Origin of the sequence: Gilliamella mensalis, assembly GCF_900103085.1 — a bacterium.
Classification (GTDB): Bacteria; Pseudomonadota; Gammaproteobacteria; order Enterobacterales; family Orbaceae; genus Gilliamella; species Gilliamella mensalis.
In genome coordinates, this window is sequence record NZ_FMWR01000009.1 from 1 (window position 1) to 57,671 (window position 57,671).

Genomic DNA, 57,671 nt, shown 5'->3' on the forward strand with positions numbered 1-57,671 from the left:
TTGTTCATATTGTTCAGGTGATACCCAGCCATTGGCTGAATGACGACGGATACGATTATAATAGATTTCAATATATTCAAATAGTCCTTTATTAGCCAACCTCCTCGTTTTATAGTAACAACCATGAATAATATGGATTTTAAATGTGTGAAAAAACTTTCAACGACCGCATTATCAAAGCAGTTTCCTCTTCGACTCATGCTTTGCCTGAGTCCATATTGTAACAATAACCGCTTGAAATCAGCACTGCTATATTGGCTACCTTAGTCACGATGAATGAGCACATCTTTAGGAAAGTGACGGCGAAACAAAGCTTGCTTTGATGTATTACACACTAAATGACGGTCTATATAGCGACTGGTTTGCCTAGCAATCACTTTTCGTCCATATAAATCGATAATCACCGACAAATATAACCAGCTTTCACCTGTTTTAATATAAGTGATATCGGTTACCCATGTAGTATTAGGCTTATCAGGATTAAATTGCCTATCTAACGTATTGGGGATGATATGATGATGGAGGCTGGTATCTATGTTATTCTTGACTTTATGAGCTGCTTTACTAAGTAATCTCAAACTACGTAATCCCCATTATAGCTAACTGTCCTTTCTGAAACTTGATAGCCCGCATCCCTAGCATCATGAAGCAGGCTCGGTGTACCCAAACGTGCCTTATGCCGCCAATACTGCTGCTTAGTATACTCGCTGAGTTCGGCGGATTTGTTTGCCCTTTTTCACCAAGCATAATAGCCTGATGAACTAATGCCAAGTAATTAACATGCCTTGGTTATAGGATAGGCTGTTAAATGATTTTTCATATAGGCGTACTTCATCGACTTAGATTGTTGATGAAGTACACATGCACCTTTTTTAGTATGACATTAGTCATTTTTAGTGCTTTTATTTCATTTTCTAGCGCCATAATTTGCTGTTGCTCAGTCGTTAACTCACAACGGCTGGTTTTATTCGGAACTAGTTGTCTAATCCACTTATCTAGGGTTGATTTACCTACTCCTAGATGGTTGGCTAGTTCACTGATGGAAAAGTGTGCATGATATAACGCACAATCGACTGATTGTTGTTTGAATTCGACACTAAATTTTATGACCATGATAATTTTCTCCTATGATTTGTATTTATATCATAGAGGCGACTTCTATCCACTTTTTGGGAGAGGATCACAATACATAATAAAATACCATTATTTTATATATCTTATGCGCATTTTCATAAAATAGGTTTCAAGCAAACTAAAAATAAAATTATTAAAATAACTTTAATTGCAGTTTAATAATTTCTCATAGTTTATATCGACTTACTTTTGAAATATAAAAGAAATTTATTTTCTACAAATATATGCGTTAATATTGAAATAATAGAAATAAAGATAATATAAAATAATAATGCTGGAATACTAAAAATATTAGAAAAAATAATTTCCTTATTGATCACAATTCCTACGGGATGTAATAAATACAATGGGTATGAGATTTTACCAAACCAATTCCCAATAATATTATTGGTCAATTTAAAAATTATTCCTTTGTTAAAGGATAATGAAATTATCATCAATGAAAACAAAAAAATTGAGTAATATTCATTATTTTTTATGTAATCATTTTTGGCGTAAAAATAAATTATAAAGAAAACAATTATAATTTGAATTACTGATATTATATTTTCACTTTTCTTTGTACTATTATTTTGCATAGATTTAACAATAATATAAATAAATGCTCCTAATGCGTATCCGAGCAGAGCCCTAATCAGACCAAAAGGCATTAATTTACCAAATTTATGATAATGAATATTCATGTAATCAGTTGAGTAATTATTAATAATAAAAAAACAAATTAAAATAATTAACATTAAAAAAGGAAAAACTAATTGGTTTGCTTTCTTATCAAAAAAATGTAGGACCGGAAAAAATATAACCCCTACCCACAATTCAGCAGAAATACTCCAAGATACACCTAATGGCTCAAAAAATATAAAACTCGATGATTGAACAAAAGGTAATAATTCCCCGATGATTAAAATTCTTACAATATCCCCAAAATCAGGTTTTCCAAGATGGTGATGAAGCAATTTCAATACAATAAAGGTGAGTAAAATTGAAAAAATATAAACTGGATATAATCTTAAGAATCGAGCTTTAGTAAAACTAAAACAATTAAATTCTTTTTTATTTAAAATAGAAAAAGCTAATACAAAGCCACTTAATATAAAAAAATAATCAACAGCTAGTATAAATGATAGTGGAATTGAAACATTACCATTCCAGTAAAAATAATGACCAATTGCAACACAAAAAGCCATTACACCACGAAAAAAATCAAGCGAATAGTTTCTTCGCATAATAAACCTATTTATATAAATAATATCGAGTAGCTAACAATAATTGTTAATTTATGAAAATGATTATAATTAAAGGAGAGAAAGTCTAATCTATAGCGTTCTTCTTCGCTTATACAGTAGAGGTAAAAACCTAATAACCAAAATTTTTTTAATATCTTTAAAAGTAAAAAAAGGATTTTTTTTACAATAAACTTGTTTATTTTTACGTATTTCTTTAGACATACGTAAAAGAAATAAATATCGATGAGGCATTTCTAATCTATTATAATTCCATTTATAGCTTTTATATTGAATATAGCAAATTAAGAATTTTAGTTTTTCATATAACATTTTATTTTTGCAAAATGCCATTATTTCATTAAATTCATCACAAATACAAAACACCTTATCTTTACTCTTTATTGATGCCTGAGCATGTATTCGATAATAAATTAATGGAGCGTCAATAAGCATCATTCGTGTTGCGCAGGCATAGACTTTAAAACTAAATGCTGTATCTTGATATGATGCGCCGGGTGTTTCTAAAAATTTCAGATTATTTTTCTGAATAAATGTTCGCTTATAAATATTAGCCCATACCGACGGCCACTGTAGGAATGGCGATAAATCGTTTTGTGGATTAATTAATGTATTAGTTTCCATTTGATATGAATCGATTTTTTTAATTGAACTATCTTTTTGTGTAAATGTAAAAAAGTGGCATCTTGCAATATCTAAATCATTTTCAATTGCTATTTTATATAATATTTCAAACATTTCGGATTTAGCAAAATCATCAGACTCAACTATACCTATATATTCACCAGTACATAGTTGAAAACCTATATTCATTGAATGACCATAGCCACTATTAGGTTTGTCTATGACTCGAATTCTTGAATCTTTATCAGCATACTCTTGTAAAATAGTAAGCGAATTATCAGTAGAACCATCATTTACACAAATGATTTCTATATTCGTTAATGTCTGATTTATAACACTGTCCAAACATTGCCGTAAATACTTTTCTACGTTATAGACTGGCACGACAATTGATACTTTAGGTAACATAAATTATCCTTGAATTCCTATATTATTTAAATACCATAAAATTGTTTTTCTCAAACCACTTTCAAATCTTTCCTGTGGCTTCCAGCCTAATTGAGTTTGTATTTTAGATGAATCGATAGCATAGCGAAAGTCATGACCAGGTCGATCGGTCATAAATTGAATTAAATTTTGATATTGTTTAATTCCATGCGGGTGTTTTGGAATAAGTTTATCTAATATTGAACAAATAATTTGCACTACATCTAAATTAGTATATTCATTATTAGCTCCAATATTATAAATTTCTCCAATTTTACCATCCATCAAAACAGTACATAAAGCTTTAGCATTATCTTCTACATATATCCAATCACGTACTTGTGACCCATTGCCATAAATCGATATAGGCTTACCTGCTAGCGCCTTTAAGATTACCGATGGAATTAATTTTTCAGGATGCTGAAAAGGTCCATAATTATTAGTACTATGGGTTATAATCGTTGGCAGTCCATATGTGCGGTACCATGCTTTGACTAAATGATCGCTCGATGCTTTAGAGGCGGAATAAGGACTACTTGGTGAATAGGGTGTTACTTCTGTAAAGCATACTTCTGTACTACCTAAATCGCCATAAACTTCGTCGGTTGACACATGAATAAAACGAAATTTTGCTTTATCTTTTTCAGGTAAATTGCACCAATAATTTCGAGAGGCTTCTAAAAGTGTAAAAGTTCCAATAATATTGCTTTCGATAAAAGTAATTGGGCTTGTTATTGAATTATCCACATGGCTTTCAGCAGCCAAATGAATAACAGCATGAGGTTGATATTGTTGAAAAATTCGCAACAATCCTTGCTGATTACAAATATCCATCTTTTCAAAAAGATATCTACTATTATTGGAAACCATGGCAAGTGATTGCAAATTTGCTGCGTAACTCAATTTATCAATATTAATGACATAATGTTGAGTATGCTCAATAATATATCGAACAACAGCAGATCCAATAAATCCAGAACCCCCTGTTATTAAAATTTTTTTAGCGTTATTAACCAAAACTACCGCCCTATTCTATAATCCCTCAACTTATTCGCAATGGCCGTATGCGATACACCTAATCTTTTAGCAAGTTTTCTTGAACTTGGGAATTGGCCATATAATTTTAATAAGATTTCTTTCTCAAATTGTTTAGTCATTTCATCAAGGGTTTTATTTTCAATATTGCTCACCCAAGATAATTGCGATGTGGTTGATGTTGGTAACACAATATCTTTGACAGTTAATATCGGCAAGGTTAATTGCGCCAATGCAGAATAGAGGATATTTTTTAGTTGTCTTACATTCCCTGGCCATGAGTAATGGGTCAAATAATCAATCACATTATGATCAATAGTTGGCGGTGTAATGCCTTGTTTATTGGCAAACTCATTAACAAAAATATGAGCCAATAGTGCAATATCATCTTTACGTTCTTGCAAAGAAGGTAAATTAAGCGATAGTACATTGAGTCTGTAATAAAGATCTTTTCTAAATTTACCTTGTTCGACCAACTTAGCTAAATCAACTTTGGTTGCACAAATAATTCTTACATCAACATAGACTTCATTATCATCACCCACACGACGAAAATAACCATCATTAATAAAACGTAATAGTTTGGTTTGCATTTGAAAAGACATTTCGTCAATGCCATCAAGTAATACTGACCCACTATTAGCTTGTTCAAAAAAGCCTTTTTTATTTTCAATAGCACCAAGATAGGCGCCTGCTGCATGCCCATATAATTCGCTTTCAACAACATCATCAGGCATGGCAGCACAGTTTAATGCTAGAAAGGTCTGATCACCGCGTGGACTATATTGATGGCAAGCATTAGCCAATAAATCTTTGCCTGTGCCTGTTTCTCCAGATATTAATAATGGCTCGCGTTGCATAGAAAAGGCTTTAGCTTGAGCAATGAGTTTTTGCATAACCAAACTTTGGGTGGCAAAAATATCAAAAGCATGACTACCCACTACCTTGATTTTCGCTAATCGTTTTTTTAAATAGTCAATTGATTGTAGGATAAATATTGTTTTGGATGATCCAATCGTTTTTTGCAATAAAAAGTGCTGAGAATTTAAAACAATGATCGTATCATCATCTTGTTCATCTACATTTATTGTATTATCAATATTGAAGATCTTTTGATAATCAAAAGGTTGATTTAAAACTAAAGCATGATCAGAAAATAGCGCCTTAGCGCTATGATTATACGCAACCAGAAGTTGGTTATTATCAATTTCAATGATTGCTACTTGCATAGTTTGCCCACTTTTCACTAAGTTTTACTAAATTATCACGTCGATATTGCCACTCAGTACTTCTCGTTAATTCTGAATAGGTAATTTTTGTATTGGTTAATAAACGTGTTGCTTTATCTGATGTTAAAGGATGAGTCTTATCTAACTCGGTTAATTGGTCCAAAATAGTTAACGTTCCTTGCCGGTTATTACAAGCCAAAAGCAGATCACAGCCTGCGGATAATGCCGATTGGGCTCGTTCGGCATAATTACCCATAATTGAGGCACCTTCCATCGATAAATCATCAGAAAAAATGATACCATTAAAATGCAACTGATTGCGAAGCACGTTCTTAAGCCAAAACGGTGATCCGCTTGCGGGTTTATCATTAAAAGCCGGGTAAATTACATGAGCAGGCATAATCGCATCGAGTTTATGATTAGCAATAAGCCTAGTAAAAATCTGCATATCATGCTCAATCAATAATTTTTCACGATGATCAACTGGTGTTTCTTTATGCGAGTCGGCAATCACATGACCATGCCCCGGAAAATGTTTACCTGTTGTTTTCATCCCTGCTGCACGCATACCATCAATCATAGCGGAAGCAACTTGGTAAGCGATATTGACATCTTGATGAAACGAACGTGTACCGATAGCTAAGCAGTCATGACCTACATCTAACACTGGTGCATAGCTAAGATCGATATCAAAGGCGATGAGTTCCATAGCAAGAACCCAGCCGGCATCAAAGGCTAACGATTTGGCTTGTTCAAGATTATTAAGTGCCACAAAAGATTGTGCAGGAGGAATTGGTGTAAAACCATGCCTAAAGCGTTGAACACGCCCACCTTCATGATCGACCGAGATTAATAAACGCTGTGAAGAAGCTGTGCGAATCTGTTTTATCAATTCTACTAGTTGATCTTGATCTTGATAATTACGACTAAATAAAATCACCCCTGCAACAAATGGATTTTGCAAAAGAGCTTTATCATCATCGGTTAATGAAGTACCTTCCACATCAATCAACAATGGTCCCATTTATTCATGTGCCTCTGAAACGTTATCTTTATTATTAGTAGTATCTTGTTGCGAAGGAAAGTCTTTAGACGTTACTCTCGTTAAGATTTCTCCGCTTTGTGTTGATAGTAATTCAATTGAAAGATTGGCATCATTGCTATCACGGGGTGCTTTATATATAGTCGTAAATAGCACATATCCCGCATTGATTGATTTAGCCAACCCAATCATCTTACCACGAGATACCAATTTATCATCAGTTGACATACCTAACGCTTGTTTAGCTTGGTTAATGGACTGTCGATTGACCACTGTAAACACATTTTGTTTATTCATTAATTGATGTAGTGCATCATCGATTTGATTTGTTGCAAGATAATCATCACTACGATTTTGAATATCACTAATTAAAATAATATTATTGTCATTATCTGCAAGCGATGTATGCAATATTTTATTTACAAATGGCGATAATGTGGCGTTCCAATCAGTCTGTTTGACAATTTGAGGAGGCGTTTCAATCACACCTGTATCATCGGGCTGAGTGACATCAACAGGTGGTTTCACTTCAACTTTTTGGCTATTACTAATAAGCTGACAACCCGTTAAAGCAAAAACAAGTGAGCTAGTAACCAAAATACACTTGATCTGTTTCATATACTATTAACCTATTAATCGCCCTAAATTTTTACCGCCTAATAGATGCATATGGATATGAAACACGTCTTGTCCAGCATCTTTATTACAATTCATGATTAAACGATATCCGCTTTCATCAACGCCTTCTTGCTTTGCAACCTTAGCTGCAACAACCATCATATGCCCAAGAATAGCTTCATCTTCTTCTTTAATATCATTAACAGTTGGGATAAGTTTGTTAGGAATAATTAAAATATGTGTCGGGGCTTGTGGAGAAATATCACGAAATGCCGTCACCTTATCATCCTGAAAAACAATATCAGCTGGGATTTCTTGTCGAATAATTTTGCTAAAAATAGTTTCCTGAGCCATCAAACTTCTCCTCTTATTATATTTACACAGACATCGACCAATACCAATTCATCTGTGCCCAAGCATATCATATTTTACCAACAAAAATGTATAGAAATCGTTACATTTTACAATGCATTTTTATAATCATCAAAAATCGTCAAAAAATGTATTGATTTTAATTAAGTTTTCACTTTAATTTTTGACAACCCCAGTAAAAAAGTTTATAAAAAACGCACATAAAAACAAACGTTTTCTTAACAAAATACACTACCACCCAGTAGAGAATCTTGGCATATTCATTTGTCAAACACAATTACTTGATATATAATGCCCCGTCGATTTCAACCGCCTATTTTCATGTTCCTTGCTTTCAATGGGTTGCGGTTGCCCCGACAGAAAGCTGATTAATCCGTAGGGAGCGATAATGCGTCATTACGAAATTGTATTTATGGTTCACCCAGATCAGAGTGAACAAGTACCGGGTATGATCGAACGCTATACTGGTACATTAACCACTGATGGTGGAAAAATCCATCGTTTAGAAGATTGGGGTCGTCGTCAATTAGCCTATCCTATCGAAAAACTGCACAAAGCACACTATGTGTTAATGAATGTTGAAGCAACTCAAGAAGCTGTTAACGAGCTTGAAGATAACTTCCGTTTCAATGATGCAGTAATTCGCAGTTTAATTATGCGCACTAAACACGCTGTAACTGAAACTTCACCTATGTTAAAAGCGAAAGATGAGCGTCGCGGCTCTGATGAAGATTTTAACGAAGCAAACATGGACGATGATTCCGACGAATAATCGTTTAGTGTTATCGGGTATTGTAAAAAAAACACCGATACGAAAAATCAGTCCAAGTGGGATTTCGCATTGTCAATTTTATTTAGAACATGTTTCTGAGCAAGTTGAAGCAGAACTCACAAGGCAAGCATGGTGCATCATGCCTGTAATTGCTAGTGGACAACAAGAGTTAAGTTACGTAAAAAAAGGCAGTAGAGTTTTAGTTGGTGGATTTATAAGTACCCACACTAAACGGAATCAAACAAGCCAACTTGTTTTACATGCTGACCAAATTAAACTATTAGGAGAATAGCCAAATGGCACGTTATTTCCGTCGTCGCAAATTCTGCCGTTTTACTGCAGAAGGCGTTAAAGAAATTGATTATAAAGATGTTTCTTTATTAAAAAGCTATATCACAGAAAGTGGTAAAATCGTACCAAGCCGTATCACAGGTACTAGCGCAAAATATCAACGTCAATTAGCTCGCGCAATCAAACGCGCTCGTTATTTGGCACTATTACCATATACTGACAACCATCAGTAATTAGCAACAGAGGGAACATATAATGCAAATTATTCTACTCGATAAAGTTGCTAATTTAGGCAGCTTAGGTGATCAAGTTAATGTTAAAGCGGGTTATGCGCGTAACTTTTTGATTCCACAAGGTAAAGCAGTCGTAGCGACTAAAAAGAATATCGAATTTTTTGAAGCTCGTCGTGCTGAATTAGAAGCAAAACTTGCTGAGACATTAAAAGCAGCTGAACAACGCGTTGCTGAAATTAATGCACTTGGTAAAGTCACTATCACTTCTAAAGCCGGTGATGAAGGCAAATTATTTGGTTCAATTGGTACTCGTGATATCGCTGATGCAGTTAAAGCTCGCGGTATTCAAGTATCAAAAAGCGAAGTGCGCCTGCCAAATGGTGTACTGCGTACTACTGGTGAACATGAAGTGTTCTTCCAAGTACATAGTGAAGCTTTTGCTAAAGTTATTGTTGATATTATTCCTGAATAATCATCCAACAATAAATACCAAAAAAACCCGTTCAAGTAACGGGTTTTTATTATTTATTTTACAATGATTGATTTACCTCTACCTCGAATATCTGACACCGCTTCAGGTTTATTATTCGTAATTTTTATGGCTTGAATATCACCGCTAAAATCTTGTTGTTTAAAATGATAACCCATTTGTTTGAGTTTATCTTTTAAATCTTCTGGTACTTTATTTTGAAAACGCTCAATAAAGATAAGATTAGTTGGTAATAATTGATGATGATAACGTGGAGCATCTATTGCTGCTTTTAATGACATATGGTTATCAAAGACATTCGTCACCACTTGAAAAATTGAAGTAAAAATCCTTGAACCGCCCGGTGTACCAATAACCATTGCAACATCATTATTTTTAATAAATATACTTGGCGTCATAGAAGATAAAGGGCGTTTATTTGGCTCAATTGCATTAGCATCTTTGCTCACAACACCAAACTGATTAGCAACACCTGGTTTACTACTAAAATCATCCATCTCATTATTGAGTATAATACCTGTACCTTCTATTACAACGCCTGATCCAAACCAACCATTAAGTGTATATGTATTAGATGCCGCATTGCCCCATTTATCCACAATAGAAAAATGTGTTGTTTGTAATTTTTCGCGATTATTATCTAAACCAGGTTTAACTTGTTCAGTAATCGAGATAGCTTTTGGATTAACTTGCTTAGCTCTTTGCGATAAATAATCAGCATCAATCAATTGAGTAACTGGTACAGAGATAAAATCAGGATCACCCATATATTCAGCCCGATCGGCAAAAACACGTTTTTCTATTTCTGCTAATAAGTGAATATATTGTGGTGAATTCACTTTTACGGCTTTGAACTCATTCGCTAAATCTTGCTTCATTAATAAAAGTTGAATTAAACCAACACCACCTGAACTTGGCGGTGGTGCGGTGACAATTTGCATATCTTGCCACTTAGCAACTAACGGAGCCCGCCATTTAGCCTGATAATTGGCTAAATCGTTTTCAGTAATTAAACCGTCATTTTTTTCCATCTGTTGAGCGATTAATTTAGCGGTTTCGCCTTTATAAAATCCATCCCTACCTTGGTTTGCAATACGCTCTAATACTTTGCCAAGTTCGGGCTGTTTAAATACCTTTTCAGCTTGCATAGCACCGAAGTATTGCTTAAAGTGCCCATTAGCAGGTGCAAGTTCTGCAGCCTCTTGATAACGTTTAAATAACTGTTTATCTACAGTAAATCCTTCATTGGCAAATTGAATGGCCGGTACCATCACCTCTTTCCAAGATAATTTACCAAAACGTTGATGCACCGCCCACATACCGGCAACTGTTCCCGGCACTCCCGAGGCTTTGTAAGAATATAAACTCAAATTAGGGATCACATTTTTATGTTCATCAAGATACATATCTCTATCGGCCTTATTAGGGGCGACTTCTCGATAATCAATAAAGTAAGGCTGTCCATCCATCCAAAGGGTCATAAAACCCCCACCACCAATATTACCCGCTTCGGGATAAGTAACAGCAAGAGCAAAGGCGGTAGCCACAGCAGCATCAGCCGCATTTCCCCCTTTTTTTAATATTTCCTGTGCGGCGATTGCACCATAATAATCAGGTGAGGCAACTGCACCAGCCACTAATTTTTGTTTTGCGCTTTCGACTGCAAATACTTGTTGGCTTATCAGCAATAATGCAATAAAGTAGCAATACTTTATTAACTTACGTTTGAAATAACACATATAGCGCCTCCTAATAAAAGTATTATTTATCTCACCCACTTAACACCAAATTGCATAAAAAGTATTAATAAATCAGCAATAATTGGTTAAGGAGAATCATCAATATAACATAGAAAATCAAATAACGATCAAATTTTGATCAAAAACCCCGTGCGAGCTTAATTTTGGCTTTCCCATAATTGACCAATTTAAGGTAATGCACATACCTACTAGTACCCAAAAAATAAGATTCTCGGCTATTTTTATATTCAGTAGTGACAGTTAATTGAATGTTAAATACAATCGATGATGATGATGGCACCAAACTATATCGTGTTATCACTTACCTACCTTTTTTGGAGGGATACAATTAAATATTGGTAAAAAATCTTGTCAAAAAGTTTCAGATAACACCAACGTTTAAGTATAAAATAGTGTTGAGTTCAACAGAAATGTTTTTTAAAGCGCCAAAAAACAGGTACAGTTGACCTTATGATATAAATAAAAAAGAGCGTAACCAACTTGATTGACGTGTATACGCTCTATATAAATCATTATAAAACTATGCTGTTTGAATTTGGCTTTCTGACTTGCCTTGCTCATCTTTATACAGTTTATTATCATATAATTTGACAAAAGGAAGATAAATTAGCACAGCTAAAATAGCAGAAAATATCGCAACAATAGCCGCTTTATAATCACCGCCAGTACTAATAAATGCCCCTAATCCCATTGGCGATGGCCATGGAATTAATGCGATGATAGGGTGAATAAAACCGGTATTAATAGCCAAATAACCTAATGTTCCACACGCCATGGGCGCTAAGAAAAAAGGAAGTGCTAAATAAGGATTATATACAATCGGCATACCAAAAATAACCGGTTCGTTAATATTAAATATTGCAGGTACTGCAGATGCTCGCCCTAAGATTTTTAGTTGGCTAGACTTAGCAAAAAACGCAATAAAGAATGTCATTAATAAGGTAGAACCTGATCCCCCTAAAATCACAAGTGAATTATTAAATTCACCTGCAAAAGGAATATGTGCTCCCGCCGTATTTTCAGTCATATTAGTTAACATAATCGGAGTGATAAATGCACCAATAATACTCGCACCATGGATTCCAACCACCCATAATGCGTGGATTAAAAATAGGATAACCATAATACCCAACCAACTTTTGGTGAGATTGGTTACAAAGGCAAATGGTACAGCAATGATATTAAAAATATCAGTACCAAAATAGATAAAAATGCCATTAATAATGATAACTACAAAGGCAATCACAAAAGTTGGAATTAGTGCAGTAAACGATCGTGAAACGCCAAGTGGTACTGTTTCTGGCATTTTCACAACCCAATTACGCCTGACGCATAAAAAATAAAGATGAGTCGCCACAATAGCCATAACTATTGCAATAAATATACCCGATGTCCCCAACCTAAAGACAAAGGGTTTTAAACGTAGACCATTAAAGACTAAATTACTTTGATCATTGAGTAAGGTAATCACACCATTTTGCATAATCAGTTCAGGCAATGTCATGAAAAAGGCAAAAACGGATAACATCGCCCCATTAAGAGCATTAACTTTAAGCCCGGTTTCTTCCGCTTCGATCTTAGTCAGTTCATAACCAACAACAAAGTTAAAATAGAGAGCTAAAATACCTATTGTTGCCGTATTAGCAATCATATAAAGATCACTCACTCTAAAAAAAGTATTTTCAAAAAAGCCTTCTAATCCCGTAAATGTCATTGGTAACGTGTTGAATACTAAAAACATGGAGCCAACAATAGAAAAAGGTACTGACGCCATTCCCGCCGCCATTACAGCTCGAACAATTTTAAATTGTGATATTTTCGCCATGGGCGTCATCAGATATTTCTGTAAAATAACAAATCCCGTATTCATTTTGTTTTCCTCATCTAATTAATAAATTCTTCGTAAGCTTGGATTCTTTTAAAATGCAGATCCTGATTATGTTGAATTTTATTTAACTTTCTAAGCATTAATAGGACAATAATCAAGCTTACTGTAAGTAATACTATTAATACATTTGCAGCCTCTTGTGTCTGTTTCAGAAATGGATAAAAAAAGTGATACAAAGGGGTATAAAGGGTCATTATTAATGCTATCAAAACGATCGCTAAACCTTGATAAAACAACCGTGCATAAGGCAATTTATTGCAATGATTACGATAAAGCTTAATTTGTTCCCATGTAGTAAGTATACCTAAAACAAAAAGAGAAATCGGCAAAAGAGCTATAATTGACAGTGAACCAATTAAAAAGATAGCCCAATAAAGATTTAAAAATAAAAAAAATGCGGTAGTATAACGAATTGCTAAAAATCGATTAAAATAGAGGTTGGTTAGGCTGATTTTTTTATGTATTGTAAGCTTTTCTGTCATTATGCTACTCCTTATTTAGCCCTTTGATTTTGTTTCTACCTCATGATGTTTTTCATATAGATGTAACATTTCAATCGCCATTTCTCGAAAACTCATGGTTGTCATTAAATGATCTTGTGCATGCACCATAATAATTTCCATCGTGATTTTGGTACCATTAGCATAATTTTGCAGTAATTGTGTTTGTGAATGGTGTGCTTGTAAGATCTCTTTATTTGCCTCTTCAAGCAACTGATTTGCAGCACTAAAATCGGCTTGCCTCATTGCTTTAAAAGCATCATGGATTTTAGTTTTAGCATTACCACTATATAAAATAATATTAAAAGCGATAAGCTGAATATCTTCTGTACTCATTTCCTCATTCATAGCTATATTCCTTTTCAATAAGTTGGATAAAAATTTGTTTAAATTGGTCAAAGTTTTGTGCTTTCAATAGTTTTGATTGTATTTGTAAATCATCAATCAAGTTAACAATCGCTTTTGTCACCATCGCAAGAGTCGGATTTTGATAAATCGAGGGTGAAATCATAAAGATAAAGCGAATTTGTGGGTAATTAACATCCCAAAATATGCCATCAGGAATTATTGCAATACCAATTTTAGGCAATTTTCCTACAGGCATTGTTGGATGTGGCACCACAATAGTTTGGCTAAAGAAAATATCACCTAATAGCATGCGGTTTTCCATTTGCTTTATCATCTTTTGTTTATAATCGTTGTCTTCATTTAGCGCTAAAAGATCAAGCAAAAAATCTAAAACTTGCTCTTTACTTTGGGGATGTGTGCATCGATAAAAAAAATCAGCAGATAAATCATCTAGCATTTGTTCAACATGAATTAAATGTTGTGAAGAACGGGATGATGTAACGGTTGATATTGGTTCTTTACACGATGAAAGAAGCATATTACGTGACGAAAGATGGCAACGAATTTTTTGTACATCGCTTTCGGTAAAGAACACAGATACACAAAAAACAGGGACTTTAAATACTTTCGATGATAGATCAACTGACGAAATAATAAAATCAATCTTGTCTAATATCTTTGGCTCGATTTCATAATACCCTTGCGTGGCAACGATTTTAATTCTTTCATTAAATTCACATTCAACTCGATTTTTTAGTAGTTGAGCACTACCAAGCCCTGTTGCACAAATAATTAATACTTTTGCTTTTTGTTCATTTTTCAATTTTTCAATCGAAGCTAAAAAGTGCAAAGTCAAATAACCCCATTCATCATCATGAATAGTAAATTTTTTAAGCTCAGGAAGCTGACTAAGATAATTTTTAACTAACTCAAACAATTCTAGAGAAGTGGCTTTAATTTCATTAAGTAATGGATTTTTCAGTTTAATATGTTGCTCTAAGCGAACAATCATCGGTTTTAAGTGCTGAATAATGCCATTTTTCAATTGATCATCATTTAAAAATAAATATCCTGTCTCATGTTTTATCTTAATAAGTAAATTAGTCAAAGATGAATACAACTCAGCATCAAAATCATTTTGGCAAAAATTTGATTTACTCATTAAATGTAAAGTTAAATACATTTGTTCTTCTTTTGGAAAACAAAAACCTATTACCTTTTCAATTCTATTGATAATCTTTTTAGCCACTTGATATTCCAAGGTATCTTTTGTCGATTGTGACATATTAAGATTTTGAATAGAAAGTCCTGACTGTAAACGTTTAATGCTTAATGACAGATGTAACACAATATTTTGCATCATCACATCGGATAATTTTATTTTTGCCTCACGGCATTCATCTAAAATAATAATGGTTAACGAATCAAAACTAATGGCAGCATTTAACTTATTTAAATAAGTTAGGTGCTGCAAAAGATTAATCGAGCCATCATGAAAAAAATAGCTCAAAATGAAATGCCTTTTGGCTTTTTCCTCACCTTCAACATACAACAAGGATTGACTTTTTTTGACTGTCAAACCATACGGTTTAATTTGATGTTTAATTTCTAAAATATCTTTATTTAGTTGAGAAGAACTAATAAATAATTGCTCTGATAATACCTCTATATCGATTTTTTGACATTCTAACAATAACAAATTGAGAATATGGTGTTTTCTTTGACATGCTTCTCGACAATTCGCGTGCTTTACATTGCGATCTAGCAAATGATGTTCAACTAGAAATAAGTTGAAAGCAGCTCTATTTTTAATTTGCAGTTGGTAGCCATAACCTTGTTTACTAACAATACATCCTCCATGGCGTTCAATTAATGATTTTAAATCATTAAGATAAGTGCGAACAGTGCGATCTGATAATGACAGTTCAGTTGCTAACCACGCACTACTTTTGAATAGATTTTTAGAACGAACCAATAAACTAATAAGGTCACGTTGTTTATTTTTAATCACAATCATCCATACCTGTGCCAACAAAGCATATTGTTAATAATATAGTGACGGCTTTCATTAGTTAGATAAGCACGCCCCCTGCAAGGTAATAAGGCGCTGCCATTTAGCATACGCCAAACCATATTCCTAAATTAGATAATCATTCTAATTATTGGATATTATCCTCAACTAACTTAGCCAATTGCTCAATACCCGATTGAATGGGTATATAGGCCTGAAAAGGAATACTCACTACAGCTTTACCAACCTCTTCACCCATTTTTTTAAATTTATCAAGCATCATCATCGTTTGTGGGCTAATTAAAAAAAGTGAAAAATCACTGTTATTAATCATATTACTCCCTTCGGTTGCTGATACCGCATCAACCGAAATTGCTTTATCTTTACTTGCAAAATATTCTGTCACTTTTTTTGCCATTAATGATGATGACATCCCAGCGGCACAAATAATTAATGCTTTTTTCATATATTCTCCTAAAAATAGTGATTGGCTTTATAAGACTTCACCATTAGACTCAATGACTTTTTTAAACCATGTAAATGAAGCTTTGCGACTACGTTTTAGTGTACCATTGCCTTTATTGTCTTTATCGACATAGATAAATCCATAACGTTTTTCCATTTCGCCAGTCCCCGCTGAAACAAGATCAATACATCCCCAAGGGGTATATCCCATCAAATCAACACCATCTTCTTCAACAGCTAGCTTCATTTGTTTTATGTGATCACGTAAATATTCAATACGATATAAATCTTGTACCGAACCATCAGTTTCCACTTTGTCATAAGCTCCAAAGCCATTTTCTACAATAAATAATGGAAGGTTATACATATCTGTCAACCAATTTAACGTATAACGTAATCCCTCTGGATCAATTTGCCATCCCCAATCAGACACCTTGACATATTGATTACCAATCAGATCGGTTTTTTCGTTATATTCATAGCTGTCATTATCGGCTTTTTTCCTAATTGCATTTGACATGTAATAGCTAAATCCAATGTAATCAACGCTGCCTTTTTTCAAAATCTCAAGATCTTGATTGGTGATATCGAGTTTTAAATTTTTACGTTGCCAATATTTTTTAATGTGGTTTGGATACTTACCATGTACATGCACATCAGCAAAAAAGTATTTACGCTCCATCGCCTTTTGTGCCATTAAAATATCACCAGGTTTACTGGTCTCTGGGTAGATTGGTATCATCGCCAACATACAACCTATTTCAAAATCAGGGTTAATAGCATGACCAATTTGCACTGCTTTAGCGCTGGCAACTAATTCATAATGTGCAGCTTGATACATGATCTGCTCTCGATTGTCGCCCGCTTTATAGTAAATTCCTGAATTAGTAAATGGTGCAAAGTCCTCATTAAAGTTAGCTTGATTATTGATTTCGTTGAAAGTCATCCAATATTTAACTTTATTTTTATAACGATCAAAACAGACTTCGGCAAAACGCACAAAAAAGTCAATTAATTTACGATTGCGAAAGCCGCCATACTCAGTAACAAGATAATAAGGCAATTCAAAATGAGAAAGTGTGACAACCGGCTCAATATTGTATTTTAAGCATTCATCAAAAAGATCATCATAAAATTTTAATCCTTCTTCATTTGGCGCAAGTTCATCCCCTTTCGGAAAAATACGGGTCCAAGCAATAGATGTTCTAAAACATTTAAAACCCATTTCGGCAAAGAGTTTAATGTCATCTTTATAATGATGATAAAAATCAATAGCTTCGTGATTTGGGTAATATTCACCTTCAATCACACCTTCAGTAATTTTTCGATAGCTTTTAGGTGAGCCTACCGTCATCACATCGGCTACGCTTAGCCCTTTACCACCGACTTGCCAAGCACCTTCTAATTGATGAGCCGCAACAGCACCTCCCCATAAAAAATCTTTTGGTAAACCTTTATTATTCATAATCAAGTACCTGTGTTTATTAAGAATTCAAATTTAGTATAAAAGGGAAAAAATAGAATTACTAACCAACTTTTTCCGTATTGATCAGGAAAAATATAAGTATATTTTGGAAGGATTGTTAATTAATATGGGTAAATTAAGCAAATTTTTATGGTATTTAGCTAAATATCAAAAAATATAAAAATAAGCAAAATAGATGTTAGGATTTGAATATTTAAATCTAATTGGTTAAATAAACTTTTCAACCCCATCAGTATATTTCGATGGCATAAACTCAATAATCTCATATTGAGCAATGTGATGAATATAAAACGGATCTTTTTGTAATATTGCTAGCGCTTGCTCTTTATTCTCAGCACGACAAATAATCACACCACCTGTACGGGGAACTTTTCGACCTGATGCAATAAAGTGTCCTAACTGATAATGTTCTTCAAGATAATCAATATGCTGTGATAAATATTTTTCTACTTCATTAATGGGTTTTACATAAGTAAGTGTATAAATAAACATAATATAGAGCCTTAATAAATACATAGAAAAAAGTTTCAGAATGTTAGGCTATGTTGTTCAACTTAGACCATTTAATTATCTAAATAGGTATCTATTTAGCTACCCATTTACCATCTTCACCCTTGTGGTAAACCTTTTCGACTGCTGACCAAGCCACTTTAAAAGCAATCGTTTCAGGATCGCTATTATCACGACGTTTATGTGGATCTTGATATTCCTTAATCGCACTATTGAATGCTTCTTTAAAAATATCTTGCGCATGTTCAGGCAAAACATGGCGTACTGAATCAGGTAAATCTCCACGTGTTTTATATGGCATATCACATTCCCTCATAAATTGATCTTAGATGATTGAAAATTTAAAATGGTAATTGTGGACATCACTTTCAAAACAGCTTGTTGAAACCGAATTTATTCTTTTTTAGCTAAGAATACAAGAGTTATTACAATAATTAAGTATAAGCATCACAAATTTTTATTAGAAATAATCTTTAAAAGATAATAAAGTATAAATGCAATGAATTTATAATGCCAAAATTAGGGAAATAAAAGATGAAAACAAAAATTTTAACAGCACTCATTGCTGGACTTTTAATGGTTGGTTGTAATGACAAATCAACAGATAATAAAACACAACAACCTGCAGCTAATTCAGAATCTAAAACATCAGAAGATATTTCACAGCAATTAGCATTAAAGGCACGGAAAGGCAATATATGGCTGGACGTTTTTGATACCAATTTATCTCAAGCAGCACAAGATTTAAGGGGAAGAAATTCGATGCCTTCTTCTCTCTACCTTCTTGATAATAGAGTCAGGGATTTTTTAAAAAGTGTCAGTGATAAAAATGGACAAATCGATGTAAATTATGTAAAAAAAAATCCATTAAAACTCTCCATTGTTAACAACCCTTCAGCAGAAAACCTTGATGAATATAAACAATTGATTACTGAATTATTAGAACTTAAACCTGAGTTGCCCGAACTTGACGCTGCAGGCAAAGCAGTGAGCGATAAATATATTGAATTAGGATTAGCTTATGGTTCAATTGCTAAATATTATTTCAACCATGAATATAAATTGGATGACTTTGCTAAATTACCTGAACTGTTAAATAATCTGGCAACGATTTATAATCAATATGTTGAAGCTGAAAATGTCGCCTCTTTAGCTTATCGTAAATTATACGAAGAAATTCATGCATTTCAAAAAGTAGATATAAAAAATAAAGGATTAATGCTTAACTACAACTGTATTGAAATTATGGATCTATCTGAGGATGTTGTTGCGTTAATCAATAAGAGTTTTACAGAAAACAACCAATTTAAAAATCTTGATAAATCAGCAATTGAACAAAAAATTGAACAAATACAATCGATCACCAATGAATTAATTGCCAATAAAGGCAAGACTAAATTGATTAAAGAACAAGGTTTAAACGACCTTTATTATGATCGTTTTGTTGATCGTTTACCTCAATTGATTAACCAAATGAAAATAGTTTTAAAAAATTTACAGGCCAACAATGTTAAGATAGAAGTTGAATCTTTGAATGGGCAACTTGAAAATGCAATTGATGGCTATAACGAAACAATCAATTAAAAATTGATAAAGACAGATTCATTGCTAAAATTTTTGTAACCTTAAATTACGATAAATGATGTGATAAACAACAGCGGTGTGAATTTTATACCGCTGATTTGTTAAAACACTATATTTAATGAATGAACTACTGATTCATAGTAAATATCAAAATACCACCATTTAGTCGAGCCTAAATTTGTTTGTTTACATCAACAACAAAGCGCCCTTTTATTTGTCCAGCTATCATCTTATTTGCCACTTCGACACATTCGTTTAATGTGATTGTTCTGCCGACATAAGATAAGATTTCTTCATCCAGATGCTTCGCTAATAAATTCCAAGCTGTTACTCGTTTATCATAACTTGCCATTACGCTATCCACACCTGCTAACGTAACTCCTCGTAAAATAAACGGTGCAACCGTTGCTGGTAAGTCCATCCCTTGAACAAGTCCACAGCATGCCACAATGCCACCATATTGGGTCTGTGCACAAGCATTTGCTAAAGTATGCGAACCAACAGCATCCACAACAGCTGACCAATGCTCTTTTTGTAACGGTTTACCGGATTGTTTTAATGATTGACTATCAATGATATTAACAGCGCCAAGTTTTCGTAAATAATAAGCTTGGTCTATTTTACTGGTTGATGCTGTAACTTGATAACCAAGTTTAGCCAGTAGCGCAACTGCAATTGAACCAACACCACCACTGGCGCCAGTGACTAAAACCATACCATCTTGTGGTTTTACACCAAAATCAAAAATACGCTCAACACAAAGCCCCGCAGTATAGCCAGCCGTACCAATAGTCATTGCTTGATGAGCTGTGAGCTTATCAGGTAATGGAATTAGCCATTCAGATTTTAAATAAGCATATTGCGACAAACATCCCCAATGAGTTTCACCACAGCCCCAACCATTTAAAACAACTATATCGCCTTTTTGATAACGACCACTAGCACATTCAAGAACCGTACCCACACCATCAATCCCCGGAACCATTGGCCATTGCCTAACAACCGGGCTTTTATTGGTTATGGCTAATGCATCTTTATAGTTAATACTTGAATATGCCACCTGGATTAATGTATCACCTTGTTGTGATAATAATTGTTGTCTATTAATATTTTTTAGTGAACAGGTAAAACCCGTCACTTCTTTTTTTTCCAAAAGAATGGCATTGAATAACATAATGTCTCCTTATGGCTTAAGGCACCCAAGTAAAGTAAGTAATCCCCTTAAACACAAGTTTCCAATATTAAATAGTCATTCCATAAAAAGCAACGGAATATGTTATATACGATAAGGTCATAATATATTATTAAAAAATAGAAAGGACTAGTCATCCATAAATTATTCAATAAAACTGAGCAGATAATCATAAAAATCACATGCTCAGTTTACAAAAAAATGGCCAATCAAATCGATTGAATATTCAAATAACGTTACTGTACACTTTCATCGTAAATTTAAGCTTTATTGATTGTCTTTTGTTTTTCTTGGGCTGCCGATGAAACAGCACCAATAAACACAACATCACTTGACGAGTTTAATGCGGTTTCAACTGAGTCTTGAATCACGCCGATAGCAATTCCAATGCCAATGACTTTAGCTGAAATTTCGTTAGGAATGCCAAACATACTACATGCGACAGGAATAAGCAGTAAAGATCCTCCCGCAATTCCCGATGCACCACAAGCACACACCGAAGTAACGATACAAAGTAATACCGCAGAATAGATATCAACATGAATACCAGCACTAGCTGGCATTGAATTAACTGTTGCTAAAGTTAACACCGTTATAGTAACAGCAGCCCCCGACATATTAATTGCTGCGCCTAATGGTACCGCAACAGAATAAGTATCCTCATCCATGTTATATTTTTTACAAACCTCCATATTAACGGGAATATTGGCTGCAGAGCTACGTGTAAAGAAAGCAGGTATAGCACTTTCTTTTAAAGAGGTAAGTACAAGTGGGTAAGGATTTTTTCGCATAACTAAATAAGCAAGCAATGGATTGATAACTAATGCAACAATTAACATACAAGAAACTAATACAACCAATAAATGTGCATATTTCAGTAATTCACCAAAACCAGTCTCTGCCAACGTCGAAGCGACAAGTCCAAATACACCAAAAGGGGCAAATCGGATAATAATTCTTACAATAAATGAGATTGCATAAGACAGATCATTCATCATTGTTTTAGTGCTTTCACTAGCATGCCTTAGCGCTAAACCAATACCAACACCCCAAACAATAAGACCTATATAATTCGCATTTATCAGTGCATTGACAGGATTGTCGATCATTTTTCCGAGTAAGGTTTTTAATACTGCGGTAATACCATTTGGCGGAGTAAGTTCAAGATTATTTAAGGTATCACCAAATGAAATTTGCGATGGAAACAAAAAACTGACAATGGTTGCCAATAATGCAGCTAACATCATGCCAACAAGATAAAGGGAAATTAACGGCCGCATATTAGCTTGCTTACCATGTTGATGATTTGAAATCGAAGCAATCACTAAGATAAGTACAAGTATAGGAGCTACTGATTTCAAAGCATTGATAAATAGCCCACCCAATAATGACATGCTTAGCGCAGCATCTTTAGATACAGCAGCAAGAATAATGCCAAATATTAAGCCCAATAAAATCTGCGGTATCAACCCTACTTTCAAGTAAAAACGAACCAACGGATTAGATGAGTGTGTCATGGTATTTTCCTGTTTATTAAAGATAAGATTAGAACATTAACATAATTAAGCATTAAATTTATATAAAAAAATCATAATAATAATCTTTTTTTATATATTACTTTAATTAATCACTAAGTTTAATTATTAATTTTAAAACGTATAACGAAATAGTAGTATTCTTTCACATGATAAAAGGCGGATATTGTTTGTTAAATTCAATAGAAGACAAATAGTTTAACGAAGAATGTAACTTGTTTGTGATTGCAACGATAAAACAGCAAAGTTTTATTGTTATACTTTGATAGTTATAAAAAAATAAGTTTTAGTAGTTTTAAATGTGACTTTTGCAACCTCATGAGCCTAAGAACAGTCTTTATTGTCTTAATGAATAATTAATATTAAATATGGATAGGCTACATTAACTCATACAACTTTTTTAAGGAACTTGTTGCAAAATAATTTGAGCTATAAAAAATGCGCTAATCAAAATAGCGCATTTTAGGTTTCACTAATCCATATCTACGTGATTATAAAAATAATCCACTCAACTGTTTTGTTAACAAAATATATTTATATTTATATTTCTGCATAACCAAAACGAATCTTAAAGAAGAATTTTTTGTATTAGTTTATTACTCTATTTATATCCTTTAAACATATTTTTTACTTTGTAAAAACAGGTTTGTTTTTATGCTTAGTAAATAATTTTGTTATAAATAAAAAGAATAATGGAACATAAAATATTGTTAAAAATGTAGCGGTTAGCATACCTCCTACGACACCTGTACCAACAGCATTTTGGCTTGCAGAACCTGCGCCAGTATTTAATGCTAATGGTAATACACCAAGAATAAAGGCAAATGAAGTCATTAAAATTGGACGCAAACGCAAACGACAAGCTTCAAGTGTTGCATCAACCAATGATTTACCTTCTTTTTCAAGCGCATCTTTGGCAAATTCCACGATCAAGATAGCATTCTTAGCTGATAGCCCCATCGTCGTTAATAGACCAACAATAAAATAGATATCATTATCAAGTTCTCTAAACATAGTTGCATAAACGGTTCCTAAGATACCAAGTGGAATAACAAATAGAATCGAAATAGGTACTGTCCAACTTTCGTATAATGCCGCTAATGATAAAAACACCACAATAATTGAAATAATATATAGCGTGGTGGTTTGTGATCCTGTTTGACGTTCTTGATAAGAAATATCTGTCCAGTCAAACGAAAAACCCTTAGGTAAGTTTTTAGATAACTCTTCCATAATAGCCATTGCTTGCCCAGAACTCATGCCAGGAGCAGCCGATCCACTAATACCCATTGCCGCTACACCATCATAACGAACCAATGATGGTGAACCGTAACTTTTTGAAGTTGTGGCAAAAGCGTCATAAGGTACCATTTGTCCATTTTTATTTTTGACATGCCAATAACTAAAATCATCAGGTAACATACGGTAAGGTGCATCAGATTGCAGATATACTTTTTTAACTCGGTTATTATAAACAAAGTCATCAATATAAGCAGAACCTAATGCTGTGGATAATACGGTATTAACGCTACTGACTGACACACCAAGTGCCTGCGCTGTTTCAAAATCAACATTAATTTTGTACTGTGGAACATCTAGCATACTGCCAGGGCGAACTTGCTGTAGATATGGATGCTGTGATGCTTGACCAAATAATTGGAAAAATGCACCAACTAAAGCATCATGCCCTTGCCCTGCTGTATCTTTAAGCATATAAGAGAAGCCATTAGCCATACCTAAAGATGGTACCGCAGGTAAATTAACAATAATAACTCGACCATCGGTGATAGTAGATGCAAATCCCCAACCACTAGCCACTAAAGCGTCAATTTGTTGATCATCTCGTTTACGTTCATCCCAATTTTTTAAGCGGACAAAGCCTAGTCCCATATTTTGTCCACGACCTACCATACTAAATCCAGCAACAGTAAATATTTCTTCAACTGAATCAGCTTTTTGTTCGGTATAAAAGCGAGATGTCTTATTTAATACTGACATTGTTTGTTCTAGTGTCGAACCTGGTGGCAATTCAACCATAACTAAAAGAACTCCCTGATCTTCGTCTGGAAGAAATCCTGTAGGTAAGCGGTTAAAGCCGAATAACAATCCAACTAGAATTAGAGCATAACAAATAAAAGCAATTACGGGCTTACGAATAACCTTAATAACACCTTTTTCATAAGAACGTAAACTATTGCCATAAAAATTGTTAAACCATATAAAAAAGCGTTTCGTACCAATTGAGCACCAACTAAATGGCGGTATTGACTGTAGTTTTTCACCGAATGAGGTTTTTTTAATTTTACTTTTAGATGGGGCTTTTAAAATCTGTACACAAAGAGCTGGAGTTAACACTATAGCCATCAATACAGATAATCCCATCGCAGTGACAATGGTAATTGAGAATTGACGATATATTCCACCTGCGGCACCACCATAAAATGCCATTGGCACGAATACAGCAGATAATACAACAGCAATCCCTACCAATGCTGAGGTGATTTGTTCCATCGATTTAACAGTAGCATCATAAGGAGATAAGCCTTCTTCATGCATAATACGCTCAACGTTTTCAATAACAACTATCGCATCATCCACCAATAATCCAATAGCCAGTACCATCGCAAACATTGATAAAGTGTTGATAGTAAATCCGCAAATATATAAAATCGCAAAGGTACCTAACAACACTACAGGCACAGTAATGGTAGGAATAAGTGTTGAACGTAAATTTTGTAAAAACACATACATCACTATAACAACCAAAATGATTGCTTCAACTAGTGTATGAATTACATTACTAATCGATAACTTAACAAATGGTGTAGTATCGTATGGAAAAGCATATTTAATATCTTCAGGGAAGATTTTAGATAACTCTTCTAGCTTTTTATCCACCTTGTCTGACGTATCTAATTGGTTTGCACCTGTCGCTAGATATATCCCTAGACCGGCTGATGCATTACCGTTATAACGCGAAATAAAGTTATAATCAGATGCACCAATTTCAACTGTTGCTACATCTTTTAATAAAATGTTAGAGCCATCAATATTGACTCGAACAAGAATATTTTGGAATTGTTCAGGCGTCTTTAAACGCGATTGTGCAGTAATTGTTGCATTAAGTTCTTGTCCATCTGTTGCTGGTAAAGCACCCAATTGCCCTGCGGTTACTTGGGCATTTTGCGCTTGAATAGCCGCTATAATTTCTTCAATGGATAAATTAAAGTAGGTCAATTTATTGGGATCAAGCCAAATACGCATAGCATATTCAGAACCAAATAATTGTGTATCACCAACACCCTGCACACGTCGAATTTGATCTTGCACAGTAGAATAGACAAAATCAGCAATATCAGCCTGTGTTTTTTCGGGATTAGTTGAATAAAAACCTACAACTTTCAAAAAGTTATTGTTATTTTTTGCGACCGATACACCATTTTTTTGAACACTTTCAGGTAAACGAGACTTAATACTTTCTACTTTATTCAATACTTGTACTTGTGCAAAGTCAGGATTCGTTCCTGGCGAAAAAGTTAACGTTGTTTGAACAACACCTTGCGCACTACTGGTTGATTTCATATAAAGCAGATTATCTAAACCTGTCAAATTCTGTTCAATTAACTGAGTAACTGTATTTTCAATGGTCTGCGCATCAGCACCTGGATAAACAGCTGACACAGTAACCGCGGGAGGAGCTATATCTGGATACTGTTCAACAGCTAATAGCTTGATACATAAAGCACCACCTAGCATCATCATAATGGCAATTACCCATGCAAAAACAGGTCTATCAATAAAAAACTTAGCCATAATTAAATCTACCCCTGTTTTATTTCATATTGTTTTTGATGATACTATCTAACTGGTCTTGTGATAAAGTAGCTGGTTCTCCAACCATTTTTCCTTTCATTGGTTGTCCCATTTCGACCGCGGTTAAATTAAGTAATCCAGTAGTAATAACTTGTTCTCCAATGTCAATTCCTTTTATTACTACCCAATAACCACTAATCCCCGTATAAATTTCGATACCTTGACGATATTCAATCGTATTGTCTGGTTTTAAAATTTTGGCAGTATATTGACCTTTAGCATTGCTAGTAATACTTTGTTGAGGTACAAGTATGGCATTTTTAATATAGCCTAGTGTCATCTGAGGCTTAACAAACATACCTGGTAGAATTTTTCCTTCAGTATTGGCAAACTGAGATCGTAACGTTACTGTACCAGTCGTTTCATTAACCGTCATATCTGAAAATTTGATATTACCAGGCAAAGCATATTTTGAACCATCGTTAAAAAACAGTTCGACATTATTACCTTTAGCTGGTTCATAAATAACGTTTTCATCTTGAAGGAATTTATTATAACGCGTTGCAGCTTCAGTCATATCAACATAGATAGGATCAAGTTGTTGCACTAATGCTAATGGAGAAGGTTGACCGGCTGAAACTAAGGCTCCTTCCGTAACACTTGATTTACCAATATAACCATCAATCGGAGAGTACACTTTCGTATAATCTAAATTCACTTTAGCAGTATGCTCTGCCGCCTGAGCAACTAATACAGCAGCTTGAGCTTGTTTGGCATCAGCTGCTGCTTTATCATAATCTTGTTGGCTGATTGATTTGGTATTTAGTAGACCCGCATAACGTTTTAAAGTAAGTTGTGCAATATTTGCATTTGCTTTTGCACTAGCAACACTTGCCACAGCACTATCATAATTAGCTTGATAAATAGCTGGATCAATTTGATAAAGCGACTGTCCCGCTTTAACATTTGAACTTTCATCAAATTCTCGTTTTAATATAATACCACTAACTTGAGGCCTAATTTCAGCAATTTGAGATGCAACAACACGACCAGGTAAACTAATTTTTAATGTGTAGTTTAATGGCTCAACTTTAAATACAGTTACTTGGGGTATTTGATCATCATCGCCCTGTAACTCGCTATTATCACAACTTGTTAATAAAAGCAGGCCAATTGCCACAGGTATGGTTAATAATAGTTTGTTAAATCTCATCATCAAAATGCCTCAGTAAACTTAATAATTATTTTTTAAATAACAATGAATTCAATTTAGAAGTAACGGATGATTTTACAAAAAATATGCATAAATTGTAAGTATCTTTACAGGTTAATAGCACAGAGTTCTAAAAAATGGCTAACTAAGGTATGACTTTAAAAAAGTTTTATTGATAATTATGATTCTTGCTACAAATAAAGTAATATAGATTAATTGATTTTTTGTGCTATAAAGTATCTTAAATAAAATGTTATACTACGAATATCAAATACGGTTGCTTTAATGAAGATTACTTCACATTGCTAAGAAAAAGTAAAAAATTTACATTGCAGTACTCCGTAATCATTTTTATAAAATATGATTGAATAATTTAAGTCTATATTTAATTTAATACAGAGATGGTTATTATGGATAATTTACGTATTGTTCTAATTGTTGTTGCATCCTTGGTCATTATTGCATTGGTCATTCATGGTTTTTGGATCAATAAAAAAGAACGTTCTTCACTTTTTAGTTCAAATAAAAAAGAAAATTTTGGACAAAATATTAAACGGCATCAAAACTTTTCTATAAATGGATTAAAAGAAGACGACGATAATGATGATGATGTTATTTTGCTAAGACCCCAAAAAACAAAAAATAGTGCCACCCTTGAAAAAAGAAGTACAATTATTAATGATGCCGTAGAAGAGCAAGAAAACAGACCTCAACAAGAAGATCTGTTTATTGATAACGATGATGAACAAAAAATTAATTTTGATAAGGTAAAAGAACCTATCATCAATGTTGAACATAATCATTTTGAAGACGAAAAACAACTTGACTTAATCCAAACAACTCAAGAAAAAACCGTTAATGCTAATAACGAAATTAACCATAACGAAAAACCTAAAAAACTAAATATTGACGATGAAAAATCAACAACCGAAATTATTGTATTAAATATCACAGGTCTTAACGGAAAATTACTTCAAGGTGATGTTTTACTTGCTAGCATTATGCAATCAGGCTTTCAGTTTGGAGATATGCGGATTTTCCACCGTCATATGGATCCTGCTGGTAATGGTCCAATATTATTTAGTTTAGCCAATATGGTCACACCGGGGTATTTAGATCCTGAAACAATGCATGAACTTACCACTCCTGGCGTGTCTATTTTTATGGTTGCACCGACTGAAGGTAACAACCAACAAAATTTCAAATTAATGTTACAAACAGCACAACGCATAGCTGATGATGTCGACGGTGTAGTATTAGATGACGAACATCACATGCTAACACCACAAAAAATCGACAGCTATAAAAATCGTATTAAAAAAGCCTGTAACGAAATTTAATCGTAACATTTTCAACGAATCTTTAACAAAATCCCACCAACTTAGCTTGGTGGAGACAAATAGATATTGCTATAACCTATGTATTTAAATCATTTAATTTAGCTATGTACTATTCGCAGTTAAATTAATGAAATTGTAATAATATTCCCAAAACCTACGTTTTAATTTAAGAGCCTATTATCATGTCACTATCGAATAACACCGAAAATTCAGCAAATTTATCTGAATCGATTAAAGATATAACAGAACAATTGACCTCACTACGAAACCTAATTAGGCACCATGAGTACTGTTATTATGTACTTGATACACCAGAAATTCCCGATGTTGAATATGATAAACTAATAAAACAGCTACAAACATTAGAACAACAACATCCTGACCTTATTACACCTGACTCACCAACCCAACGAGTTGGTGGTTCACCATTAGCACAATTTGCATCTATCAAACATGAAATGCCCATGCTATCACTCGATAATGTGTTTGATGATGCTAGTTTTATTGCATTTAATAAAAGAGTTAAAGATCGACTTCATTTAAGCGATAATGAACATATTGAATATTGTTGTGAGCTCAAACTTGATGGACTTGCCGTTAGCCTACTTTATGAAAATGGCCACTTTATACAAGCGGCGACGCGAGGTGATGGCACAACTGGGGAAGACATAACAGCAAATGTAAGAACCATCAAAACAATCCCGCTAGTGTTAAGGGGCAACAACATTCCTGCCCGATTAGAAGTCCGTGGTGAAGTATTTATGACACATAAAGGTTTCGAAAAACTCAACACTGATGCTGAAAAGCGAAACGAGAAAGTATTTGCCAATCCGCGTAATGCTGCTGCTGGATCATTACGACAGTTGGATCCTAAAATCACAGCCAAAAGACCTTTAACATTCTTTTGTTATGGAGTAGGAATTGTCGAAGGCACTACGTTACCTAATACTCATTATGACCGTTTAATGCAATTTAAAGCTTGGGGATTACCGGTTAGTGATAAAGTTCAAAAACGTCAAGGTGCACAGGCTGCTTTAGATTATTTTAAACAAATTGGCGAGCAACGCATGTCATTAGACTTTGATATTGATGGTGTGGTTATCAAAGTTAATAGCATTGAACTACAAAAAGAACTTGGCTTTGTTGCTCGTGCACCAAGATGGGCAACTGCATTTAAATTCCCTGCTCAAGAAGAAGTCACACAATTAAACAAGGTAGACTTTCAAGTTGGACGAACAGGTGCAATTACACCAGTTGCAAGACTTGAACCTGTTTCAGTCGCTGGTGTTATTGTTAGCAATGCGACATTACATAATAGTGATGAAATCACACGATTAGGCATTCGGGAAGGTGACTATGTAACAGTACGCCGAGCAGGTGATGTTATTCCTAAAATTGTCGCTGTTATATTGGATAGAAGACCTGCGGACACAAAAGAAATCATATTCCCAACTCACTGTCCTATTTGTGGATCACAAATCGTGCGAGACGAAGGCCAAGCGGTGTCGCGCTGTGCCGGTGGTCTAATTTGCCCAGCACAACGTAAAGAAGCTTTAAAACATTTTGTATCAAGGCGTGCTATGAATATCGACGGTATGGGGGATAAGATCATTGAGCAATTGGTGGATAAAGATTATGTTAAAACCCCAGTAGATCTTTATAAACTTAATTTACCAACGCTATGTAGTTTGGAAAAAATTGGCGAAAAATCTGCCAATAATTTATTAAATGCACTAGAGGCATCTAAAAATACCACATTAAGCCGTTTTATATTTGCGCTTGGAATTCCAAATGTGGGTGAAGTTACTGCCGAAAATTTAGTGAATCAACTGGGGGGATTATCAGCAATTGAAAACGCCTCACTAGAACAATTACAAATGGTAAATGATATTGGCGTCGTTATTGCCGAAAGTATTATAGACTTTTTTCAAGAGCCGCATAATCGCAATGTAATAGAACAGCTAACCAGCGATGAAATTGGCATTCACTGGCAAGAGGTTAATCCACAAGTACAAGCAACTGCTATTGACTCACCTTTTTCAGGTAAAACTGTCGTATTAACCGGCACCTTATCAGCTTTAACGCGAGATGAAGCTAAAAATAGATTAAAACAGTTAGGTGCAAAAGTAACGGGCAGTGTATCAAAAAATACCGATTTTGTTATTGCCGGAGAGGCCGCCGGTTCTAAACTTGATAAAGCCCAACAACTGGGAATAAAAGTTATTAACGAACAAGAAATGATAAATTTACTTGCTCAACAAATGTAAAGCCATTGGTACTTATTAGCAGATTGATTAAAATAACAAGTAAAAAACAAGGAGGACATTATGCCTTTATTAGATAGTTTTAAAGTTGATCATACCAAAATGAAAGCACCTTTTGTGCGAATTGCCAAAACAATGGCAACCCCAAAAGGTGATGATATTACGGTGTTTGATCTACGCTTTACCATTCCCAACAAAAACAATCTGCCAGAAAAAGGGATTCATACTTTAGAGCATTTATTTGCAGGATTTATGCGCGATCATCTCAACAGTGATAAAGTTGAAATTATCGATATTTCACCAATGGGATGCCGCACAGGTTTTTATATGAGCTTAATAGGTAAACCCGACGAAGGATTAGTTGTTGATGCATGGCTCAAATCAATGCATGATGTCTTAAATGTTAAATCGCAAAATCAGATTCCAGAGTTAAATGAATATCAATGCGGTACGTATAAAATGCATTCATTAGATGAGGCCAAAGCCATCGCTGAACAAATTATAAAATCCGGTATAGGCGTATGCCATAATAACGAAATCGCGTTGTCTGATGAACAGCTTGCCCAAATTAGTAATCACTAGGAGATATTTATGCCAAATGTTGTTATCGACTTTTTAGAAGGTCGTACTATAGAACAAAAAAGGGAAATGGCAAAACGTGTGACTGATGCAATTGCCGAAACCCTTAACTGCAAACCAGAAGCTGTCCAAATCATCATGCACGAAATATCTAAAGAGCAGATTGCTAATGGTGGCGTGTTACGCAGTGATAAAGATTAATTTTAACATTGTCTAATAATGGGCAAAAATAACGGCATAAATAAGTTAAAAGCCCTTTTTGTCTATCAAGCCCATAAAAAAATCTCAAAATAGAAAATATATTTTGAGATTTTTTATTCCAAAATTTTCAATAGATTAGCTAAAATTAATCACAGATAGATTATTATTCAATCAGATAATTAATGTTTACAATTGCAATGATGCAGATGAAGTAAATGCCCCATTTTATTCGCTTTTGTTTCTAAATAGTATTCATTATTTGGATTTTCGCCGACTTCCAATGGCTCTCTTTGTGCAATTTTAATGCCAGACTGTTCAAGCACTCTTATTTTTTCTGGATTATTGGTTAATAAGCGAATTTGCGACACCCCTAATAAATTCAGTATGTCTGCACATAAAGTAAAATCGCGCTCATCCGCTGCAAAACCCAATTGCTCATTAGCTTCAACCGTATCTAAACCTTGATCTTGCAATGCATAAGCTCTAATTTTATTCAGTAAACCTATATTACGCCCTTCTTGACGATGATAAATTAAAATCCCTTTACCTTCTTTTGCTATTTGTTTTAAGGCCGCTTCTAACTGAAAGCCACAATCACAGCGTAAACTAAAAAGTGCATCACCGGTTAAGCATTCGGAATGAATCCTTGTCAGAACTGGTGTATCGCTAGATATATCGCCAAATACCAATGCTACATGATCCTTTTTTGTTGCAATTTCTTCAAATCCTACAATAGTGAAACATCCCCATGGCGTTGGTAGTTTCGCTTGTGCAACACGTTTTAATTGCATTATTGTCTCCGTTTTAAATAAAACATAGCTAAGATTTTATAAAAATAAATCTATCTTCTATGCTAAAATATTAAGCATTTTGTACTTAATTGAGTTTATAAATGGGGTTAGTAATAAAAAAAACAATAGCCATATTGGCTATTTTCTTAACTGTGCCTTTAGTTATTATAGCCATAAATTGGCATTGGCAACCAGCATCATTAAATGATACATCTAAATATTTATTCTTAGTAACTGAAACAGCAAGTTTTCCTTGGGCAATAATTACATCAACAATTTTATTATTAGTATTTTGTCTATTATCATCCTGTAAAACCCCCAAAAAAATTATATTATTATGGCTGCTTCTTATTAGCACAATATTAAGTGGTCAGATAATTAAAAGTTTTTTAAAATCGCAGACAGCTGAATCAAGACCTTATGTACTTTGGATGGCAAAAGAATTTAATTTTAGTAACCAACAATTTTATTCGGGATCGGAATCAGAAAGAAAAGAACTTATTGAGCAGCTATTTAAAAATTCACCCACAATTCCAAGTTGGTTATCTAACCACTGGCAAAATGAAACTGGATTTGCTTTTCCTTCTGGACATACTTTATTTGCTGTAACATGGGCATTTTTAGCTTTAACATTACTTAAATTTAAACAACATTATGTGATAGTATCAATTACCATTATTTGGTCGATATTAATTGAAATTAGCCGGCTATTATTAGGCATGCACAGCCCGATTGATCTAATAACAAGTATATTAATCGCTTGGATAATTTCATTAATCGGCTATTTTTATGCTAAAAAATGGCATATAGTAGACAAATAATTTTTAAATACTAATTTTGAAAAACTGCTATTTACAACAGGTACAATTGATTTTGGAACATCATGGATAACTGTTTAACTAAGTAAAGTCATTAGGTGGCAATAGTCTAGTATAATAAAAAACGTTTATCTAAAAATAAAAAAGAAAGGTCAACATTATGAAATCTGTTATATCAATTTTATTGATAATTATCATCTTTGCTATCTCAATAGCAATAGGTTCAGCTAATGATCAAATAGTAACTTTTAATTATTTGGTTGCTAAAACTGAAATCCGCTTATCGGTGTTATTAGCTATTTTATTTGGATCTGGTTTTATTGTCGGTTGGATATTAACAGGCATCTTCTTTTTAAAAGCTAAATTTCAACACTCATCAACAAAACGTAAACTGAGCAAATTACAAAAAAAGTATGATGAAGGCATGGCTAATTATCAACAAAAAAACTTAACTAAAACCAATTAAGAATGGATTACTATGTTTGAACTGTTATTTCTGTTACTTCCTATCGCCGCCGGATACGGTTGGTATATGGGAGATAGAAATGCAAAACAAAAATATCTAAATCAATCTAATCGGCTATCTCGTGAATATGTAGATGGTTTAAATTTTCTATTGTCTAACCAAAAAGATAAAGCTGTCGATCTTTTCTTAGACATGCTAAAAGAGGACGATGGCACACTTGAAGCACATTTAACATTAGGTAACCTATTTCGCTCTCGGGGCGAACTTGATAGAGCGATACACATCCACCAAGCACTGTTAGAAAGCTCATCTTTAACATTTGAACAACGATTATTAGCTATTCAGCAACTGGGGCGAGATTATATGGCTGCAGGTCTTTACGATCGTGCCGAAGAGATGTTTTTGCAACTCATTGATGAAGAAGACTTTCAACAACAAGCATTACAGCAACTTATCATCATATATCAATCAACCAGTGAATGGATAAATGCCATCAATATGGCAACTAAACTGGTCAAACTTGGTAATGAAAAATATAAGACCGATATCGCACAATTTTATTGTGAATTAGCGTCACAGGCTATTGCTAATGATGATCTTGATAAGGCAAATAGTCTATTACACAAATCAGCAATGGCAGATACTAAATGTGCTCGCACTTCGCTCATGTTGGGGCGAGTTCTTATGGTGCAAGATAAAACAACGCAAGCTATCCAATCTTTTCAAAAAATATTGCAACAAGACAAAGCCTTTGTTGGCGAGGCACTACCTTTATTAAAAGAGTGCTATTTAAAACTAAATAATCAACATGAATTTCAGCAATTTTTACAATTATGTGTCGATCAAGATACCGGTAATGTTGCCGAGTTGATGCTTGCTGATCTTATTGAAAAACAAAAAGGCTTAGACGCTGCACAATATTACATGTATCGTGAATTACTTAAACATCCTAACTTAAAAGGATTTTATCGATTAATGAACTATCATGTTGCTGATGCAGAACAAGGTAAAGCTAAAGAAAGCCTGTTACTTTTAAGAAATATGGTTGGCGAACAGATAAAAACTGTGCCCAATTATCGATGCCAAAAATGTGGATTCACGGTTAACTCAATCTACTGGTTATGCCCTGCTTGCCGTTCGTGGTCTACAATAAAACCTGTTCGTGATTTTGAACAACCTTCAGATAAATAAAAAAGAGATTTTTTATGTTTTTAATTGACTCTCACTGCCATTTAGATAGTTTAGACTTTAGTACTAAATCTATCAAAGATGTTTTACAAGAAGCTACCAACAACGAGGTTAAACATTGCCTAAGCGTGGCAACAACACTGTCTGGCTATGAATCTATGAAATATAGGCTCACACCCTATCAAAATCAATGCTCTTTTTCGTGTGGAATCCATCCACTCAACCTTGATGACGAAACATACGATGCCGAGCGATTTCAAAGATTAGCGCAAGAAGATAACGTCGTAGCACTAGGCGAAACAGGTCTTGATTATTACTACCAAAAAGACAACCTAGAATTACAACAAACTATATTTAAAGAACATATTCGATTAGGTCGAAAACTAAGTAAACCTGTTATTGTCCATACACGTAATGCCAAAGAAGATACCTTAAAAATCTTAAAAGATGAGCATGTTCATTCTGGTGTTTTACACTGTTTCACCGAAGATATTGAAACAGCAAAACAACTATTAGATATCGGTTTTTATATCTCATTTTCAGGGATTATCACCTTTAAAAATGCCGAAGCTCTACGCGAAGTTGCCAAATATGTGCCACTTGATCGTATCTTGGTCGAAACAGACTCACCTTATCTTGCCCCCGTTCCATACCGCGGTAAAGAAAACCAACCCGCATATGTTCGTGAAGTTGCGCAATATTTATCTGCTTTAAAAGGTGTCTCTTTAGAAGAGATAGCACACAAAACCACATCTAACTTTTGTCAATTATTCAATCTTAAAGGAAAATTAAATGAATTATAAATTAGCCATTGATTGGGATGATTTTTTAACAAACTATTGGCAAAAAAAACCGGTAATCCTACGCAAAGCATTTGCGGATTTTATTGATCCCATTACACCAGACGAACTTGCTGGTTTAGCGATGGAAGAAGAAATCGATAGTCGGATTGTCTCGAATAAAGATGGTGTTTGGGATGCTACATTTGGACCATTTACTGCATATGATAACTTAGGTGAAGATCATTGGAGTTTACTAGTGCAAGCTGTTGATCACTGGCACGAGCAAGCAGCCACCCTACTTGAGCCTTTTAAATGCATGCCACAATGGCAATTTGATGATTTGATGATTTCATACGCAACACACGGCGCTGGCGTGGGACCTCATATTGATAATTATGATGTATTTATTATTCAAGGAATGGGAAGAAGGCGTTGGCAAGTTGGCGATCGCAACCCAAATTATAAACAATTTAATGCACACAAAGCATTATTACATGTTGAACAATATCAACCCATCATTGACGAAGAAATCACCGCTGGCGACATCTTATACATTCCACTAGGTTGTCCGCATAATGGCACATCCATTGCTGAATCACTCAGTTATTCTGTGGGCTTTATGACGCGAACATCCCAAGAGCTATTAAGTAGCTTTGCTGATTATGTCATAGATAATCTGCCAAATGGTATTTATTATCAAGATCCAGATTTAAAACTACCTAAAGATCCATACCAAGTTCAGCCTTATGAACTAACAAAACTACAAGATCAAATCATCGATTTAATCAAAACACATGAGTTATTTAACGATTGGTTCGGTAAATACATTACACTACCAATGCATGATTTAAATATTGTGCCAGTTGAACCGCCATACAATTATAACGAATTTGAATCACTGCTAAAAAATGGAGCAGAACTACACCGAGTACCAAGTATTCGAATCGTTAAGGTGGGCGATTTTGGCTACATCCATGGCGAAAAAATTGACTTACCAATACCTCTCATTAATCTTCTTTGTGAAACAGAAACACTCTATTACGAACAGTTACAAGATAAAAACACGCTACAAGTCATGCATGATTTTGTGAACAAAGGCTATTGGTACTTTGCTGAAGAGTAACATATCGTCTCTGCCGATAATAAAATCGGCAGATAAAAGGACTATTTAGTGCTTTAAGCTTGGCTTTTTTTAACTTTTAAGGATATACTTGCCCCCGCTTTAATTTACCCGCCGTTTAATCATAAATTAAACATCATAAAATGGAAATTTTAAGTAACTGTCTATTTTTTACTAACTAGAGGTATACATGAAAACTGAAGCAAATGCAGCCCTGCAAGCAGAAAGTGAAAGCAAACAAACAACTCCATATCAAAAAAGAACCCTTTTTGCATCCACGGTTGGTTACGCACTCGATGGTATGGATATGATGATTTTAGGTGTTTGTTTTAGTCTAATTTCAGTCAGCTTCAACTTAACAAAAACAGATTTAGGCACTTTAACATCAGTAACTTTACTTGGCGCCGTATTAGGTGGCATTTTATTTGGTGTACTTGCCGATAAATATGGTCGAGTAAGGGTCTTTTCATGGACTATTTTGATATTCTCTCTTTTTACTGGATTATGTGCAATTTCACCTAATTACGAGTGCTTTTTAATATTTCGCTTTTTAAGTGGACTTGGTCTGGGTGGTGAATTTGGGATTGGCATGACTTTAGTTTCTGAAAGCTGGCCTAAAAATAAACGCTCAAGAGCAACATCTATTGTTGCATTAGGCTTTCAAGTCGGTATCATTTTAGCCGCATTAACCGTCAATTTTATTGGTGAAATTCATGGTTGGCGCTGGGCTTTTGCGATGGGCGTGCTACCTGCGCTATTTGTCGCTTGGACACGTAAAGGTCTAACAGAACCAGAAATCTGGCAAAATCTAAAAGACCAAAACAAAAACAAAATAGCTGTTGGCAAATTATTTAAAAACCCACGAACCATAGCAACCACAATAGGATTAACCATCGCTTGTGCAGTACAAAACTTCGGTTTTTATGGACTCATGGTTTGGATGCCAAATATGATTGCAACTGAGCTCAAATTGCCATTTAAAAATACTATGTTTTGGACTATTTCAACCACTATAGGTATGTCATTAGGAATTCTAATTTTTGGTTGGTTATGTGATAAGTTTGGTCGTCGCCCTTCTTATATCTTCTTTTTATTCATCTCGGCTGTTTCAATTTGGTTCTATTTTCATCAAACCGATATGTTTATATTAATTATCTTTGGCTCAGTAATTGGCTTTTTTGTCAATGGCATGATGGGTGGATATGGCGCGCTACTTGCTGAACATTACCCAACAGATGCCCGTTCAAGTGCTGAAAATATTATTTTCAATGTCGGTCGAGGCATTGCTGGTGTATCACAAGTACTAATAGCTTATTTAGCCACCGTTTACTCAATTAGCTACGCATTAGCTTTACTGTCTGCCGCTTATTTATTATCGGCTGCTGCATTTGTCTTTTTAATACCAGAAACAAAAGGCAAAGAACTCGAATAAAGTTATACACAGGGCAATTGCCCTGTTTTTTTATGTGCTATTGATTAATTACATCAAAAAATTAAATCAAACTATCTTTAGTGAGTAGTACAAGAAGCTGGCGTCAATTGAACACTAAACAATTTTTCATCATGAATATAATAATTATGACTAACGCCATTTGGGAATGCATCCCTAAGCTGTTTAACTTGTGGGCTATTACTACAATAAAGTGTTTTTAGACTTTCTGTCGTCATTTTTTGAGTATCAGGAATTGATACCTCATCTTTTGAACTATTAATCACATATTTATAATTAATTAAATCATTATCTTTAGTGATATCAATCAAATTAGTTTTTGCATCAATTTTTACTGGAAGCATTTTTTTGGCTTCGTTAATAATAGTTTCTTGCAAACGACTAAGTTCGGTGTTTTTTGACGAATCACTATTTGCTTGATTAGTATCAGATTTTGAATTATCACAACTACAAAGAACCAAGCTTATCAAAATTGCTGACACTGTTTTTAAACTTTTCATTATTATTCCTTTAAGTGCATTTTATAAATTACATGTTTACCACTTATTTAAAAGGCGGGCGATAAAATCGTAAAATATCAGCGAGAAAAGTACATAAAAAATTACAATCTAACACAAAAAATAAGTAATAAATAAAAAGAAGCTTTAATAAGCCTCATTTAGTACCGATGATTTCTACTATTTTTTAAATTGAGTAATAGTTATTTAGAATCACAATCACTTGGTTTCAAATCAAACGACATAATTTTTTCATTTGCAAGATAATAATTATAACTTACTCCATTTGGGAATAAGAGTTTCAACGCCTTAACATTTGGGTCATTACCACAATATAAAGTAACTATCTTGTTTAATACAGATTGCTGATTTTGCTTTAGCAATATCACTTCTTTAGGCAGACCTTTCATAATATATTTATAGATAAGTTTATTATTATTTCTTGATATATCATCGAACATCGTAAATTTATCAACCACAATGGGTAACTTTTCTTTTATGCCTGCAACAACCGAATCTTGAGCAAAACTATAATCACTATCTTTTTGATTATTAAATTGCTTGATTTTTTCGGGTGTTGATTGAGTCATAATTTTTATTCCTCTTTCAACAATATCCATATTTTCTTGAATATCGGTTTGCTCAGTATCTATAACTTTTGCTTCTGAATTATCAAAACCAAATAATATTATTGCCATAAACATTACAACTGTTGCTTTCATGCCTTTCATTTTTATTCTTATCCAAGCTAATTCGTGACTACCCGCAACCTTATAAAATACTAATAAATCTGTAAAAGATAGACTCGAAAAATACAAAACACTAATAATAAATTTTAATTACCCGTTAAGTAGTAAATAAATAATATAAAAGAAGAATGGTCAAAATAAAAGGGCTTCAAGTAGCCCTTTTATTACAAGTAAATTCTAACTATTTGTTCAAATTAACCAAGATCTATCTAGTCATCATCACAATCAGTCGATTTTACATCCACTGAAAAAACTTTATCATCATTGATATAGTAATTATAATTAGCTCCTCTTGGAAATACTAATCTTAGTGTTTTCATACTAGAATCATCACTACAGTAAGACTCGATCAGTTTGTTTCGTACTTCTTTTTGATTACTTTCAGCCTGTAACGCATCTTTTGTGGTATTATTCACTACATATTTATAATTGATCGCTTTGTTATCTGTCGATACATCAACTAAAGTCGTGTTCTGATCAATTGTCGCTGGTAATTTTGCTTTAATCGCCTTAATCATCAAATTTTCAGCAACACTATAATTACCTTCTTTTACCTTATTAAGCATATCTTCTTTTTCTGATTTTGTTTGCTCATACAAATCTTTCGCTTTATCACTAATGGCTGCAGTTGTTTGTTTAGCTTTATCGCTAATCTCTGCACCTATTTCCTTAGCTTTGTCACTAACATCGGCGCTCATTTGCTGAACTTTGTCACTCAAATCTGACCCCATTTGCTGAGCATTATCACTCATCTGTGAGCCTGTTTGTTCGGATTTTTGTTTAATATCATCGACATTTGATTTTGAATTATCACAATTGACTAAAAAAAGCCCTAACACTGCTAAAGTAGTCACTTTAAAAAGTTTCATTTTATTGTCCTTTCTGTTTTCTATTTTAGATTGTGACTATGATGAATCAATTCATCATAGTCCGTGCTTTAAAAAATAAATAAGTTATAACACTAACAGGGCTTACATCAGCCCATTTGCAGTAACAAATATCAATTAGTTAATATGCATACCGCCAGTAACACCATACGTTTCGCCCGTTGTATAGCTTGATTCTTCTGATGCTAAATGAACATAAACACCAGCAAGTTCAACTGGTTGTCCTGCACGTTGTAGTGGTGTTTGTTGACCGAATTCAGGAATAACTTCACTAGGTTGACCACCACAGATTTGTAATGGAGTCCAAACAGGACCTGGAGCGACACTATTTACACGAATGCCCTTTGGCGCTAATTGCTTAGCTAACCCACGAGTAAACGCGATAATAGCTGTTTTAGTTGCAGCATAATCTAATAAATTACCACTAGGTTGATAAGCCTGAACAGAGGAAGTTGTAATAATTGTTGAACCTGGTTTTAAATAACCCAAAGCGGCTTTAGTGATCCAAAAAAGCGAAAACACATTAATTTCAAAGGTTTTCTTAATTTGCTCGGTGGTAAGCTCCATAATATCTTCAACTGCAGTTTGCTTACCTGCAACCAGTGTCAGATTATCCAAACCACCTAGCTTATGATGCGCTTCATCAACTAATTTTTTACAAAAGCTCTCGTCACTTAAATCACCGGGAATTAATATTGCTTTGCGACCAGCAGCTTGAATAACTTTAGCGACTTCTTCCGCATCTTTTTGTTCAACTGGAAGGTAATTTATTGCTACATCAGCACCCTCTTTAGCATAAGCTATTGCAGCTGCTCGACCGATACCTGAATCGCCACCAGTCACAAGCACTTTACGTCCTTCTAAACGATTATGACCTTGATAGCTTTTTTCACCACAATCAGGAATTGGATCCATCTCACACTGTAAAGCTGGTGCAACTTGTTTTTGTTTTGGAAATTTATCGTGATGATATTTGGTAAGTGGATTATAGACTTGCTTGCTCATATTTTTCTCCTAAGTTAAACATGTATTTGAAAACAAATTCAATATAACTTAAATGAAATCAATTAATAATCACAAAATCCTATTGCTAAGCATATTTTAATCTTTAAAATAACCAATTAATTCAATAAATTATATTTACTGATGACAACAATTTGAATATTTATTTCTTAAAACTAAATAATACTGATCCATCTTATTCCCAAAAGTTTTAAACAAACAACTAAGGCAAATATAATAATTAATAAAGGTAACTTTCCATAATTGGCTTGAAAAGGTAAGTGAAATTAGTAAAGCCAAAACCCTTAACGTTGCATAATCTTTAACCTAATTAAGTGTATCAAATTAATATATACTAAGCTAGTGAGAACAAATTAAAAAAAAGAATTAATTTACTTAAAATTGTATTGATTTTTATAAAATTATTATGTTTTATTTATTATAAATATCGTAGCGATAGTTAACGCCTTTATAAAATTATCTTTAAGTTCGTTCATTTCGTCATTATTATCACAATATGCATTAATTTTAGTAAACAATATCAATTATCTTATTATAATCTTTAGATATATTCTTTAACCTAGAAAGTTCTCAATATCAATGAGTAACTCTTTTTTATAGGTTGAATAACTGGGTTTTGAAAATAACTAAAATTGCTATTTTTCAAATCAGCAGTAGATGCATCTTGCAAAGCTTTATTTATTTGCAACATCTCAGCTTATTGCGACTAGACTTAGAATAACAAAACACAATTAGTTACAATATTTTCAGGCAGATATCTCTTATTAGTATTTTAGATGTTCATTAATATTATTCATGCTTAGAATCTATATATTAACATTATAAAAAACAGCACAATAAATCATTGCCCCCTGCTTTTTTATACTAAAACACCAGTTTTCCTGAAACTTTTTTACAGATTATTTATTCTACATAACAAAAACTACAAAAAACTATTGCACTTTTTTTTAAAACGAGTATTTTGTTAGAAACAATTTTAAAAATGATAAAAAAGTTAACCATATAATAGCATTATGAAATTTTCACTCAAAATCGTCCTCATCAACATTATTGTCAGCGTGGTCATTATTCCAACGCGGGGGCGTTTTTTGAATTAAAAATGTGTTCATACATAAAATCAAAAACCCCCGCTCTCCAAAAAGCGGGGGTTTTTTTATGAATATTTTTTATAAAAGGCTTATAAACAATGTTTTATAAACAGTAAATGAATAAAATAAGAACAAGTGAGGAATAAATGTTAGGAACACAGTGGATAGTAAAAACCTTAAAAGAAAAAGGCGTTACCACCGTTTTTGGATATCCCGGTGGACAAATTATGCCTCTATATGATGCACTGTATGATGGTGGAATTGAGCATGTACTTTGTCGCCACGAGCAAGGTGCTGCAATGGCCGCAATCGGCTATGCTCGTGCAACAGGAAAAACTGGCGTTTGTATTGCCACATCAGGACCAGGTGCAACAAATATCATCACAGGGCTTGCCGATGCTTTAATTGATTCAGTGCCGATTGTTGCTATAACCGGTCAAGTACCAACCAAACTTATTGGTACTGACGCCTTTCAAGAAGTGGATGTATTAGGATTATCACTAGCCTGTACTAAACATAGTTATTTAATCGACGACGCCAAAGACTTACCAAACACTTTAGAACAAGCATTTAACTTAGCCAATTCAGGCAGACCGGGACCAATATTGATTGATGTACCCAAAGATATACAGCTTGCAAATCTTGACTATCAACAATATTTTACTCCATCCTCATTAAAAACCGCACAAGATAACAATCAACTATACCCACTCTTGCCTGATGATATAAAACAAGCCAAAGAAATGATCGCCCAAGCGCAAAAACCGATACTTTACATTGGTGGTGGTGTTGGACTTTCTGGTGCCATATCCGAACTAAGAGACTTTATGGCCTTAACACACATTCCAAGTGTATCAACATTAAAAGGGCTTGGTGTTGCCGATTTGAATAATCCTTATTATTTAGGATTAATAGGTATGCACGGCGCCAAAGCCGCCAATTTAGCCGTACAAGAGTGTGATTTATTAATTGCCTTAGGTGTTAGATTTGATGATAGAGTGACCGGCAATCTTAATGAATTTGCGCGACATGCTAAAGTGCTTCATATAGATATTGATCAAGCTGAAATCAACAAATTACGCCAAACCCATTTAGGATTACAAAGTGATATAAGGCAAGTTTTACCACAACTAAATCAAACGGTTTCGATTCAAGAGTGGCATAAAAAAGTTAATCAATTAAAAGCAGAGCACCCAACTCGTTACGATCATCCTGGCGAAGCTATCTACGCACCGGCTTTATTAAAAACTATCTCAGAAAAAAAATCAGCAACGACAATTATTACTACCGATGTTGGACAACACCAAATGTGGACAGCCCAGCATATGCGCTTTACTCACCCGCAGAACTTCATTACATCAAGTGGACTTGGCACAATGGGATTTGGTTTACCGGCTGCAGTTGGCGCACAAATGGCAAGACGGGATGATTGTGTGATTTGTGTATCCGGTGATGGATCTTTTATGATGAATGTCCAAGAACTCACTACCATTAAACGTAAAAAACTACCCATAAAAATCGTATTAATTGATAACCAACGTCTAGGCATGGTCCGCCAATGGCAAGAATTATTTTTTAATGAAAGATACAGTGAAACAAATCTATCAGACAACCCCGACTTTTTAATGTTAGCTAACGCGTTTGACATACCGGGAGAAAGCATTAGCAAAAAATCACAAATTGATACAGCGCTTGATAATCTATTTAACTCAACAGGCGCTTATTTGTTACATGTCTGCATAGATGAATTAGAAAACGTATGGCCACTGGTACCTCCTGGGGCAGCAAACGAAAACATGCTAGATAAAAGTTGCAAGGAGTAAGTGATGAACGAACAAGCGCAATATCAATTGACCATAAGGGCTTATGACAAATTGGGATCACTTGAACGTATATTACGAGTTATCCGGCATCGAGGTGGACATATTAAATCATTGCAAATGCAAACAATTGAAAATAATGCACTGACTATGACATTAATATTAACCACCGAAAGACCACTATCAACATTAAAAAATCAAGTAGCAAAATTAGAAGATGTCATAGCGGTTGAATAATAATTTTTACAAACAACTTATTGTTAAATAATAAGTTAAATAAACAAGTATAGTATGATGCTTAGCCGTTAAAGCGAAAATAAATAAGGCAAAGTACTTACTTAGCAAATTGAAAAAATAAAGAGGAAAACAACATGAGTTCTACAGCAAAATCGGATTATATTTGGTTTAATGGCGAAATGGTTCCATGGGCAGATGCCAAAGTACACGTCATGTCACATGCCCTACATTATGGCACATCGGTATTTGAAGGTGTCCGTTGTTATGACACACACAAAGGACCGGCTATTTTTCGTCACAAAGAGCATGCACAACGATTATTAAACTCTGCCAAGATTTATCGTTTTCCTGTACCTTATTCGCTTGAAGAAATCATGGAAGCGACTCGCCAAACCATCAAAAAAAATAATTTAAACAGTGCTTATATCCGTCCATTAGTTTTTGTTGGTGATGTTGGCATGGGGGTTAATCCACCTGCTGGTTATCAAACCGATGTCATGATTGCCGCATTCCCATGGGGTGCCTATTTAGGCGACGAAGCCTTAGATCAAGGTATTGATGCAATGGTCTCTTCTTGGAATCGCGTGGCATCTAACACTATTCCTGCTGCGGCTAAAGCCGGCGGTAACTATTTATCGTCATTATTAATTGGATCTGAGGCTCGTGCTAACGGCTTCCAAGAAGGCATTGCGTTAGATGTGCATGGTCACCTATCTGAAGGTGCTGGCGAAAACCTATTTATCATTAAAGACGGTATTTTATACACACCGGTTCTTTCATCTTCTGCGCTACCGGGCATTACACGTGATGCTGTATTAACGCTAGCGCGTGATATGAGTATTGAAGTACGTGAACAAACACTATCACGTGAATCACTTTATTTAGCTGATGAAGTGTTTATGACTGGTACCGCCGCCGAAATTACCCCAGTGCGTAGTGTTGATCGCATCCAAGTTGGCATTGGTCGCTGTGGTCCTATCACTAAACAAATTCAACAAGCATTCTTTGGCTTATTTAATGGTAAAACCGAAGATAAATACGGTTGGTTAGATCTGATCAAATAAAAAGAAAAATTAAACTCCGCCAACTCACTTGGCGGATAACATTTTAACTTAATGATTGATTTTAAAGAACTACAGACCGTTAAAGACGGTTACTTGCATAAAAAAAATTGGGAGCAAGAAATGCCTAAATATCGTTCAGCAACGTCAGTCGAAGGCCGAAACATGGCTGGCGCCCGCGCATTATGGCGTGCAACTGGCGTAAAAAATGAAGACTTTGGTAAACCCATCATTGCGGTGGTTAACTCATTTACGCAATTCGTACCGGGACATGTCCATTTAAAAGACATTGGTCAACTAGTTGCCAAACAAATTGAAGCATCGGGTGGTATTGCCAAAGAGTTTAACACTATCGCGGTTGATGACGGCATCGCCATGGGGCATGGTGGTATGCTGTACTCATTACCATCGCGTGAACTTATTGCTGATTCTGTTGAATATATGGTTAACGCGCATTGTGCCGATGCTATGATCTGCATCTCAAACTGCGACAAAATCACCCCCGGCATGTTAATGGCCTCACTTCGTTTAAATATTCCAACTGTGTTTGTATCTGGCGGACCAATGGAAGCGGGCAAAACCAAACTTTCCGATCAAATTATTAAATTAGATCTGGTTGATGCCATGATCCAAAGTGCTAACCCAAATGTCAGTGACGAAGATAGCAAAGCGATTGAAGAATCCGCTTGCCCTACTTGTGGATCTTGCTCTGGCATGTTTACCGCCAATTCCATGAACTGCTTAACCGAGGCATTAGGGCTTTCACTACCGGGCAATGGCTCATTAGTTGCTACCCATAAACAACGTGAACAGCTCTTTTTAAATGCCGCTAAGCGCATTGTTGAGATCACAAAACGCTATTATGAACATGATGATGCTTCGTATCTACCACGCTCAATTGCCACTAAAGCCGCTTACGAAAATGCCATGTCACTTGACATTGCTATGGGTGGTTCAACCAATACGGTACTGCATTTACTTGCCACCGCGCAAGAAGGCGAAATCGACTTCACCATGTCTGATATCGACAGACTATCACGTAAAGTGCCACATTTATGTAAAGTGGCACCGAGTACTCAGTTATATCATATGGAGGATGTACACCGTGCAGGTGGGGTTGTCTCAATCATGTCTGAATTAGACAAAGCTGGCCTACTCAACCGTAACGTTCACAACGTACTAGGCTTATCGTTGCAAGAAACTTTTGCCCAATACGACATTACCCAAACCAGCGACGAAGCGGTCAAAAAAATGTATCGCAGTGGGCCAGCAGGCATTCGCACTACCAAAGCTTTCTCGCAAGATTGCTATTGGGAGACACTTGACGATGACCGTGTAAATGGTTGTATTCGCGATAAAGCTCACGCCTATAGTCAAGACGGCGGGCTTGCAACACTCTATGGCAACGTAGCCCTTGATGGCGCAATTGTTAAAACCGCAGGCGTTGCTGCTGAAAATTTAATTTTCCAAGGACCTGCCAAAGTATTTGAAAGCCAAGAAGATGCTGTTGATGCCATCTTAGGAGGCAAAGTGGTAGCTGGCGATGTAGTTGTCATTATTTACGAAGGTCCAAAAGGCGGCCCCGGTATGCAAGAAATGCTCTACCCAACAAGCTACCTAAAATCAATGGGGCTTGGCAAAGCCTGCGCTCTGATCACCGATGGCAGATTTTCGGGTGGATCTTCGGGCTTATCAATTGGTCATATCTCACCCGAAGCCGCAAATGGCGGTATTATTGGTCTTGTGCGCAATGGAGATATTATTGATATTGATATTCCAAATCGCAAATTAGTATTAAAAGTCCCTGATGACGAACTTGAACGCCGCCGCGTAGCCGAACTTGCCCGTGGCGACAAAGCCTTTACTCCTCATAATCGCGATCGCTATGTCTCTTATGCACTAAAAGCTTACGCCAGTTTAGCAACAAGTGCGGATAAAGGTGCCGTTCGTGATAAAAGCAAACTAGGTGGTTAACGTGAAACAACAAAATAACAAGCTCACTGGTGCTGATTACTTAAAAGCAACACTCTGTAGCGCCGTATACGACGTGGCCGAAGTCACCCCGCTTGAAAAGATGGAAAAAATCTCAACACGATTAAAAAACCAAATTTTTGTAAAGCGCGAAGATCGGCAATTAGTCCACAGTTTCAAAATCCGTGGTGCCCAAGCCATGATAGCCAGTCTAAATGAAGACGAACGTAAATGTGGCGTTATTGCCGCATCGGCTGGCAACCATGCACAAGGCGTGGCTTTTTCGGCTACAAAATTAGGCATCAGTTCTTTAATCGTCATGCCACTAACAACTGCCGATATCAAAGTTGAAGCAGTCAAAAGCTTTGGTGGCGAAGTACTCCTTTATGGCGCCAATTTTGACGAAGCCAAAGCGAAAGCCATGGAACTGGCAAAAGAGCAAAAACGCATCTTTATTCCACCGTTTGATCACCCACTGGTAATTGCTGGGCAAGGTAGTATTGCCATGGAATTATTACAACAAAATGCCAAACTTGATCGTATTTTTGTACCCGTCGGTGGGGGTGGCCTTGCTGCCGGGGTGGCGGTATTAATCAAACAAATCATGCCATCAATCAAAGTCATTGCCGTTGAACCTGCTGATGCAGCTTGCTTAAAAGCGGCACTCGACGCAGGCAAACCGGTTGATTTAAGCCGCGTTGGGCTATTTGCTGAAGGGGTTGCCGTTAAACGAATTGGCGAGGAAACTTTCAGGCTTTGTCAGCAATATATTGATGATATTATTACCGTTGATAGTGACGAAATTTGCGCCGCAGTGAAAGACCTGTTTGACGACGTCCGCGCAATCGCCGAACCATCTGGCGCTGTGGCATTAGCAGGGCTAAAAAAATACGTAGAACAGCACAACATCAGTGGCGAAAACCTTGCTCACATATTATCGGGAGCGAACTTAAATTTCCACAACTTACGCTATGTATCAGAACGTTGCGAACTTGGCGAAAAACGCGAAGCACTCTTAGCTGTCACAATTCCAGAAAAGAAAGGCAGCTTCTTAAAATTCTGCCAACTTCTTGGCGGGCGCTCAGTGACTGAATTTAATTACCGCTATCATGACGAAAAGTCTGCTTACATCTTTGTCGGCATCAAAATAGCACAAAGCAACGAAAAAGATGACATCATGCAAGAGCTTACCGCTGCAGGCTACAAAGTTGTCGATCTAACCGAAGACGAAATGGCAAAACTACATGTACGCTATATGATTGGTGGCAAGCCTTGCAAACCAATACAAGAGCAAGTATACAGTTTTGAATTCCCAGAATCGCAAGGGGCTTTGCTTAAATTTTTACAAACATTAGGCACCAATTGGAATATTTCAATGTTCCATTATCGTAGCCATGGCACCGATTATGGACGAGTACTTGCCGCGTTTGAAATTAGTGAAAATAGCAATAGTGAATTTGATGAACATTTGACCGAGCTGGGTTATGGTTTTCATAACGAAACGAAGAACCCATCACTCAAACTTTTTTTAATCAACCAAACTTAAAACTTAACAAGGCTATCTATAAGTTTATAGTAGATAGCCTGTACTATTGAGCAACTATGCATTTAAATAACAGTCTTAAATGTGATCTGCTCACTGTTTAATAAAGAGTTTTTAACAACAAAAAGTGTACCATCTCATATAATATTACTGAGTAATAAACAGTTATGTGGTTATAACATAACTTCCTTTTGAGGTTAATTTGGCAATTAATTATTTTTTATAATCATTTGCACAGGGTAGTGATCTGAGTATTTATCGGTAAAATCATCTTTTAATACTTTGACGTCCATTACATCGTTTTTAAGTATTGGTGAAACATAAATATAATCATAGCGTAATGGTGTTGATGCTTGATCATAAAATACCTTGGTCGGTGCAGTAGCAACAAAATTTTTATTTTTTAATTTTAAAGCATCAATAAAACCAGCATCAAGAAGGTTTTGTTGCACCGTGTAACTTAGCTGACCATCAACAAGGTTTTCTAAAATTGGGCGTTTTTTTTGTTTTTCTTTTATATCTTCAAGCAAATTACTTTTGTCATATTCAGTTTTATCGGCTGGTGAGAATGAATTTAAATCCCCTGCGATAATCCATCTTCCTTCAGGATCATGGCTATATTTTATTGAGTCAATAATTAGATTTATTTCATCTATTCTTTTTGCTGTCCAAAATGGATTCATATGTGTAACAACAAAGTGATATTTTCCAATATCTGCATATAATGCACCATGCCACATATTATCAACCACTTTAGTAACATTAATGATTGGATACTTCGAGGTAATCGCAACTGGGAAAAATGCCGCATCATCAGGTGATTCTTTTAATAAAACTGCATACTTATGCCCAAAACTGGCTGCAAATTTTTCTAGTTTTTCACGTGTAAAAAAATTCATTTCTTGCCAAGCAATAATATCCACATCTTGTGCCTTTACCCATTGAATAAACTTTTGTTTTCCTGCTGATTCATCTAACTTCATACCATTGTAAACATTATAGCTAATTATCTTTAATTCTTTTATATCGTCAAGCGAAGCAAACGCAGTTGAAGCACTTAAAAGGATACTACTAATTATCGCTGCAAATTTTAATTTACTTTTATTCATAAGATATTCCTTCCTTTTATATATGTTTACGATAGATATTATATTGATTCAGCGCGTAGCAAAAATTTTTTTATAATTTATGTGATAGAAGTCAACAATCTTCTGTACCTATTGATCTATCTAATTATTGATAAAAGTAATATAACTCAATTTATTTGGATAAAAGAAATAATACAAACCTTCGTAAAGCTATTAGCAAAAAATACGATAACTTTAATAACATTGGAGAGAATAACGGATATAAGTAGCACAGTAAGATCTTCTAAACCACCTATACGGCGTTAAACTATTCGTGCCCAATTACCTAAAATTGCCAATTTTGCTAAACCATCTATACGGCGTTGAATAAGAAATTGATATACTATAAAACTGTTTATTAATCAGAAAAATAAGATTTAAAGAGTCATTTGTATAGTGTTTTTAATTTGCTGTTTTTATATATAAAATCAAACATATAAATTATGATGCAAACTAAAAAAGCGCATAATTTTTAGCGCTTTTTCTTAAAATCGATAATGTCTATTGATGATTATTTAATTTGATCAATATACCCTTTTACAATATTAATGCTTTTTTCAAAGAGTTGCTTTTCGTTGTCGGTAAAGTCTAGTTTGATCACTTTTTTTATTCCATGCTGATCTAAAATTGCAGGTACCCCAATAGCAACATCTTTATAACCGTATTCGCCATTTAAAATACAACTAAGCGCTAATGCACGGTGGCTATTGGTGAATATATGTTGGCAGATTTCGGTAATAGTGCTAGCAATACCATATTCGGTGCAGTGTTTTCGATTCGCGATTTCAAAACCCATTTTTCGAGCTTGACTGCCAATTTCATCAAAATCAATTTTGTTTTTTTCTAAGTCATTTAGATTAATACCATAAACCGATGAATGAGACCAAACTGGAAACTGTGAATCACCATGTTCGCCCACGATAAAAGCATCAATGCTTTGTGGACCAATATCCATTTTTTCGCCCAATAATCGACGTAATCGCACCGTATCAAGCCATACTCCTGTGCCAATCACTCGGTGACGAGGTAAGCCAGATAGTCTCCATACTTGATATGTAATAGCATCACAAGGATTGGTTGCAATTAAAAATATGCCTTTAAAACCATTGTTCATCATATTGGGTACAATGCTGGCTATGATTTTAGAGGTTCCAGTAAGCTCTTCTGCTCGACTTTTTTGAGCAATGCCTGAGGTAACAGTGATAATGGCAATATCAATGTCAGCGCAATCACTCGATTCGCGTAAACTAACCTTTATCATATTTTGCCGATAAGCTGCCGCATCTAATAAATCTTGCGCATGCCCATATGCCAATTCTTTATTCAGATCAACCAGTACAATTTCTTCACAAATACCTCGGTTAACCAATGTATAAGCCGTTGTTGATCCAACATTACCCACACCGATAATCATCACTTTTCGTAATTTCATACTTATCCCCCCTATTTTATTTGGATTAAAAAGGAATCATTTATTTACCCTTATACTCTCGTTAATTAAAGATTCAAGTCAAAATGACTAATTAATGGTATTGCTAAAAATCTATAAGGTAACAACCCATTAAGGTTGATTATTGAGAGGAGATTGCTTTATTGTTAAACTATTATTAATTATAGAAGAAAGGAAATTATTAGATGAAAAATAAAATAATTCTAGGATTATCCCTAGCCACACCATTAGTAGTAAATGCACTTGAGCTAAAAGGAAATCAAACCTATACTGATGAAATTAATGTCCCCGTTACTCACGATTTAAATAAAGTTAATGGAGAAATTACATCAGGTATCCGTATATTTTCTAATAGCAACACTATTTTTGAAAAAAATGTCACTGTCAATATCCAAAGAGAAGCTAACCGCACAGAAGATGGAGTTTCTATTTCAGGAATGGATAATGCTTTTTTACCTAACTCTGCATCATCTAGCACCATTTTTAATGGTGATCTTACAATTCATATGCAAGGACATGATTCTGACGCAATTTCTTTACTTGGAAATTCAACCATCATCGTTAATGGAAAAACGACCTTAAGTGTTAGCGATCGTGAATGGTCAGATGCAATTTTTATCTCTGATGGAAATTTAACATTAAATGGCGAATCATTTATTGATGGTAATATTAGTTCTATTGAAAATGGGGTATTAAGAATCAATAATAAATCAATAATTAATGGCGATATCGATGCAAGCTTTGGCGGAACAATTATATTAGATTTAGCATCTGGTTCCAAAATTGTAGGTCGAGTGTCAGGATTTGGTGATCCAGATGATCCTGATGAGGGTAATCCTGATACCACTGGAATTATAAAAATGAATCTTGCCAAAGGTGCTTCTTGGGAAATAACAGATGATAATTCTTACCTTACAGAACTATCTGGACAAGGTTCGATAAAATTTGTTAATGATAATTCTAATGGTAATTATGTAGAGTTAACCATTGAGAATTTAAAAGGTGAATCAAGTTTTGATTTACGTACCGACATTGCTGCAGAAAAAAGCGATAAAATTATTATTTCAAAATCAGCTGACACAAACCGCCCTATATCCGCAGAAGGAAGTCATACCCTAAATTTAACAAATAACGGAGCATCTAATACCACAGGTAAAGAAAAATTAACTTTAGTCGAAATTGATGATAATGCCACAAGTACTGCTGAGTTTAAAACAAATCATAATGTTGAACTTGGTGGTTATCAATATTTCCTAAATAAAGAGGGTAACAATTATGTGTTAACAGCTCATCCTATTACTTCATCAGCAATGGCTAGTGCTGGATTTCTTAACAGTAATTATCTAATGAGCTATATTGAAACCCAAACGTTACTCAAACGCCTTGGTGATATTCGAACAAGTGGACAGTTTGGTGATGTTTGGTTACGCGGTTTTTCTGGTAAGTTGGATTCATTTTCTGGCGGTAAATTAACTAAATTTGATATGAGCTATCATGGATTCCAATTTGGTGCAGATAAACAGTTATCTGAAGCCTCACCTTTTGTAGTCGGCGCTTTTGTTGGACAAACTTATGGAGATCCAGATTATCGTAAAGGAGATGGATCTTTAAAATCATTTAATACTGGTCTTTACGCAACTTATTTAAACAATGACGGATTTTATATTGATGGTGTTGCTAAATATGCTCGTCAAAAAAATCACTTTAAGGTTAAAGATACAGCGAATAATCATGTTCAAGGAACAGGTCATACCAATGGGCTTGGTTTATCTTTGGAGTTAGGTCAGAAATTTAAATTGAATGATTTTTATATCGAACCCCAATCTCAATTGTCTTACAGTCACCAAAATGCTACATCAATTAATGCTACCAATGGACTTAAAGTAAAATTAGGCAATTATAATTCGTTAATTGGTCGAGCATCAGCATTATTTGGATACGAGATCAATTCAGACAACAATAACATCAATATCTATGCTAAAACAGGAATTGTTAGAGAATTTCATGGTGATACTTACTATAAATTAAATACAAGTAAAGAAAAGCATTCATTCAAAGGTAATTGGTGGAATAATGGGGTAGGTATAACTGCACAGTTTAATCAACAACATAATATTTATTTGGATTTAGAAAGCTCACCGGGTAGCCGATTTGATTTATTACAAATCAATGGCGGATATCGTTTTTCTTTCTAAATTACCGATTTACCAATAAAACTACTTTCACATTTTCCTAAAATCCATAAACCACATAGTTAAAAATATGTGGTTTATGCCAATTTATTTGATCATTTTTTTCTACTGTAACTATCATTTAAATAGATGGAATTAGCTACTATTTATTTTAGTTTTATATACAATGAATTAATAACATAACTAGGTAACCAGTTAATAGAAATAGTGAGTTTTAAAAAGGATTTGACTTTTATTTATTAAATAAGAATAATTCTCATTAATAGTTAAGCTAATTGTTATTATGAATTAGTCATCATGTTTCACCATTACAAATAATTAATTAAATAAAAAGGATATTGCTTGATTTAGTAAAAATGATCATTGTGTCTTGCTATTTAATTATGTTAAACGCAAGGAGTCGCTAATGAAGTTCAATTTTTTGAGATTTTTAAGCATTATTTTAGCCTCGTTGATTATTTTCATTGGAGTGTTTTCATCTGCCCATGCTGCAGAAAAAAAGTTTAAAGTGGTTACCACCTTTACCATTATCCAAGATATCGCACAAAACGTTGCTGGTGATGCAGCTCAGGTTGAGTCAATTACTAAAGTCGGAGCTGAAATTCATGAGTACGATCCCACACCAAAAGACATTACCAAAGTGCTTTCTGCCGATTTAGTATTATGGAATGGCCTTAATTTAGAGCTTTGGTTTAAACGCTTTTTTGAAGACGTTAAAGATGTACCTTCGGTTGTAGTGACAGAGGGTATTGCGCCAATGCCAATTCAAGAAGGTAGCTATAAAGGTAACCCAAATCCGCATGCTTGGATGTCGCCAACGTTGGCTTTAATTTATGTTGAAAATATCCGTGCGGCGTTTGTTAAATATGATCCTAAAAATGCAGAGATTTATAATAAAAATGCAGCCGATTATATTGCTAAAATTAAAGCACTTGATGCACCATTACGTGAACGTTTAGCTAAAATTCCTGAAGTTAAACGTTGGTTAGTCACCAGTGAGGGCGCGTTTAGTTATTTAGCTCGTGACTATAATTTGAAAGAAGCTTACCTTTGGCCAATCAATGCCGAGCAACAAGGCACCCCTCAGCAAGTTAGGCATTTAATTGATTTAGTTAGAGCAAATGATATTCCTGTTATTTTTAGTGAGAGTACTATTTCAGATAAGCCCGCTAAACAAGTTAGTAAAGAAACTGATATTAAATATGGCGGCGTTTTATATGTCGATTCACTTTCAACTAAAGATGGCCCTGTACCCACTTATATTGATCTACTCAAAGTGACCGTTGAAACTATCGCTAAAGGATTTGAAAAATAATGACTCAAATTTGCTTGAATGTTGATGATATCACCGTGACTTATAATAATGGTCATACCGCAATTTATGATGCTAGCTTTCGCTTAAATGGTGGCACTATCTGTGCGTTAGTTGGCGTTAATGGTAGTGGTAAATCGACGTTATTTAAAAGCATTATGGGGATGGTTCGTCCAACTCGTGGTCATGTCACATTTAATGATATGTCAGTTAAGCAGACCTTAAAGCAAAATATCATTGCTTATGTGCCACAAACCGAAGAGGTCGATTGGGATTTTCCTGTCCTGGTGTCAGACGTGGTCATGATGGGACGATATGGGCATATGTCTTTTTTACGTATTCCAAGTAAAGAAGATAAAAAACAAGTCGATCTTGCCCTTGAACGTGTCAATATGCTCGATTTTAAACATCGTCAGATTGGTGAGCTGTCAGGTGGGCAAAAAAAACGGGTATTTTTAGCTCGAGCGTTAGCTCAGCAAGGTAAAGTGCTGTTGTTAGATGAACCCTTTACTGGGGTTGATGTTAAAACTGAAAATGCCATTATTGATCTGTTGAAAGATCTGCGTAAAGAAGGCCATTTGATTTTAGTTTCAACTCATAACCTAGGTAGTGTGCCTGAATTTTGCGATCAAGTGGTGTTAATTAATCAAACTGTTTTGGCCTTTGGTCCAACTAAAACAACCTTTACACCACAAAATTTAATGACCACCTTTGGTGGTGCCTTGCGTTATCTGAGCTTGTCGGGCGAAAAATTGCACGATGATGAAGATCCTCGTAAAGTATCGATCTTAACCGATGATGAACGCGCTGCAATTTTTTATGGGGAAGGTAAGCATGACTCGCCTCATCGAGATTTGCTAGTTAACCATCACGATAATGAACCAAAAGGGCAATAATAAATGGAACTATTACTTGAGCCATTCACCTACGGTTTTATGTTAAAAGCAATTTGGGTAAGTAGTATTGTGGGTGCTGCCTGTGCTTTTTTATCGGCTTTTTTAATGTTAAAAGGTTGGTCACTAATGGGCGATGCGCTTTCGCATTCTGTTGTGCCTGGAGTTGCAGGGGCTTATGCGTTGGGGGTACCTTATTCTGTTGGTGCTTTTTTTACCGGATTACTCGCTGCGCTAGCCATTACGCTAGTGCGTGCCTTTACGCGATTAAAAGCAGATGCCATTATTGGTTTTATCTTTTCAACCTTTTTTGCTGTCGGTTTGTTAATTATTTCGCTCAATCCAACATCAATCAATGCGCAAACCATTATATTTGGTAATATTCTAGGAATTGATGATAGTGATATGTGGCAAGTGCAAATCATTATTTTGGTGTCATTTATATTACTTTTCTTTTTTTGGAAGGATTTATTAGTCGTTTTTTTTGATGAAACCCATGCCCGATCCATTGGATTAAAACCACTACCGTTAAAAATCCTATTTTTTACCATTTTAAGTGCCTGTACTGTTGCGGCACTGCAAACTGTTGGAGCCATTTTAGTAATTGCTATGGTTGTTACACCCGGTGCAACCGCTTACTTATTGACTAATCGATTTTCGCACTTATTGATTATTTCGGTTCTAATTGGTGCGATAACAAGTGCTATTGGTGCTTGGATCAGTTACTTTTTAAATGGCGAAACCGGTGGCGTTATTGTTACGTTGCAAACGCTAATATTTATTGCTGCATTCTTATTTGCTCCACAGCAAGGGTTAATTGTAAATCGCCTTAGGATCCGCCAAAGCCGTTTAAATAAAAGGGGGCAGGTATGACAGAGTTTTGGGAATATATCTATTATCCACTTACTCTTCCCCTTATTGAGCGCGCAATCTTAGCTTCGTTAGCAACCGGTATTGTATGTGCCCTACTATCTTGTTTTTTAGTTTTAAAAGGTTGGTCGTTAATG

52 protein-coding genes and 1 pseudogene (1 of these 53 running past the window's edge) are annotated in these 57,671 nt (G+C 34.8%); 25 read left to right on the forward strand and 28 right to left on the reverse strand.

Annotated elements, in window-relative coordinates; genetic code table 11:
• The 8 genes and pseudogenes from BQ5209_RS04900 to BQ5209_RS04935 all read right to left on the reverse strand — a co-directional run.
• Positions 1-1,113, reverse strand: a pseudogene (locus tag BQ5209_RS04900) (IS3 family transposase); the annotation flags it as partial.
• Between the two features lie 194 nt (positions 1,114-1,307).
• Positions 1,308-2,360: an acyltransferase family protein gene (locus BQ5209_RS04905; RefSeq protein WP_085247436.1), complete on the reverse strand. Its 1,053-nt coding sequence runs from the start codon at positions 2,358-2,360 to the stop codon at positions 1,308-1,310.
• Between the two features lie 90 nt (positions 2,361-2,450).
• Entirely contained in the window at positions 2,451-3,410 is a 960-nt protein-coding gene (locus BQ5209_RS04910) for a glycosyltransferase (protein ID WP_085247437.1), read from the reverse strand.
• A 3-nt stretch (positions 3,411-3,413) separates the two neighbouring features.
• The gene (gene rfbB / locus BQ5209_RS04915; protein ID WP_085247438.1) at positions 3,414-4,445 is read right to left on the reverse strand and encodes a dTDP-glucose 4,6-dehydratase; all 1,032 of its coding nucleotides are present in this window, start codon (positions 4,443-4,445) and stop codon (positions 3,414-3,416) included.
• A 2-nt stretch (positions 4,446-4,447) separates the two neighbouring features.
• A complete protein-coding gene (locus tag BQ5209_RS04920; RefSeq protein ID WP_085247439.1) occupies positions 4,448-5,692 on the reverse strand; it encodes a sigma 54-interacting transcriptional regulator in 1,245 nt (414 codons plus the stop codon).
• Positions 5,673-6,716, reverse strand: coding sequence for a beta-N-acetylhexosaminidase (gene nagZ, locus BQ5209_RS04925; protein ID WP_085247440.1), 1,044 nt, complete (start codon positions 6,714-6,716; stop codon positions 5,673-5,675). Before nagZ ends, BQ5209_RS04920 begins: the two co-directional genes overlap by 20 nt.
• Complete coding sequence (locus BQ5209_RS04930) at positions 6,717-7,352, reverse strand: LpoB-related protein (RefSeq protein WP_085247441.1); 636 nt, start codon at positions 7,350-7,352, stop codon at positions 6,717-6,719.
• A 6-nt stretch (positions 7,353-7,358) separates the two neighbouring features.
• Positions 7,359-7,706: an HIT domain-containing protein gene (locus BQ5209_RS04935; RefSeq protein WP_085247442.1), complete on the reverse strand. Its 348-nt coding sequence runs from the start codon at positions 7,704-7,706 to the stop codon at positions 7,359-7,361.
• 406 nt (positions 7,707-8,112) lie between these two features.
• Here BQ5209_RS04935 and rpsF point away from each other — a divergent pair, with 406 nt between their 5' ends.
• Genes rpsF through rplI form a run of 4 tightly spaced genes read left to right on the forward strand, consistent with a single transcriptional unit; the run spans position 8,113 to position 9,492 of the window.
• Entirely contained in the window at positions 8,113-8,496 is a 384-nt protein-coding gene (gene rpsF / locus BQ5209_RS04940) for a 30S ribosomal protein S6 (RefSeq protein WP_085247443.1), read from the forward strand.
• Positions 8,483-8,788, forward strand: coding sequence for a primosomal replication protein N (priB, locus tag BQ5209_RS04945; protein ID WP_370737825.1), 306 nt, complete (start codon positions 8,483-8,485; stop codon positions 8,786-8,788). The genes rpsF and priB overlap by 14 nt, the downstream gene beginning before the upstream one ends.
• Positions 8,789-8,792: 4 nt before the next feature.
• Positions 8,793-9,020 (forward strand): 30S ribosomal protein S18, encoded by a 228-nt coding sequence (gene rpsR / locus BQ5209_RS04950; protein WP_025314965.1) that lies wholly within the window; start codon positions 8,793-8,795, stop codon positions 9,018-9,020.
• 22 nt (positions 9,021-9,042) lie between these two features.
• A complete protein-coding gene (rplI, locus tag BQ5209_RS04955) occupies positions 9,043-9,492 on the forward strand; it encodes a 50S ribosomal protein L9 (protein ID WP_085247445.1) in 450 nt (149 codons plus the stop codon).
• A 53-nt stretch (positions 9,493-9,545) separates the two neighbouring features.
• Here the strand turns inward: rplI and ggt are convergent, their stop codons facing one another.
• The 9 genes from ggt to BQ5209_RS05000 all read right to left on the reverse strand — a co-directional run bounded on the left by ggt (position 9,546) and on the right by BQ5209_RS05000 (position 18,779).
• On the reverse strand, positions 9,546-11,249 hold the full coding sequence (gene ggt, locus BQ5209_RS04960) for a gamma-glutamyltransferase (protein ID WP_085247446.1): 1,704 nt from the start codon (positions 11,247-11,249) through the stop codon (positions 9,546-9,548).
• A gap of 541 nt (positions 11,250-11,790) precedes the next feature.
• The gene (celB, locus tag BQ5209_RS04965) at positions 11,791-13,140 is read right to left on the reverse strand and encodes a PTS cellobiose transporter subunit IIC (protein WP_085247447.1); all 1,350 of its coding nucleotides are present in this window, start codon (positions 13,138-13,140) and stop codon (positions 11,791-11,793) included.
• A 14-nt stretch (positions 13,141-13,154) separates the two neighbouring features.
• The gene (locus BQ5209_RS04970; protein ID WP_085247448.1) at positions 13,155-13,640 is read right to left on the reverse strand and encodes a hypothetical protein; all 486 of its coding nucleotides are present in this window, start codon (positions 13,638-13,640) and stop codon (positions 13,155-13,157) included.
• Between the two features lie 15 nt (positions 13,641-13,655).
• Positions 13,656-13,994, reverse strand: coding sequence for a PTS cellobiose transporter subunit IIA (locus tag BQ5209_RS04975; RefSeq protein ID WP_085247527.1), 339 nt, complete (start codon positions 13,992-13,994; stop codon positions 13,656-13,658).
• A 4-nt stretch (positions 13,995-13,998) separates the two neighbouring features.
• Entirely contained in the window at positions 13,999-16,017 is a 2,019-nt protein-coding gene (locus BQ5209_RS04980; RefSeq protein WP_085247528.1) for a BglG family transcription antiterminator, read from the reverse strand.
• 148 nt (positions 16,018-16,165) lie between these two features.
• Positions 16,166-16,483 (reverse strand): PTS cellobiose transporter subunit IIB, encoded by a 318-nt coding sequence (locus BQ5209_RS04985; protein ID WP_085247449.1) that lies wholly within the window; start codon positions 16,481-16,483, stop codon positions 16,166-16,168.
• Positions 16,484-16,510: 27 nt separating this feature from the next.
• On the reverse strand, positions 16,511-17,947 hold the full coding sequence (locus tag BQ5209_RS04990; RefSeq protein ID WP_085247450.1) for a 6-phospho-beta-glucosidase: 1,437 nt from the start codon (positions 17,945-17,947) through the stop codon (positions 16,511-16,513).
• Positions 17,948-18,175: 228 nt separating this feature from the next.
• The gene (locus BQ5209_RS04995; RefSeq protein ID WP_085247451.1) at positions 18,176-18,460 is read right to left on the reverse strand and encodes a YciI family protein; all 285 of its coding nucleotides are present in this window, start codon (positions 18,458-18,460) and stop codon (positions 18,176-18,178) included.
• A 91-nt stretch (positions 18,461-18,551) separates the two neighbouring features.
• On the reverse strand, positions 18,552-18,779 hold the full coding sequence (locus BQ5209_RS05000) for a ChaB family protein (RefSeq protein ID WP_085247452.1): 228 nt from the start codon (positions 18,777-18,779) through the stop codon (positions 18,552-18,554).
• Positions 18,780-19,012: 233 nt separating this feature from the next.
• Here BQ5209_RS05000 and BQ5209_RS05005 point away from each other — a divergent pair, with 233 nt between their 5' ends.
• On the forward strand, positions 19,013-20,062 hold the full coding sequence (locus BQ5209_RS05005; RefSeq protein WP_085247453.1) for a DUF3829 domain-containing protein: 1,050 nt from the start codon (positions 19,013-19,015) through the stop codon (positions 20,060-20,062).
• 172 nt (positions 20,063-20,234) lie between these two features.
• Here BQ5209_RS05005 and acuI read toward each other — a convergent pair whose 3' ends face one another.
• The 4 genes from acuI to BQ5209_RS05025 all read right to left on the reverse strand — a co-directional run bounded on the left by acuI (position 20,235) and on the right by BQ5209_RS05025 (position 27,818).
• Positions 20,235-21,236, reverse strand: a complete 1,002-nt coding sequence (gene acuI, locus BQ5209_RS05010; RefSeq protein WP_085247454.1) for an acrylyl-CoA reductase (NADPH) — start codon at positions 21,234-21,236, stop codon at positions 20,235-20,237.
• Between the two features lie 278 nt (positions 21,237-21,514).
• On the reverse strand, positions 21,515-22,771 hold the full coding sequence (gene sstT / locus BQ5209_RS05015) for a serine/threonine transporter SstT (RefSeq protein ID WP_085247455.1): 1,257 nt from the start codon (positions 22,769-22,771) through the stop codon (positions 21,515-21,517).
• Between the two features lie 645 nt (positions 22,772-23,416).
• Positions 23,417-26,602: an efflux RND transporter permease subunit gene (locus BQ5209_RS05020; RefSeq protein ID WP_085247456.1), complete on the reverse strand. Its 3,186-nt coding sequence runs from the start codon at positions 26,600-26,602 to the stop codon at positions 23,417-23,419.
• Between the two features lie 19 nt (positions 26,603-26,621).
• A complete protein-coding gene (locus BQ5209_RS05025) occupies positions 26,622-27,818 on the reverse strand; it encodes an efflux RND transporter periplasmic adaptor subunit (RefSeq protein WP_143421852.1) in 1,197 nt (398 codons plus the stop codon).
• A gap of 404 nt (positions 27,819-28,222) precedes the next feature.
• Here BQ5209_RS05025 and zipA point away from each other — a divergent pair, with 404 nt between their 5' ends.
• The 4 genes from zipA (at position 28,223) to thmT (ending at position 32,199) form a co-directional block, all read left to right on the forward strand.
• On the forward strand, positions 28,223-29,155 hold the full coding sequence (zipA, locus tag BQ5209_RS05030; RefSeq protein WP_370737826.1) for a cell division protein ZipA: 933 nt from the start codon (positions 28,223-28,225) through the stop codon (positions 29,153-29,155).
• A gap of 230 nt (positions 29,156-29,385) precedes the next feature.
• On the forward strand, positions 29,386-31,422 hold the full coding sequence (ligA, locus tag BQ5209_RS05035) for an NAD-dependent DNA ligase LigA (RefSeq protein ID WP_085247530.1): 2,037 nt from the start codon (positions 29,386-29,388) through the stop codon (positions 31,420-31,422).
• 60 nt (positions 31,423-31,482) lie between these two features.
• On the forward strand, positions 31,483-32,001 hold the full coding sequence (gene luxS / locus BQ5209_RS05040; protein WP_085247458.1) for an S-ribosylhomocysteine lyase: 519 nt from the start codon (positions 31,483-31,485) through the stop codon (positions 31,999-32,001).
• A gap of 9 nt (positions 32,002-32,010) precedes the next feature.
• Positions 32,011-32,199 (forward strand): 2-hydroxymuconate tautomerase, encoded by a 189-nt coding sequence (thmT, locus tag BQ5209_RS05045; RefSeq protein WP_085247459.1) that lies wholly within the window; start codon positions 32,011-32,013, stop codon positions 32,197-32,199.
• Positions 32,200-32,378: 179 nt separating this feature from the next.
• Here thmT and ribA read toward each other — a convergent pair whose 3' ends face one another.
• On the reverse strand, positions 32,379-32,990 hold the full coding sequence (gene ribA / locus BQ5209_RS05050; protein WP_085247460.1) for a GTP cyclohydrolase II: 612 nt from the start codon (positions 32,988-32,990) through the stop codon (positions 32,379-32,381).
• A 101-nt stretch (positions 32,991-33,091) separates the two neighbouring features.
• Between ribA and BQ5209_RS05055 the strand changes: the two genes are divergently transcribed.
• The 6 genes from BQ5209_RS05055 (at position 33,092) to BQ5209_RS05080 (ending at position 38,796) form a co-directional block, all read left to right on the forward strand.
• Positions 33,092-33,811 carry a phosphatase PAP2 family protein gene (locus BQ5209_RS05055; protein ID WP_085247461.1) on the forward strand — a complete coding sequence of 240 codons (720 nt, stop codon included), beginning with the start codon at positions 33,092-33,094 and terminating at the stop codon, positions 33,809-33,811.
• 157 nt (positions 33,812-33,968) lie between these two features.
• On the forward strand, positions 33,969-34,274 hold the full coding sequence (locus tag BQ5209_RS05060) for a LapA family protein (RefSeq protein WP_208609955.1): 306 nt from the start codon (positions 33,969-33,971) through the stop codon (positions 34,272-34,274).
• A 12-nt stretch (positions 34,275-34,286) separates the two neighbouring features.
• Positions 34,287-35,465: a lipopolysaccharide assembly protein LapB gene (lapB, locus tag BQ5209_RS05065; protein WP_085247463.1), complete on the forward strand. Its 1,179-nt coding sequence runs from the start codon at positions 34,287-34,289 to the stop codon at positions 35,463-35,465.
• A gap of 14 nt (positions 35,466-35,479) precedes the next feature.
• The gene (locus BQ5209_RS05070) at positions 35,480-36,265 is read left to right on the forward strand and encodes a YchF/TatD family DNA exonuclease (RefSeq protein WP_085247464.1); all 786 of its coding nucleotides are present in this window, start codon (positions 35,480-35,482) and stop codon (positions 36,263-36,265) included.
• The gene (locus BQ5209_RS05075) at positions 36,255-37,367 is read left to right on the forward strand and encodes a ribosomal protein uL16 3-hydroxylase (RefSeq protein WP_085247465.1); all 1,113 of its coding nucleotides are present in this window, start codon (positions 36,255-36,257) and stop codon (positions 37,365-37,367) included. The genes BQ5209_RS05070 and BQ5209_RS05075 overlap by 11 nt, the downstream gene beginning before the upstream one ends.
• 187 nt (positions 37,368-37,554) lie before the next feature.
• Positions 37,555-38,796, forward strand: a complete 1,242-nt coding sequence (locus tag BQ5209_RS05080) for an MFS transporter (RefSeq protein ID WP_085247466.1) — start codon at positions 37,555-37,557, stop codon at positions 38,794-38,796.
• Positions 38,797-38,873: 77 nt separating this feature from the next.
• Here BQ5209_RS05080 and BQ5209_RS05085 read toward each other — a convergent pair whose 3' ends face one another.
• The 4 genes from BQ5209_RS05085 to BQ5209_RS05100 form a co-directional block, all read right to left on the reverse strand.
• The gene (locus tag BQ5209_RS05085; RefSeq protein ID WP_085247467.1) at positions 38,874-39,314 is read right to left on the reverse strand and encodes a hypothetical protein; all 441 of its coding nucleotides are present in this window, start codon (positions 39,312-39,314) and stop codon (positions 38,874-38,876) included.
• 200 nt (positions 39,315-39,514) lie between these two features.
• Positions 39,515-40,042 carry a hypothetical protein gene (locus BQ5209_RS05090; RefSeq protein ID WP_085247468.1) on the reverse strand — a complete coding sequence of 176 codons (528 nt, stop codon included), beginning with the start codon at positions 40,040-40,042 and terminating at the stop codon, positions 39,515-39,517.
• A 227-nt stretch (positions 40,043-40,269) separates the two neighbouring features.
• A complete protein-coding gene (locus BQ5209_RS05095) occupies positions 40,270-40,929 on the reverse strand; it encodes a hypothetical protein (RefSeq protein ID WP_085247469.1) in 660 nt (219 codons plus the stop codon).
• Between the two features lie 135 nt (positions 40,930-41,064).
• Positions 41,065-41,952: an SDR family oxidoreductase gene (locus BQ5209_RS05100; protein WP_085247470.1), complete on the reverse strand. Its 888-nt coding sequence runs from the start codon at positions 41,950-41,952 to the stop codon at positions 41,065-41,067.
• 1,252 nt (positions 41,953-43,204) lie between these two features.
• On the opposite strand from BQ5209_RS05100, the gene ilvG reads away from it, so the two are divergent.
• From ilvG to ilvA, 5 genes are all read left to right on the forward strand, one after another.
• Entirely contained in the window at positions 43,205-44,881 is a 1,677-nt protein-coding gene (ilvG, locus tag BQ5209_RS05105) for an acetolactate synthase 2 catalytic subunit (RefSeq protein ID WP_085247471.1), read from the forward strand.
• Positions 44,882-44,884: 3 nt separating this feature from the next.
• Positions 44,885-45,115: an acetolactate synthase 2 small subunit gene (ilvM, locus tag BQ5209_RS05110; RefSeq protein WP_085247472.1), complete on the forward strand. Its 231-nt coding sequence runs from the start codon at positions 44,885-44,887 to the stop codon at positions 45,113-45,115.
• A gap of 134 nt (positions 45,116-45,249) precedes the next feature.
• Positions 45,250-46,179 carry a branched-chain amino acid transaminase gene (locus BQ5209_RS05115; RefSeq protein ID WP_085247473.1) on the forward strand — a complete coding sequence of 310 codons (930 nt, stop codon included), beginning with the start codon at positions 45,250-45,252 and terminating at the stop codon, positions 46,177-46,179.
• Between the two features lie 120 nt (positions 46,180-46,299).
• Positions 46,300-48,150, forward strand: coding sequence for a dihydroxy-acid dehydratase (gene ilvD / locus BQ5209_RS05120; protein ID WP_085247531.1), 1,851 nt, complete (start codon positions 46,300-46,302; stop codon positions 48,148-48,150).
• Position 48,151: 1 nt separating this feature from the next.
• Positions 48,152-49,693 (forward strand): threonine ammonia-lyase, biosynthetic, encoded by a 1,542-nt coding sequence (gene ilvA, locus BQ5209_RS05125; RefSeq protein ID WP_244168445.1) that lies wholly within the window; start codon positions 48,152-48,154, stop codon positions 49,691-49,693.
• Positions 49,694-49,899: 206 nt separating this feature from the next.
• Here the strand turns inward: ilvA and BQ5209_RS05130 are convergent, their stop codons facing one another.
• Both BQ5209_RS05130 and BQ5209_RS05135 read right to left on the reverse strand, forming a co-directional pair.
• Entirely contained in the window at positions 49,900-50,799 is a 900-nt protein-coding gene (locus tag BQ5209_RS05130) for an endonuclease/exonuclease/phosphatase family protein (protein ID WP_085247475.1), read from the reverse strand.
• A gap of 529 nt (positions 50,800-51,328) precedes the next feature.
• Entirely contained in the window at positions 51,329-52,249 is a 921-nt protein-coding gene (locus tag BQ5209_RS05135; RefSeq protein WP_085247476.1) for an L-lactate dehydrogenase, read from the reverse strand.
• Positions 52,250-52,452: 203 nt separating this feature from the next.
• Between BQ5209_RS05135 and BQ5209_RS05140 the strand changes: the two genes are divergently transcribed.
• The 5 genes from BQ5209_RS05140 to BQ5209_RS05160 form a co-directional block, all read left to right on the forward strand.
• Entirely contained in the window at positions 52,453-54,462 is a 2,010-nt protein-coding gene (locus BQ5209_RS05140) for an autotransporter outer membrane beta-barrel domain-containing protein (RefSeq protein ID WP_085247477.1), read from the forward strand.
• Positions 54,463-54,865: 403 nt separating this feature from the next.
• Positions 54,866-55,774, forward strand: coding sequence for a metal ABC transporter substrate-binding protein (locus BQ5209_RS05145; protein WP_085247478.1), 909 nt, complete (start codon positions 54,866-54,868; stop codon positions 55,772-55,774).
• A complete protein-coding gene (locus BQ5209_RS05150; RefSeq protein ID WP_085247479.1) occupies positions 55,774-56,667 on the forward strand; it encodes a manganese/iron ABC transporter ATP-binding protein in 894 nt (297 codons plus the stop codon). The genes BQ5209_RS05145 and BQ5209_RS05150 overlap by 1 nt, the downstream gene beginning before the upstream one ends.
• Before the next feature lie 3 nt (positions 56,668-56,670).
• On the forward strand, positions 56,671-57,537 hold the full coding sequence (locus tag BQ5209_RS05155) for a metal ABC transporter permease (protein WP_085247480.1): 867 nt from the start codon (positions 56,671-56,673) through the stop codon (positions 57,535-57,537).
• Positions 57,534-57,671: the 5' portion of a metal ABC transporter permease gene (locus tag BQ5209_RS05160; protein WP_085247481.1), read on the forward strand. The gene runs 699 nt beyond the window's last position; the window shows 138 of its 837 coding nt (coding positions 1-138); its start codon is at positions 57,534-57,536; the stop codon falls past the right edge of the window. The genes BQ5209_RS05155 and BQ5209_RS05160 overlap by 4 nt, the downstream gene beginning before the upstream one ends.

Excerpts from the sequence above, each read along its gene's own strand:
- BQ5209_RS04995 (WP_085247451.1), bottom strand. The coding sequence starts at position 18,460 with ATGTTTATTTATACACTTACTTATGTAAAACCCATTAATGAAGTAGAA.
- BQ5209_RS05085 (WP_085247467.1), bottom strand. The coding sequence starts at position 39,314 with ATGAAAAGTTTAAAAACAGTGTCAGCAATTTTGATAAGCTTGGTTCTT.
- celB (WP_085247447.1), bottom strand. The coding sequence starts at position 13,140 with ATGAATACGGGATTTGTTATTTTACAGAAATATCTGATGACGCCCATG.
- ribA (WP_085247460.1), bottom strand. The coding sequence starts at position 32,990 with ATGCAATTAAAACGTGTTGCACAAGCGAAACTACCAACGCCATGGGGA.
- BQ5209_RS05140 (WP_085247477.1), top strand. The coding sequence starts at position 52,453 with ATGAAAAATAAAATAATTCTAGGATTATCCCTAGCCACACCATTAGTA.
- BQ5209_RS05060 (WP_208609955.1), top strand. The coding sequence starts at position 33,969 with ATGAAATCTGTTATATCAATTTTATTGATAATTATCATCTTTGCTATC.
- BQ5209_RS05080 (WP_085247466.1), top strand. The coding sequence starts at position 37,555 with ATGAAAACTGAAGCAAATGCAGCCCTGCAAGCAGAAAGTGAAAGCAAA.
- BQ5209_RS05145 (WP_085247478.1), top strand. The coding sequence starts at position 54,866 with ATGAAGTTCAATTTTTTGAGATTTTTAAGCATTATTTTAGCCTCGTTG.
- BQ5209_RS05075 (WP_085247465.1), top strand. The coding sequence starts at position 36,255 with ATGAATTATAAATTAGCCATTGATTGGGATGATTTTTTAACAAACTAT.
- BQ5209_RS05025 (WP_143421852.1), bottom strand. The coding sequence starts at position 27,818 with ATGATGAGATTTAACAAACTATTATTAACCATACCTGTGGCAATTGGC.
- BQ5209_RS05070 (WP_085247464.1), top strand. The coding sequence starts at position 35,480 with ATGTTTTTAATTGACTCTCACTGCCATTTAGATAGTTTAGACTTTAGT.
- ilvD (WP_085247531.1), top strand. The coding sequence starts at position 46,300 with ATGCCTAAATATCGTTCAGCAACGTCAGTCGAAGGCCGAAACATGGCT.
- ggt (WP_085247446.1), bottom strand. The coding sequence starts at position 11,249 with ATGTGTTATTTCAAACGTAAGTTAATAAAGTATTGCTACTTTATTGCA.
- BQ5209_RS05090 (WP_085247468.1), bottom strand. The coding sequence starts at position 40,042 with ATGAAAGGCATGAAAGCAACAGTTGTAATGTTTATGGCAATAATATTA.
- BQ5209_RS05130 (WP_085247475.1), bottom strand. The coding sequence starts at position 50,799 with ATGAATAAAAGTAAATTAAAATTTGCAGCGATAATTAGTAGTATCCTT.
- ilvM (WP_085247472.1), top strand. The coding sequence starts at position 44,885 with ATGAACGAACAAGCGCAATATCAATTGACCATAAGGGCTTATGACAAA.
- BQ5209_RS05095 (WP_085247469.1), bottom strand. The coding sequence starts at position 40,929 with ATGAAACTTTTTAAAGTGACTACTTTAGCAGTGTTAGGGCTTTTTTTA.
- BQ5209_RS04970 (WP_085247448.1), bottom strand. The coding sequence starts at position 13,640 with ATGACAGAAAAGCTTACAATACATAAAAAAATCAGCCTAACCAACCTC.
- BQ5209_RS04935 (WP_085247442.1), bottom strand. The coding sequence starts at position 7,706 with ATGGCTCAGGAAACTATTTTTAGCAAAATTATTCGACAAGAAATCCCA.
- BQ5209_RS05115 (WP_085247473.1), top strand. The coding sequence starts at position 45,250 with ATGAGTTCTACAGCAAAATCGGATTATATTTGGTTTAATGGCGAAATG.
- BQ5209_RS04985 (WP_085247449.1), bottom strand. The coding sequence starts at position 16,483 with ATGAAAAAAGCATTAATTATTTGTGCCGCTGGGATGTCATCATCATTA.
- rpsF (WP_085247443.1), top strand. The coding sequence starts at position 8,113 with ATGCGTCATTACGAAATTGTATTTATGGTTCACCCAGATCAGAGTGAA.
- rpsR (WP_025314965.1), top strand. The coding sequence starts at position 8,793 with ATGGCACGTTATTTCCGTCGTCGCAAATTCTGCCGTTTTACTGCAGAA.
- BQ5209_RS04990 (WP_085247450.1), bottom strand. The coding sequence starts at position 17,947 with ATGAATAATAAAGGTTTACCAAAAGATTTTTTATGGGGAGGTGCTGTT.
- sstT (WP_085247455.1), bottom strand. The coding sequence starts at position 22,771 with ATGACACACTCATCTAATCCGTTGGTTCGTTTTTACTTGAAAGTAGGG.
- ilvG (WP_085247471.1), top strand. The coding sequence starts at position 43,205 with ATGTTAGGAACACAGTGGATAGTAAAAACCTTAAAAGAAAAAGGCGTT.
- rplI (WP_085247445.1), top strand. The coding sequence starts at position 9,043 with ATGCAAATTATTCTACTCGATAAAGTTGCTAATTTAGGCAGCTTAGGT.
- BQ5209_RS04975 (WP_085247527.1), bottom strand. The coding sequence starts at position 13,994 with ATGAGTACAGAAGATATTCAGCTTATCGCTTTTAATATTATTTTATAT.
- BQ5209_RS04910 (WP_085247437.1), bottom strand. The coding sequence starts at position 3,410 with ATGTTACCTAAAGTATCAATTGTCGTGCCAGTCTATAACGTAGAAAAG.
- BQ5209_RS05020 (WP_085247456.1), bottom strand. The coding sequence starts at position 26,602 with ATGGCTAAGTTTTTTATTGATAGACCTGTTTTTGCATGGGTAATTGCC.
- nagZ (WP_085247440.1), bottom strand. The coding sequence starts at position 6,716 with ATGGGACCATTGTTGATTGATGTGGAAGGTACTTCATTAACCGATGAT.
- BQ5209_RS05055 (WP_085247461.1), top strand. The coding sequence starts at position 33,092 with ATGGGGTTAGTAATAAAAAAAACAATAGCCATATTGGCTATTTTCTTA.
- BQ5209_RS05100 (WP_085247470.1), bottom strand. The coding sequence starts at position 41,952 with ATGAGCAAGCAAGTCTATAATCCACTTACCAAATATCATCACGATAAA.
- BQ5209_RS04920 (WP_085247439.1), bottom strand. The coding sequence starts at position 5,692 with ATGCAAGTAGCAATCATTGAAATTGATAATAACCAACTTCTGGTTGCG.
- lapB (WP_085247463.1), top strand. The coding sequence starts at position 34,287 with ATGTTTGAACTGTTATTTCTGTTACTTCCTATCGCCGCCGGATACGGT.
- acuI (WP_085247454.1), bottom strand. The coding sequence starts at position 21,236 with ATGTTATTCAATGCCATTCTTTTGGAAAAAAAAGAAGTGACGGGTTTT.
- BQ5209_RS04905 (WP_085247436.1), bottom strand. The coding sequence starts at position 2,360 with ATGCGAAGAAACTATTCGCTTGATTTTTTTCGTGGTGTAATGGCTTTT.
- BQ5209_RS05150 (WP_085247479.1), top strand. The coding sequence starts at position 55,774 with ATGACTCAAATTTGCTTGAATGTTGATGATATCACCGTGACTTATAAT.
- BQ5209_RS05135 (WP_085247476.1), bottom strand. The coding sequence starts at position 52,249 with ATGAAATTACGAAAAGTGATGATTATCGGTGTGGGTAATGTTGGATCA.
- BQ5209_RS05005 (WP_085247453.1), top strand. The coding sequence starts at position 19,013 with ATGAAAACAAAAATTTTAACAGCACTCATTGCTGGACTTTTAATGGTT.
- BQ5209_RS05000 (WP_085247452.1), bottom strand. The coding sequence starts at position 18,779 with ATGCCATATAAAACACGTGGAGATTTACCTGATTCAGTACGCCATGTT.
- BQ5209_RS05155 (WP_085247480.1), top strand. The coding sequence starts at position 56,671 with ATGGAACTATTACTTGAGCCATTCACCTACGGTTTTATGTTAAAAGCA.
- BQ5209_RS04930 (WP_085247441.1), bottom strand. The coding sequence starts at position 7,352 with ATGAAACAGATCAAGTGTATTTTGGTTACTAGCTCACTTGTTTTTGCT.
- luxS (WP_085247458.1), top strand. The coding sequence starts at position 31,483 with ATGCCTTTATTAGATAGTTTTAAAGTTGATCATACCAAAATGAAAGCA.
- thmT (WP_085247459.1), top strand. The coding sequence starts at position 32,011 with ATGCCAAATGTTGTTATCGACTTTTTAGAAGGTCGTACTATAGAACAA.